The organism is Allobosea sp. NPDC055594, from assembly GCF_053618995.1.
This window is the reverse complement of sequence record NZ_JBSHIO010000004.1, coordinates 1-57319: the sequence shown is the minus strand read 5'-3', so window position 1 is coordinate 57319 and position 57319 is coordinate 1. Positions and strand designations below refer to the sequence as shown.

48 protein-coding genes (1 of these 48 cut by a window edge) are annotated in these 57319 nt (G+C 67.0%); 26 read left to right on the top strand and 22 right to left on the bottom strand.

Going from position 1 to position 57319, the window contains the following annotated elements; translation table 11 throughout:
- Positions 1-863, bottom strand: partial view of a serine hydrolase domain-containing protein gene (locus ACWGRX_RS09815; protein ID WP_452117400.1) — the 5' portion only. It extends 661 nt beyond the left edge of the window; the window shows 863 of its 1524 coding nt (coding positions 1-863); it begins with the start codon at positions 861-863; the stop codon falls past the left edge of the window.
- Positions 864-1108: 245 nt separating this feature from the next.
- Here ACWGRX_RS09815 and ACWGRX_RS09810 point away from each other — a divergent pair, with 245 nt between their 5' ends.
- Complete coding sequence (locus ACWGRX_RS09810; RefSeq protein WP_452117399.1) at positions 1109-1990, top strand: NAD(P)-dependent oxidoreductase; 882 nt, start codon at positions 1109-1111, stop codon at positions 1988-1990.
- An 8-nt stretch (positions 1991-1998) separates the two neighbouring features.
- On the opposite strand, the gene ACWGRX_RS09805 is transcribed toward ACWGRX_RS09810, so the two are convergent.
- From ACWGRX_RS09805 to ACWGRX_RS09785, 5 genes are all read right to left on the bottom strand, one after another.
- Positions 1999-2703, bottom strand: a complete 705-nt coding sequence (locus tag ACWGRX_RS09805) for a GntR family transcriptional regulator (RefSeq protein ID WP_452117398.1) — start codon at positions 2701-2703, stop codon at positions 1999-2001.
- 459 nt (positions 2704-3162) lie between these two features.
- Complete coding sequence (locus ACWGRX_RS09800) at positions 3163-4164, bottom strand: LacI family DNA-binding transcriptional regulator (protein WP_452117397.1); 1002 nt, start codon at positions 4162-4164, stop codon at positions 3163-3165.
- 4 nt (positions 4165-4168) lie between these two features.
- Positions 4169-5122 (bottom strand): NAD(P)-dependent oxidoreductase, encoded by a 954-nt coding sequence (locus tag ACWGRX_RS09795; RefSeq protein WP_452117396.1) that lies wholly within the window; start codon positions 5120-5122, stop codon positions 4169-4171.
- 4 nt (positions 5123-5126) lie between these two features.
- Positions 5127-6422: a phosphopyruvate hydratase gene (gene eno / locus ACWGRX_RS09790; RefSeq protein ID WP_452117395.1), complete on the bottom strand. Its 1296-nt coding sequence runs from the start codon at positions 6420-6422 to the stop codon at positions 5127-5129.
- Positions 6419-7348: a phosphotransferase gene (locus tag ACWGRX_RS09785; protein ID WP_452117394.1), complete on the bottom strand. Its 930-nt coding sequence runs from the start codon at positions 7346-7348 to the stop codon at positions 6419-6421. Before ACWGRX_RS09785 ends, eno begins: the two co-directional genes overlap by 4 nt.
- A gap of 435 nt (positions 7349-7783) precedes the next feature.
- On the opposite strand from ACWGRX_RS09785, the gene ACWGRX_RS09780 reads away from it, so the two are divergent.
- The 7 genes from ACWGRX_RS09780 to ACWGRX_RS09750 all read left to right on the top strand — a co-directional run bounded on the left by ACWGRX_RS09780 (position 7784) and on the right by ACWGRX_RS09750 (position 13042).
- Positions 7784-8077: a hypothetical protein gene (locus ACWGRX_RS09780; protein WP_291646063.1), complete on the top strand. Its 294-nt coding sequence runs from the start codon at positions 7784-7786 to the stop codon at positions 8075-8077.
- Positions 8078-8377: 300 nt separating this feature from the next.
- Positions 8378-8557 carry a periplasmic nitrate reductase, NapE protein gene (napE, locus tag ACWGRX_RS09775; RefSeq protein ID WP_291639715.1) on the top strand — a complete coding sequence of 60 codons (180 nt, stop codon included), beginning with the start codon at positions 8378-8380 and terminating at the stop codon, positions 8555-8557.
- A gap of 10 nt (positions 8558-8567) precedes the next feature.
- The gene (napF, locus tag ACWGRX_RS09770) at positions 8568-9077 is read left to right on the top strand and encodes a ferredoxin-type protein NapF (protein ID WP_452117393.1); all 510 of its coding nucleotides are present in this window, start codon (positions 8568-8570) and stop codon (positions 9075-9077) included.
- Positions 9070-9348, top strand: a complete 279-nt coding sequence (locus ACWGRX_RS09765) for a chaperone NapD (RefSeq protein ID WP_365878383.1) — start codon at positions 9070-9072, stop codon at positions 9346-9348. Before napF ends, ACWGRX_RS09765 begins: the two co-directional genes overlap by 8 nt.
- Positions 9345-11846, top strand: a complete 2502-nt coding sequence (gene napA, locus ACWGRX_RS09760) for a periplasmic nitrate reductase subunit alpha (RefSeq protein ID WP_452117392.1) — start codon at positions 9345-9347, stop codon at positions 11844-11846. The genes ACWGRX_RS09765 and napA overlap by 4 nt, the downstream gene beginning before the upstream one ends.
- Positions 11813-12316, top strand: a complete 504-nt coding sequence (locus ACWGRX_RS09755; RefSeq protein ID WP_452117391.1) for a nitrate reductase cytochrome c-type subunit — start codon at positions 11813-11815, stop codon at positions 12314-12316. The genes napA and ACWGRX_RS09755 overlap by 34 nt, the downstream gene beginning before the upstream one ends.
- Positions 12317-12328: 12 nt before the next feature.
- Entirely contained in the window at positions 12329-13042 is a 714-nt protein-coding gene (locus tag ACWGRX_RS09750; RefSeq protein ID WP_452117390.1) for a cytochrome c3 family protein, read from the top strand.
- A gap of 94 nt (positions 13043-13136) precedes the next feature.
- Here the strand turns inward: ACWGRX_RS09750 and phnD are convergent, their stop codons facing one another.
- The gene (gene phnD, locus ACWGRX_RS09745; RefSeq protein ID WP_291639710.1) at positions 13137-14180 is read right to left on the bottom strand and encodes a phosphate/phosphite/phosphonate ABC transporter substrate-binding protein; all 1044 of its coding nucleotides are present in this window, start codon (positions 14178-14180) and stop codon (positions 13137-13139) included.
- Between the two features lie 477 nt (positions 14181-14657).
- Between phnD and ACWGRX_RS09740 the strand changes: the two genes are divergently transcribed.
- The gene (locus ACWGRX_RS09740) at positions 14658-15725 is read left to right on the top strand and encodes a hypothetical protein (RefSeq protein WP_452117389.1); all 1068 of its coding nucleotides are present in this window, start codon (positions 14658-14660) and stop codon (positions 15723-15725) included.
- Positions 15726-15839: 114 nt separating this feature from the next.
- Here ACWGRX_RS09740 and ACWGRX_RS09735 read toward each other — a convergent pair whose 3' ends face one another.
- The 5 genes from ACWGRX_RS09735 to ACWGRX_RS09715 are packed head-to-tail and all read right to left on the bottom strand — an operon-like array spanning position 15840 to position 21797.
- Positions 15840-17021, bottom strand: coding sequence for a M23 family metallopeptidase (locus ACWGRX_RS09735; protein WP_452117388.1), 1182 nt, complete (start codon positions 17019-17021; stop codon positions 15840-15842).
- A 50-nt stretch (positions 17022-17071) separates the two neighbouring features.
- Positions 17072-18700 carry a GMC oxidoreductase gene (locus tag ACWGRX_RS09730; protein ID WP_452117387.1) on the bottom strand — a complete coding sequence of 543 codons (1629 nt, stop codon included), beginning with the start codon at positions 18698-18700 and terminating at the stop codon, positions 17072-17074.
- Positions 18687-19055, bottom strand: a complete 369-nt coding sequence (locus ACWGRX_RS09725; RefSeq protein WP_452117386.1) for a hypothetical protein — start codon at positions 19053-19055, stop codon at positions 18687-18689. The genes ACWGRX_RS09730 and ACWGRX_RS09725 overlap by 14 nt, the downstream gene beginning before the upstream one ends.
- Entirely contained in the window at positions 19052-20515 is a 1464-nt protein-coding gene (locus ACWGRX_RS09720; protein ID WP_452117385.1) for a sugar porter family MFS transporter, read from the bottom strand. Before ACWGRX_RS09720 ends, ACWGRX_RS09725 begins: the two co-directional genes overlap by 4 nt.
- Positions 20460-21797: a DegT/DnrJ/EryC1/StrS family aminotransferase gene (locus ACWGRX_RS09715; RefSeq protein WP_452117384.1), complete on the bottom strand. Its 1338-nt coding sequence runs from the start codon at positions 21795-21797 to the stop codon at positions 20460-20462. Before ACWGRX_RS09715 ends, ACWGRX_RS09720 begins: the two co-directional genes overlap by 56 nt.
- A 135-nt stretch (positions 21798-21932) precedes the next feature.
- Here ACWGRX_RS09715 and ACWGRX_RS09710 point away from each other — a divergent pair, with 135 nt between their 5' ends.
- From ACWGRX_RS09710 to ACWGRX_RS09660, 11 genes are all read left to right on the top strand, one after another.
- On the top strand, positions 21933-23282 hold the full coding sequence (locus tag ACWGRX_RS09710) for a sugar porter family MFS transporter (RefSeq protein WP_452117383.1): 1350 nt from the start codon (positions 21933-21935) through the stop codon (positions 23280-23282).
- Between the two features lie 125 nt (positions 23283-23407).
- A complete protein-coding gene (locus ACWGRX_RS09705; RefSeq protein WP_291639702.1) occupies positions 23408-24316 on the top strand; it encodes a LysR family transcriptional regulator in 909 nt (302 codons plus the stop codon).
- 232 nt (positions 24317-24548) lie between these two features.
- Positions 24549-25703 (top strand): M24 family metallopeptidase, encoded by a 1155-nt coding sequence (locus tag ACWGRX_RS09700; protein ID WP_452117382.1) that lies wholly within the window; start codon positions 24549-24551, stop codon positions 25701-25703.
- A 46-nt stretch (positions 25704-25749) separates the two neighbouring features.
- Positions 25750-26790, top strand: a complete 1041-nt coding sequence (locus ACWGRX_RS09695) for a TRAP transporter substrate-binding protein (protein ID WP_452117381.1) — start codon at positions 25750-25752, stop codon at positions 26788-26790.
- A 66-nt stretch (positions 26791-26856) separates the two neighbouring features.
- On the top strand, positions 26857-27477 hold the full coding sequence (locus tag ACWGRX_RS09690) for a TRAP transporter small permease subunit (RefSeq protein WP_452117380.1): 621 nt from the start codon (positions 26857-26859) through the stop codon (positions 27475-27477).
- Positions 27474-28757 (top strand): TRAP transporter large permease, encoded by a 1284-nt coding sequence (locus ACWGRX_RS09685; protein ID WP_452117379.1) that lies wholly within the window; start codon positions 27474-27476, stop codon positions 28755-28757. Before ACWGRX_RS09690 ends, ACWGRX_RS09685 begins: the two co-directional genes overlap by 4 nt.
- A 40-nt stretch (positions 28758-28797) precedes the next feature.
- Positions 28798-29484, top strand: coding sequence for a DUF2848 domain-containing protein (locus ACWGRX_RS09680; RefSeq protein WP_452117378.1), 687 nt, complete (start codon positions 28798-28800; stop codon positions 29482-29484).
- A 4-nt stretch (positions 29485-29488) separates the two neighbouring features.
- Positions 29489-30844, top strand: coding sequence for an amidase (locus tag ACWGRX_RS09675; RefSeq protein WP_452117377.1), 1356 nt, complete (start codon positions 29489-29491; stop codon positions 30842-30844).
- 22 nt (positions 30845-30866) lie between these two features.
- Positions 30867-31658: a putative hydro-lyase gene (locus tag ACWGRX_RS09670; RefSeq protein ID WP_452117376.1), complete on the top strand. Its 792-nt coding sequence runs from the start codon at positions 30867-30869 to the stop codon at positions 31656-31658.
- 445 nt (positions 31659-32103) lie between these two features.
- Positions 32104-35766 carry a S8 family serine peptidase gene (locus tag ACWGRX_RS09665; protein ID WP_452117375.1) on the top strand — a complete coding sequence of 1221 codons (3663 nt, stop codon included), beginning with the start codon at positions 32104-32106 and terminating at the stop codon, positions 35764-35766.
- Entirely contained in the window at positions 35759-37285 is a 1527-nt protein-coding gene (locus tag ACWGRX_RS09660) for an MBL fold metallo-hydrolase (RefSeq protein WP_452117374.1), read from the top strand. Before ACWGRX_RS09665 ends, ACWGRX_RS09660 begins: the two co-directional genes overlap by 8 nt.
- Positions 37286-37370: 85 nt before the next feature.
- Here the strand turns inward: ACWGRX_RS09660 and ACWGRX_RS09655 are convergent, their stop codons facing one another.
- Positions 37371-38315 carry a carbohydrate kinase family protein gene (locus tag ACWGRX_RS09655; RefSeq protein ID WP_452117373.1) on the bottom strand — a complete coding sequence of 315 codons (945 nt, stop codon included), beginning with the start codon at positions 38313-38315 and terminating at the stop codon, positions 37371-37373.
- 403 nt (positions 38316-38718) lie between these two features.
- On the opposite strand from ACWGRX_RS09655, the gene ACWGRX_RS09650 reads away from it, so the two are divergent.
- Entirely contained in the window at positions 38719-39699 is a 981-nt protein-coding gene (locus ACWGRX_RS09650; RefSeq protein WP_452117372.1) for a sugar-binding transcriptional regulator, read from the top strand.
- Positions 39700-39775: 76 nt separating this feature from the next.
- Here the strand turns inward: ACWGRX_RS09650 and ACWGRX_RS09645 are convergent, their stop codons facing one another.
- From ACWGRX_RS09645 to ACWGRX_RS09605, 9 genes are all read right to left on the bottom strand, one after another.
- Positions 39776-41104, bottom strand: coding sequence for a pyruvate dehydrogenase complex dihydrolipoamide acetyltransferase (locus ACWGRX_RS09645; RefSeq protein WP_452117371.1), 1329 nt, complete (start codon positions 41102-41104; stop codon positions 39776-39778).
- 2 nt (positions 41105-41106) lie between these two features.
- Positions 41107-42105, bottom strand: coding sequence for an alpha-ketoacid dehydrogenase subunit beta (locus ACWGRX_RS09640; RefSeq protein ID WP_066479959.1), 999 nt, complete (start codon positions 42103-42105; stop codon positions 41107-41109).
- Positions 42105-43136: a thiamine pyrophosphate-dependent dehydrogenase E1 component subunit alpha gene (locus ACWGRX_RS09635; protein ID WP_452117370.1), complete on the bottom strand. Its 1032-nt coding sequence runs from the start codon at positions 43134-43136 to the stop codon at positions 42105-42107. The genes ACWGRX_RS09640 and ACWGRX_RS09635 overlap by 1 nt, the downstream gene beginning before the upstream one ends.
- A gap of 3 nt (positions 43137-43139) precedes the next feature.
- A complete protein-coding gene (locus ACWGRX_RS09630) occupies positions 43140-44465 on the bottom strand; it encodes an NAD(P)H-dependent oxidoreductase (RefSeq protein ID WP_452117369.1) in 1326 nt (441 codons plus the stop codon).
- A 148-nt stretch (positions 44466-44613) separates the two neighbouring features.
- On the bottom strand, positions 44614-45846 hold the full coding sequence (locus ACWGRX_RS09625; protein ID WP_452117368.1) for a phosphopentomutase: 1233 nt from the start codon (positions 45844-45846) through the stop codon (positions 44614-44616).
- Between the two features lie 24 nt (positions 45847-45870).
- Positions 45871-46968 carry an ABC transporter ATP-binding protein gene (locus tag ACWGRX_RS09620; RefSeq protein ID WP_452117367.1) on the bottom strand — a complete coding sequence of 366 codons (1098 nt, stop codon included), beginning with the start codon at positions 46966-46968 and terminating at the stop codon, positions 45871-45873.
- Between the two features lie 72 nt (positions 46969-47040).
- The gene (locus tag ACWGRX_RS09615) at positions 47041-48705 is read right to left on the bottom strand and encodes an ABC transporter permease (protein ID WP_452117366.1); all 1665 of its coding nucleotides are present in this window, start codon (positions 48703-48705) and stop codon (positions 47041-47043) included.
- A 4-nt stretch (positions 48706-48709) separates the two neighbouring features.
- Entirely contained in the window at positions 48710-49681 is a 972-nt protein-coding gene (locus tag ACWGRX_RS09610) for an ABC transporter substrate-binding protein (RefSeq protein WP_452117365.1), read from the bottom strand.
- A gap of 826 nt (positions 49682-50507) precedes the next feature.
- Entirely contained in the window at positions 50508-51413 is a 906-nt protein-coding gene (locus ACWGRX_RS09605) for a LysR family transcriptional regulator (protein WP_452117364.1), read from the bottom strand.
- Positions 51414-51547: 134 nt separating this feature from the next.
- Between ACWGRX_RS09605 and ACWGRX_RS09600 the strand changes: the two genes are divergently transcribed.
- From ACWGRX_RS09600 to ACWGRX_RS09580, 5 genes are all read left to right on the top strand, one after another.
- Entirely contained in the window at positions 51548-52480 is a 933-nt protein-coding gene (locus ACWGRX_RS09600; protein ID WP_452117363.1) for a Bug family tripartite tricarboxylate transporter substrate binding protein, read from the top strand.
- A 27-nt stretch (positions 52481-52507) separates the two neighbouring features.
- A complete protein-coding gene (locus tag ACWGRX_RS09595; RefSeq protein WP_452117362.1) occupies positions 52508-52918 on the top strand; it encodes a hypothetical protein in 411 nt (136 codons plus the stop codon).
- A gap of 6 nt (positions 52919-52924) precedes the next feature.
- Entirely contained in the window at positions 52925-54427 is a 1503-nt protein-coding gene (locus ACWGRX_RS09590) for a tripartite tricarboxylate transporter permease (RefSeq protein WP_452117361.1), read from the top strand.
- Complete coding sequence (locus ACWGRX_RS09585; protein WP_452117360.1) at positions 54424-55191, top strand: LamB/YcsF family protein; 768 nt, start codon at positions 54424-54426, stop codon at positions 55189-55191. The genes ACWGRX_RS09590 and ACWGRX_RS09585 overlap by 4 nt, the downstream gene beginning before the upstream one ends.
- 1056 nt (positions 55192-56247) lie before the next feature.
- Positions 56248-57319, top strand: a 1072-nt coding sequence (locus ACWGRX_RS09580) for a recombinase family protein (protein ID WP_452117359.1), incomplete at its 3' end; no start/stop codon positions are given.

Sequence of the window (57319 nt, the reverse complement as noted above, 5' to 3'; positions counted from 1 at the left end):
CCGCCATGACCGAGGAGGGCGACCTTGCCGATCGAGCTCGCGACGAGGCCGAGCCGGTAGAGGCTGGCGCTGCCATCGGCGAAGGCGCGCGGCGCCGCCAGCTGATCGAGCAGGCCGGCGAAGGGTTCGCGGCCGGCGAGCAGCGCCGAAGCCCAGCGCGCCAGCGCGGCGGCGCTGCCCGCCATGCCGCCCGAGGCCGAGAAGTTGAAGCCGTAGCGCCCGCGCCGCCAGGCATCGCCTTCGCGCCAATAGCCGGTCGCCAGCCCGTCGACGACCTCGCACTCGTCGCGAACGAAGCGGATGGGCAGGCCGAGCGGCGCCATCAAGTCCTCGACCAGCCGGGCATAGCTTTCGCCGCTGTGCTGCTCGAGCACCGCCTGGGCGAGGCGCCAGCCGGTGTTGGAATAGGCCATCTCGGTGCCGGGCTCGGCGTTGAGCGCCGGAAAGGCCCGAGCCCGCGCCAGGATCTCGTCAGAGCCGAGGCTGGCGGTGAATGGAACGCCCTGTTGCCAGAAGGCTTCCATCGTGTCGGGCAGGGCGCCGGTCATGTCGAGCGCCCGTGCCAGCGGCACGGCGGCGAGCGCCGGCGGCGTCCCAGTCAGCAGCCTGCCGAGTGGCTCCTCCAACGGCACGCCGGCGCGCAGCAGCAATGCGGCGCAGATATGCTTGCTGATCGAGGCGAGCCGGTTCGGCGTATCCGGCGTGAAGGGCAAACGGTGCTCGATTGCGGCGAAGCCGCCGCTCGCGACCTCGCGGATGCCGTCGCGGTCGAACAGCACGATGGCGCCGCCCGGCCCGCCTTCGCGCGTCCAGGCTTCGGCGATGGTCGTCGCCTCGCTGCGCGCGCCGCTCCAGTCGAGCATCCCGTTCCTCCTGCCGGCTCCGTAGCGAAGCCCGCTCGGATTTTCAGCGTAACGACAGCCCGGACGCAATCGCGCAGTCATGCGTCAGCGGCAGGGCCAGACGATTTCATTGGGTCGTGGCGCTTCGCGTCTGACATCTTTGTATGCAAGAATGCAGTGTTGCTCCCAGCGGCGGCTAGGCCGCGCCGGTCGTGCAGCGCAAGAACAAGAGGCGGCGCTTGCCGCAAGGGATCGGAGACATCGGGATGAGCGAAGCGGTCGGTTGCATCGGGCTGGGATTGATGGGGGCGGGCTTCTGCAAGCGTCTCCTCGCGAGCGGCCGGAAGGTCGTGGGCTTTGATCTCGACCCGGCAAGGCGCAGCGAGGCGCAGGCACTGGGCGTGGAGATCGTCGCCTCGCCGGCCGAGGTCGCGCGTCGGACCCGGCTGATCGGCATCGCCGTCACCACGACCAAGGCCGTCGATGCGGTGGTTTCGGGCGCCGATGGCGTGCTCGGCGCCGCTTCGGCGGGCACGATCGTCATCGATTTCTCGACCACCGAGATCGCCGTCACCAAGAAGCTCGCCGCCGCGCTGGCGGCGAAGGGCATCGCCTTCATCGATGCGCCGGTCTCCGGCGGGCCGCCGGCAGCGGAGGCGGGCACGCTCGCCATCATGGCCGGTGGAACCAAAGAGGCCATCGAGGCGGCGCGCCCGCTGGCCGAGTGCTTCGGGCTCTTCACCCATATGGGCGATGTCGGTGCCGGCCAGGCGACCAAACTGGTCAATCAGGCGCTGTGCCTGACCAATTACTGCATCGTCGCCGAGGGCTTGCGCCTCGCCGAGGCCTATGGCGTCGACGCCAGCCGGATCCCGGCCGCCCTGGCGCCCGGTCTCGGCAATTCGGCGGTGCTGCAGGTGATGATGCCGCGCATGATCGCCCAGGATTTCGCGCCGCGCGGCTATGCCCGCCAGGTGCTCAAGGATCTGGAAATGCTGACCGAGGCCGGCCGCGAGCAGCATCTCGCCATGCCGATGGTGGCGCAGGCGACGACGCTCTTCCGCATGCTGATCGGCCAGGGGCATAGCGAGCTCGACGGCATCGCCGTGGTCAAGGTCCTGCCGGAGGTGGCACCGCCGGCTGCCTGAAGCGCGTCTCAGTCGACGGAGCCGCGATCTGCTTCCGCCGACTGCACGACGGCCAGCCCATTGGCGAAATGCTGGCGCATCAGGGCGGCGAGGCGCTCGCCATCGCGGGCGCCCAGCGCCGCGAACATCGCGTCGTGCTCGCGCATGGCGGCGTGCCAACGCCCGCCCTGGAGGTTGGGCAGATATTTCGCGCGCTCGACCCGCGGCGCCATCCGCTCCCAGATGTCGAGCAGGACGGGATTGCGTGCCGCCTCGATGATCGCCCGGTGGATCTGCTGGTTCAGCGCGAAATATTCGGGCAGCTCGCTGCGCGCATGATGCCGTCCCATCTGCGCGTGCAGCAGGCCGATCCCGGCGATTTCCTCATCGGTGAGCGCCCTGCAGGCGAGGCGCGCGGCGAGCGCCTCCAGCGTCGAGACGACGTCGAACAGCGCGGTGATGTCGTCGAGGCTCAAGGCCGCGACCTCGGCCCCGCGATTCTGCGAGAGCGCGACCAGGCCCTGCGCCGCCAGTGTCCGCAACGCCTCGCGCAGGGGCGTGCGGGATACGCCGAGCCGGTCGCAGAGCTCCTGCTCGCGCAGCTTCTGCCCGGGCGGCAGCGCGCCGCTGACGATCATCCGGCGCAAGGCCTCTACGGTTGCGACATGAAGCCGGCCCTTGCGGCGCGGGGCCTCGCCCGCCCCTTCCGCGCCTTCGGTGACCGTGACGCTCATCTGCGCGCTCCTCCGGCGGAACGGATGTCGATCGCCGCTCCTGCGTGACGCTTGGTCAGGTTTGTATGCAAAATCACCGGGCTCAACAAGGACCGCGCAAAGCGACGTAGGGGAGAGAAGCGTCCGGGCCGCCATGCCGCAGCAGATCCGCCATCGCACGCCGTCGCTTCGCGCCACATTGGGCCATGCGCCCGCTCGCGCGCCGGTCCCGGCCGCCAGCGGCGGAGATCTCTGCCGGAACGACGACCGGATATCGCGACAATCATAACGGCAAAAGCCAGGCGAGAACGGGAGGAGTTGTCATGCTGCGTCGGCGCAAAGTCTTAGTGGGCGCGCGGGAGCGCTCGCAAGTGCCCATTTCGTAGGCCTCGGTGGCGCGTCGGCGCAGCAGGTCAAGCTGCGCTATGCCCATCTGGGTTCGGAAGGCGGCATCCTGTACTGGTATGGCGACGAGACCGACTAGCCACGCCGGTATTCGACTAGCCGCGCGCTGGCGATGCTGGCATGCGCTTCGATTGCGGCGCCCGTCCGCAGGCGTTCGATCAGAAAGCCGCCGCAGGCCTGCGCCAGTTCCTGGATCGGCATGGCGATGGCGGTCAGTTCGCCCTGCCACCAGGAGAAGGCGGGTTCGTCGCCGAAGCCGACGATCGCGGGCCTGCGACCCTCGCGGCGGGCAATGGCTTGCAGCACCGCTCCCGTCAGCTGCACAGCGCCGGTGATGATCGCGCTCGGCGGCTCGGCCGCCGCGAGCACGGCGGCGGTGGCGGCGGCGCCGAACCCCGGATCGGCGGGCGGCCCGAGATGCTCGCTTCCCAAAGCCGGATCGAGCCCGACTTCCTCGAAGGCGCGGCGAAAGCCGGCGAGCCGGGCGGCGCCGGTCGAATAGTCGCCGGTCCCGCCGATATAGGCGATACGGCGATGACCGTGCGCGATGAGATGGGCCGTGCCGGCGCGCAGGCATCCCTTGTCGTCGATGCCGAACCAGGCCGGCGAGAGCCGGGGCACGCGCCGCAGCAATTGCACATGCGGGATGCGCGCCAGCATCGCGCAGGTCTCGGGCAGCGGGGCAGGGGTGGGAACGATGACGATGCCGGCCGCCCGCGCGCTTGCCAGCTGCCGGACATGGCGGCCTTCCGCCTCGGCGCTGTCGGCGATCGAGACGACGAGCTGGTAGCCGGCCGCATCGCAGCAGGCCGACAGGGCGTCGGCGATGGTGGCATAGAAGCTGTTGCGGATGTCCGGCAGCATCAGCCCGATCAGCCGGCTCGATCCGCCGCGCATCATCTGCGCTGGCAGGTTCTCGACATAGCCCAGGCGCTGCGCCGCTTCGCGCACCAAGAGCTTCATGCGCTGGCTGATGCGTGGATCATCGGCGAGCGCCCGGCCAACCGTCGAGACGGCGACGCCGAGACTCTCCGCCACCTGCCGGGCCGTCACCATGCCGGTCCCGCGCGCCGCCATGGCCTCAGGCCGCGGCTTCGGGTGCGATCTGGTGCAGCAGGGGCTCGCCGGCTTCGAGGCGCCGGCAGTTCTCCAGCGCCACGGCGAGGCTGCGCTCGAAGGTCTGCGGCGTCAGCCAGGCAACATGCGGCGTCGCGACCAGGGTCGGGCAGGCGGCGAGGGTGCCGGGCTCGGTCATCGGCTCGCGTGCGAACACGTCGAGCCCGGCGCCGGCGAGGTGGCCGCTCAGCAGCGCCTCGGCGAGGGCGGCCTGATCGACCAGCTCGCCGCGGGCGGTGTTGATCAGGATCGCGCCCTTCTTCAGCTGGGCGATGCGTGCCCGATCGAACATCTGTCTCGTCTCGGCGGTCAGCGGCAGATGCAGCGAGAGGATGTCGCTGGTCGCCAGCAATTCGTCGAATGGCAGAGGGGTGGCGATGGCGTCTGGTCTGGGGCTGCGGTTCCAGAAGCAGACTTCGGCGCCGAGCGCCTGCAAGGCCGGCGTCAGGCGCTGCGGCACGCCGCCATAGCCGACGAAGCCGATCCGGCTGCCACCGATCTCGCCGAGGCCGATTGCGTCCTCGACACCGATCTGCCAGCCGCGTCCGGCGCGGGTCGCCGCGTCGAAGGCCGCGACCCGGCGCAATGTCGCGAGCATCAGCGTCAGCGTGTGCTCGGCGACCGCGGCCGTATTGGTTCCCGGCATGTTGGCGACGGCGATGCCGGCCTTTTCCGCGGCGGCGCGGTCGATCGTGTTGACGCCGACGCCGATCTTCTGGATCAGCCGCAGTTTCGGCGCCATCGCGATCATCGCCGCCGTCACCGGCGTCAGGACATGCAGCAGCACCTCGCAATCGGCGATCTCGCGGGCGAAGCCGGCCTCGTCGCGCTGGTCGACGACCGCGATCCGCGGCGAGGCGATCGCAGCGAGCCGCGCGTGCAGGGCCGCGCCGGGCGAGAAGTGGAACAGCGCCTTCATCGACTCAGTTCCGGCCGTGAGCGAAGGGCAGGGCGTCCCAGCCGGCAAAGCGCGCCTCGCTGCCGAGTTCCTCCTCGATGCGCAGCATCTCGTTCCATTTCGCCATGCGCTCGGAGCGGGTGAAGGAGCCGACCTTGAACTGGCCGGCATCCCAGCCGACGGCAAGATGCGCGATGGTGACATCCTCGGTTTCGCCGGAACGGGCCGAGACGATGGTGCCGAAGCCGGCCGCCTTGCCGGCGTCGAGCGCCGCGCGGGTGCCGGTCACGGTGCCGGACTGGTTCGGCTTGATCAGCACGGCGTTCAGCGCCTTGCTCGCCGCCGCGGCTTCGACGCGAGCGGCATTGGTGACGAGGAAATCGTCGCCGATGATCTGGCAGCGCTCGCCGTAAAGGGCGGTGAAGGCCTTGAAGCCCTCGGCATCGTCCTCGGCCAGCGGATCCTCGATCGAGACGATCGGATAGCTCTCGAGCCAGCTTCCGAGCAGCGCGATCATCCCGGCGGAATCGAGCTCGCGCTGCTCCAGCGCCAGCTTGTAGGCGCCGTTGCGGCCGAATTCCGAGGCGGCGATGTCGAGCGAGATCGCGACCTCTGCGCCCGCCTTGAAGCCGGCGTTCTCGATGGCGCGCATCAGCGTGTCCAGCGCCTCCTCATTCGAGGCGAAGGCCGGCCAGAAGCCGCCCTCGTCGGCGACGCCCTGCAGCTTGCCGGCCTGTTTCATCAGCGCGCCGGCGGCGCGGTAGACCTCGGCCGTCCAGTCCAGCGCCTGCGCGAAGGAGTTCGCCGCCGGGCACATCACCATGAAGTCCTGCACATCGACGCGCCGCGCCGCATGGGCGCCGCCGCCGAAGATCTGGATCTCGGGCAGCGGGATGCGTACCGGCCGGCCGGCAGACAAATGGCGCCAGAGCGGCTGGCCACTCGCATTTGCCGCGGCGTGGAGCACTGCCATCGAGGTCGCGACCACGGCGTTGCCGCCGAGCCGGCCGAGATTCACCGAGCCGTCGAGCGCGATCAGGGCGGCGTCGATGCCGTCCTGATCGCCGGCATCCCGGCCGGTCAGGGCAGCGGCGATCTCGTCATTGACCGCGGCGACCGCGCCGGTGACGTCGAGCCCGCCAAAGGCCGCGCCGCCATCGCGCCGGTCGAGCGCCTCGCCGCTGCCGGTCGAGGCGCCGGCCGGGGCGATGGCCCGTCCCCGAACGCCACTCTTCAGCACAACATCGGCCTCGACGGTCGGTCGTCCCCTGGAATCCCAGACCCGGCGGCCACGGACGGCAGCGATCCTCGTATCGGTCATCGGGAAATCTCCTCGCTCCAGAGCTGGCGAATGGTCGAAAGGCGCGCCGCCGGCGTCGCGATCAGCGGGCGGGCGACGCGCCGGATACGGTCCTTGTCGGCGTCGGCGCTGATGTACTCGGCTGGTGATTTGCCATCGACACGGGCCAGGAACAGGGCGGGGAGCAGTCGCGCGACGCGCGCCTCGATCACCTCACGCGGTTCCCAGTCGACCCCCGCGAGATAGCTCTCGGCCAGAGCGTCGAAGCAGGCGAGGAAGCCGGCGCTTGTGCCTGGCGTCCATAGGCATTTCAGCAGGAGGTGATTGAGGCAGAAGGCGAGATCAAAAGCCGGCTCACCATACCAGGCGCATTCGGCATCGAGGATCACGGGGCCATGCGGGCCGACCAGGATGTTTTTCGGACTGACGTCGCCATGGACCAGCGCCACCTTGGCGGCGAGCGTCTCGGCGGCCAGGGCGAGCAGCGGCTCGGCTAGGTCGGTATGGACCCGCGCCGTCGCCTCCAGATAGGGCTCGATCCGGATCGAGTGGAAGGTTGCGTCATTGGCGAAGCGCCCGGCGATTTCTGCCGAGCCCTGCGTGCCCGCATGGATCGCCGCGATCACCGTTCCGAGCCTGGCCGCGAAGGCCGGGTCGGCGCGGCCGGCATGCAATTCCTGCTTCCAGACCGGATGGTCGGCGGGGTCGAGATAATTCATAGCGAAGATGCCGGCCTTAGCGTCGCTGGCGAGGATCTCGGGAACGGCGCCCGGAGCGATCCGGCCGGCTTCGCGCAGCCAGTCGACCTCGCTGGCATTGCGCGAGACCGGCGCCAGCCAGGTCTGGGCGACGCGCAACTGTGCCAGCGCCTTCTTGACGACGAAGACCCGCCCGTCGCTCTCGACCTTCCAGATGTCGGAGGCGACACCACCGGTGAGCGGTGTCATCCGCGCCTTTGCGACGTCTTCGACCAGTCCCGCATCGCTCAGGAAGCGGCTGATTTCTGCTGGAGCCTGCGCCAAGTCGAGCCTCGCTTGCTTGCAGTCAAGGGCGCCGCCTGACGCCGCATGTTCAATGCTAACGATAGCGCAAAGGCCTCATCGTCGATGCTCCTGTCAAGCGCCTGCCGGCTTTCGCCGCCTGGCGGCAACAGGTTTCGGCCGCGGATTGCGGCGCAATTGCGCGGGCTGGTTTGCGGATTGCCGGAGCAGGCGCCAGATTGGCGCCTCGGCAGTGGTGTTTCGCCGATTCGGCAGGGCGCAGCGAGATGTCGCTGCGCGCCGGGCGGATTTGCCTGGGGGCGCCCTGGCCGCGCCGCACGAGGCCCGCGGAACATGCAGACCGCAGGCCGGTTGGAGACGACAACCGTTCGAGAGGTGATGATGACACGCGCTATCCGATTTGCCGCCGCAGCGGCCCTGGTCACGCTGGTTGCGGGCTGCGTTTCGCAGTCGCGGCAGGTCGCTCCGCAGGTTTCTCCGCAAGCCAAGCGCATCGTCGCCGATGGTGCCGGCGGCTATGTCCTGCCTGACGGCACGCGCGTCGAGGTCGACCCTGCCGGCGGGTTCACCCTGCCCAACGGCGCCTATGTCCGGCGTGACGCCTCGGGTGCCTTGAATTTGCCTAACGGCGCGCGCTGCGTGCCGCAGGGCCGCAGCGGCTATCTCTGCCCCTGACGGCAGGAGATCCGCCTCCTCGATTGCCGTTTCGGCTTTTCGCCGGACGATCAAGGGCGCGACGCCGAACCATGTCGCGCCCGAAGCATGAAAATGCCAAAAATCAGTATTATTGATGTATAATTTGTCGATTGGGTTGGTTCGCCTTCTGCTTGCCGCTTCGAGCCGGGTTTTTCCGCGGGAAATTTGTGCCGGGGAGGCTAGACAGTGTCGTCTGCCGATCACATAGTCTCATTAGAAAAGATATAGTTTGAGACCCAGTTAGCGAGGCGTATGGCCTGCGATCGGGGAGCTATGGCGATGTCCGAGAATGTCAGTACCGGAACCGGTGAGGCCCGCACCCGGCGTGATGAAATCCTGGCGTTCATCATCCTTGCCGTCGTGATCTGGCCGCTCATCGCCGTCGGTATCGTCGGCGGCTATGGCTTTCTGATCTGGATGTCGCAACTGGTCCTTGGACCGCCCGGGCCTCCGGCGTGAGGTGCGGGTCATGGCTACGGGAACTCCGGATCTCGGCAGACGCGGCTTCCTGACGGGCCGCCTTGCCCCAGCGCGCGACGCTGTCCAACCACCTTGGACCCGCTTCGAGAAGCTCGTCGCCGCCTGCACCGGCTGCGGCGCCTGCGTCGATGCGTGTCCGCAGGCGATCGTCCGGATGGGGCCGGGGCGCTGGCCGCAGATCGATTTCAGCCGCAATGAATGCACCTTCTGTGGTAAATGCGCCGAAGCCTGCCCCGAGCCGGTGTTCGACCGTGCCTTGCCGGCCTTCCCGCATGTCGTGGCGATCGGCGAGGCCTGCTTCGCCGCGCGCGGCGTCGTCTGTCAGAGCTGCGGGGATGCCTGCCCGGAAGGCGCGATCCGTTTTCGTCCCCGGCTCGGCGGCCCGGCCTTGCCGGAGCTCGCGGCCGATCGCTGCACCAGTTGCGGCGCCTGCATCTCGACCTGCCCCGCGGACGCGATCGCCGTCGCCGTGCCGATAGCGGAGGTCGTCCATGTCTGATCGTGCTCAGCCCCGCCTCGTCCACATATCGAGCGCTGTCGTCTCGGCCTTCCCGGAACGCTGCGCCGAGGTCGTAGCCCGGATCGAAGCCATGCCCGACACCGAGGTACATCGGGTCGAGGGTGGCAAGATCGTGATCGTGATGGAAGGCGCGAGTACCGGCGAGATTGGTGGGCGCCTTACCGAGATCGCGCTTTTCGACGGCGTACTGTCAGCAAACATGGTCTTCGAACAGATCGAAGAACTCGACGACATCGGAGTGAACTCATGACCCTGTCCCGTCGCGAGATGCTGAAGGCGCAGGCGGCCGGCGTCGCCGCTCTCGCTGCCAATATGAGCGTTCCGGCCGAGGCGCAGCCGGTCACCGGCGGCGTCGACAGCCTCCAGATCAAATGGTCCAAGGCGCCCTGCCGCTTCTGCGGTACCGGCTGCGGCGTCATGGTCGGCGTCAAGGAAGGCAAGGTCATTGCCACCCATGGCGACATGAAGGCCGACGTCAATCGCGGCCTCAACTGCATCAAGGGCTATTTCCTCTCGAAGATCATGTATGGCAGCGACCGGCTGACCCAGCCGCTGCTGCGCAAGAAGAACGGCGTCTACGCCAAGGATGGCGAGTTCACCCCGGTTTCCTGGGAGGAGGCCTTCGACACCATGGCCGCCAAGGCCAAGGCGACGCTGAAGGCCAAGGGACCGACCGCGCTCGGCATGTTCGGCTCGGGCCAGTGGACGATCTTCGAGGGCTATGCCGCGACCAAGCTGATGCGGGCCGGCTTCCGCTCCAACAATCTCGACCCCAATGCGCGCCACTGCATGGCCTCGGCCGCCTACGCCTTCATGCGCACTTTCGGCATGGACGAGCCGATGGGCTGCTACGATGATTTCGAGCATGCCGACGCCTTCGTGCTCTGGGGCTCGAACATGGCGGAGATGCATCCGATCCTCTGGACCAGGGTGACGGATCGCCGGCTCGGCCAGCCGCATGTCAAGGTCGCGGTGCTCTCGACCTTCACCCATCGGAGCTCCGACCTCGCCGACATCCCGATCGTGTTCAAGCCGGGCACCGACCTGGCGATCCTGAACTACATCGCCAACCACATCATCTCGACCGGCCGGGTGAACAAGGAGTTCGTCGAGAAGCACACCACCTTCGTGAAGGGCGCGACCGAGATTGGCTATGGCCTGCGGCCGGACGATCCGCGCGAGGTCAAGGCCAGGAAGGCGGCCGATCCGGCCGCGACGACGCCGAGCGACTTCCAAGCCTATGCCGACTTCGTCAAGGACTACACGCTGGAGAAGGTCTCGGCGCTCACCGGCGTCGAGCCCGGCTTCCTGCAGCAGCTCGCCGAGCTCTATGCCGACCCCAAGCGCAAGGTCGTCTCGCTCTGGACCATGGGCTTCAACCAGCATGTGCGCGGCGTCTGGGCCAATCAGCTCGTCTATAACCTGCACTTGTTGACCGGCAAGATCTCCGAGCCCGGCAACAGTCCGTTCTCGCTGACCGGCCAGCCCTCGGCCTGTGGCACGGCGCGCGAGGTCGGCACCTTCGCCCACCGCCTGCCGGCGGACATGACGGTGACCAATCCCGAGCATCGCAAGCACACCGAGGAGATCTGGCGGGTTCCGCCCGGCATCATTCCGGAGAAGCCGGGCTACCACGCCGTCGAGCAGGACCGGATGCTCAAGGACGGCAAGCTGAATTTCTACTGGATCCAGGTCAACAACAACCTCCAGGCGGCGCCTAACAGCTCCGGCGAGACCTATCCAGGTTATCGCAATCCCGAGAACTTCATCGTCGTCTCCGACGCCTATCCGACCGTGACCGCGCTGGCGGCCGACCTGATCCTGCCGGCAGCGATGTGGGTCGAGAAGGAAGGCGCCTACGGCAATGCCGAGCGGCGCACCCATGTCTGGCACCAGCTCGTCAACGCTCCGGGCCAGGCTCGATCCGATCTCTGGCAGCTGATGGAGTTCTCCAAGCGCTTCACCACCGACGAGGTCTGGCCGCCGGAGATCCTCGACGCCAATCCGAACTATCGCGGCAAGACCCTGTTCGACGTGCTGTTCCGTAACGGCAATGTCGACAAGTTCGCGCTGTCCGAGACCAGCCCCGACTACGAGAACCAGGAATCCAAGGATTTCGGCTTCTACGTCCACAAGGGCCTGTTCGAGGAATACGCCACCTTCGGCCGTGGCCATGGCCACGATCTCGGGCCTTACGAACTCTATCACGAGGTTCGCGGCCTGCGTTGGCCGGTGGTCGACGGCAAGGAGACGCTCTGGCGCTATCGCGAGGGGCTCGACCCCTATGTGAAGCCGGGCAAGGGCTTCGAATTCTACGGCAACAAGGACGGCAAGGCCCGTATCATCACGGTGCCCTACGAGCCGCCGGCGGAATCGCCGGATGGCGAATACGATCTCTGGCTGGTCACCGGCCGTGTGCTCGAGCACTGGCATTCCGGCTCGATGACCATGCGCGTGCCCGAGCTCTACAAGGCTTTCCCCGGGGCCCGCTGCTTCATGCATCCCGAGGACGCCCGCAAGCGCGGGCTCAACCAGGGCGCCGAGATCAGGCTGATCTCGCGGCGCGGCGAGATGCGCACCCGCGTCGAGACGCGCGGGCGCAACCGCATGCCGCCCGGCGTCGTCTTCGTGCCCTGGTTCGACGCCAGCCAGCTGATCAACAAGACGACGCTGGACGCCACCGATCCCATCTCCAAGCAGACGGATTTCAAGAAATGCGCGGTCAAGATCGTTCCGGTCACCGCCTGATGCGCGCGCGGACCGTCCTCGGGGCCGCGCTGGCGGCCTGCATCGTCCTGGTCTTCGGGGCAGCCTTCTCGCAGGAGGGGGCGCCGGTGAAGATCGTCCCGCGGCTGACCGGAACGGCCCAGCCCATGGAGCTGGACAAGGTTCCGGCGCTGGGGCGCCCGGTCGTCGACGACGTCAGGCGGATGCGGAACTATCCGGAGCAGCCGCCGGTGATTCCGCACGCGATCGACGGCTATCAGCTGACGCTCAACACCAATCGCTGCATGGATTGCCATAAGCGCGAGTTCACCGAGGGCTCCGGCGCCCCGATGATCAGCGTCACGCATTTCCAGGACCGCGATGGACAGGTGCTCTCCGACGTGACGCCGCGGCGCTATTTCTGTACCGCCTGCCATGTCCAGCAGACCGATGTGCCGCCTTTGGTCCAGAATACCTTCCAGGACGCCAAAGACATTGGCCGCAAGCGATAACGGGGCGGCATGATGGCAAAGCTCAAGGCTCTGTTTCTCTGGTGCTGGAACCGGGTGCTCTGGTTCTGGCGCATCATCAGCCGGCCCAGCGCCTATCTCAGCCTCGGCTTCCTGACGGTAGGCGGCTTCATCTGCGGGGTGCTGTTCTGGGGCGGCTTCAACACCGCGCTCGAGGTCACCAATACCGAGAAGTTCTGCATCTCCTGTCACGAGATGCGCGACAACGTCTATCAGGAGCTGACCCAGACGGTGCACTTCTCCAACCGCTCGGGCGTGCGCGCCAGCTGCCCGGACTGCCATGTCCCGCATAACTGGACCGATAAGATCGCCCGCAAGATGCAGGCCTCGAAGGAGGTCTGGGGTAAGATCTTCGGTACCATCTCGACGCGCGAGAAGTTCCTGGGCATGCGCCTCGAGCTCGCCAAGCACGAATGGTCGCGCCTCAAGGCCAACGACTCCCTGGAATGCCGCAACTGCCATTCCTCGGTGGCGATGGACTTCACCAAGCAGACACGCCGCGCGGCCGAGATTCATGGCCGCTTCCTGACCACGGGCGAAAAGACCTGCATCGACTGCCACAAGGGCATCGCACATCTGCTTCCCGATATGACCGGCATCGAGCCCGGCTGGAAGGACAAGCCGGAGCTTCAGGGCAAGACCACGAGCTCCTATCATGGACCCGAGCGCGAGATGCGGGCCTATCTCGCAGATCTGCCCTCAAAGTAAGGGCGGCGCACTTTCAGCCATGTCGGCCTGAACGCGCAGAGGGCCCCGGTATGTGCCGGGGCCCTCTTCCTTTATTTCAGCGCTGAGCCAGCGATCAGTTCTTGGGCTGCTGGGCCTTCTTGCGTTCCAGAGCCTCGGCCTCGCGCTTGGCCTCGGCCTCGTAGCTGCGCTTGTTGAACGGCGTGCCGGACTTCTCGGCGACCTCGCGCACCACGCCCCATTTCTCCTTGTAGGTGATCGGGACGTAGCGATCCTCGCCGTTGAACTCCTTCTTCTCCTCGTCGGTGAACTTGTAGCTGAAGAAGCATTCGCGGATCTTCGCCGCCAGTTCCGGCTTCAGGTCGTGGGCGTGGACATAACCATTCGTCGGGAAGACCTCGCTGGTGTAGAGCACGCGGAAATCATCGCGCTTGATCGTGCCGCGCGCCACCATCCGCTCGAAGACGTCGTCGGCGACTGCCGCCATATCGTAGTCGCCATGGTTGACGCCGAGGATCGACTTGTCGTGCCCGCCCGACATCAGCGGCTTGTAGTCATTGTCCGGGGTCAGGCCGAGCGGCGGGAACAGTACGCGTGGCGCGAGATTGCCCGAATTCGAGGAGGGCGAGGTATGCGCGACCTTCTTGCCCTTGAGATCCGCCATCGACTTGTAGGGGCTGCTCGCCTTGACCAGCGCGACCAGCTTGTAGCCGCGCGGCCCGGCTTCCGAGCCGCCGGCGGCGAAGGGCACCGCGCCCGCCATGTTGACGGCGAAGGCGGTCGGACCGGTCGAGAAGCCGGCGACATGCAGCCGGCCTGAGCGCATGGCCTCGATCTGCGAGGTGTTCGACTGGACCGAGAAATACACCACCTTGCGGCCGATGCAGGTGTTGAGATGCGTCACGAACGGCTTGAGCAGGTTGGCATAGATCGCGGGATCCTCGACCGGCGTATAGGCGAAGACCAGGGTCGAAGGGTCCTTCTGCTTGGCAGGGTCGGTCGGGGTGTCGGCGACGAGATCATTGTTGGCGTCGCAATACTGGTCGTCGAGCTGTCCACGGTTGGGACAGGCGTCCTGGGCCTGGGCGCCGAACGAGGTCAAGGCGATGGCGGCGACGGAGCCGAGAATGGCGGCTCTGGCTGGATTGGCGAATTTCATCTTGAACCTCCCGAGACAATGCGGCGCGACCATTCTGCCGCCGCGGCTTCTGGCCGGGTTCTTTGCCGGCGTCAGAATCAGAATTCCCGGACAAATGTCTCTCGGTCAATACTTATGTGCCGAATTATTGCGGTCCGCCCTGTCCAGGCCGCTTTATCGGGCTCGCGTCGACGCTCTGCCGTTTGTCGACGGCCACGAAGCGCCTGGACGGGCCTTCTGTCCGGGCCGCGGGCGGTGAACGCCTCCGGCTAGTGGCCGGTTTCGGTGATCTCGAGGGCGGATCGCAAGGCGCCTGGTTCAAAAGAAGGATGCTACCTGCGAATTCCTGGTGGAAAAGGAGCACGTCGTGCCGCATCGTAGCGCCACCGGCATCGCCGCGAAGGATTTCTTGGCGAGATCCACTCAGGCATCGCAGTGCTGGCCGGGGCCGCCACAGCGGTCTTTCAGGAGAGCAATGTCAGGGGGCGGGGGGGCGCGGTGAAACAATCGAGACTGGATGGCGTGCCGCTGCCGGCCGACAATGATCGCCAGCCGCCGCTCGCCGAGGCTTCGCTGCACCTCGCGCTGAAGCTGCGGTTGACCTCCGTGGTACTGGGCTGCTCGACCAGCAAGGAGCTCTGCGCCCGCTTCGCCGCGAGCAACCGGGCGACATTGTTCGTGCCGCAGAACGCCTATAAATGGCTCAGTGGCAAGGCGATGCCGCGCGCCTCCAGCGTCTATGAGGATTGGGCGCGTGTGCTCGGCGGCATGCTGGCCGCGCCATTTCTCGCCTCATCCTCTTTCGACGAGTTTCAGGACGCGCTCAGCGCCCATTTCGCGGTTCCGGAAACCGTGCTCACGGAACTGCGGGCCGAGGCCGGGTTGCCAGCCGCGCCGGTACAGGCCGCCGGCGCGGCGCCCTCGGCCCGGCGAAGCGGGCAGCAGCCCGGCGGGCATTGGCTGGAGGGCGCCTATCTCGCGATCTCGCCGGCCTGGTCACGTGTTCAGGCCGGCCGGCTGATCGTCGGTCAGGTGACGGTTCACGCCGATTCAATGCGGCAACTGCAGATCAATTACAGCGAGAACCTGTTCAACCGCCAGGTTCTGATGAGCGGGCAATTGCTCAGCGATGGCCGCGCCGCACAGAGCGCACTGACCTGCTCCTACACACATCGGCTGTTCTTTCTGGCCCTGAACGTGCCGACCCCGCCGGCCAATCTCATCGGCGGTGTTCTCAGCGGCGCGGCCGTGCACGATCCCGATGCCCGCGCCACCGCCTCCCGCATTCTTCTGCTGCGGGCGCCGGCGAGCCGGGCCGCGGATCTGGTCGCGCGTACCGGCTACATCGCCGCCGAGGGAGGGCAGGTCGAAAACGAACTGGCGATACTTGGCTATCGTGACGACGCCGAAAGGGCGGTGCTCGGGAGCGGCATCGTCGACTTTCTCGGCAGTTCCTCTTCCGCCAGCCTCTGCGAGGCGAGCCACAAGGACCTCGGGCCCCTTGAGCTGATGCTCGACAGGCTCGCTCCGGACGAGGCTCTGCAGACGCTGCCGTCCTGGCATTGAGGGCGCGCGCGATGCACCGGGTTGCCCGGCCGTCCTGGCCTTTCAGGCGATGCCGGTTGCCGATGCGATAGGTCGCTGGCAAGGCCGCCGGCCGACAAACGCGCCGGCGCTGCCTCACTGTCCCCATTCGACGACGCTGAGGTCGAGCGGCAGCGCGTTCCGGATCGCGAGCGGCGGGACGAGCGGTGTCAGGCTGACCGGCGAACCCGTCTCGGCGGCCCGGTCGAAATCAGCGGTGCCGGCGCGATCGATCGCCTTCACCGTGAAGGCGTCGAAGACATAGGGTAGGCCGTCGGCGAGCAGCGGAGACGGTCCGTCCATGACATGCAGGTGCAGATGCGGCTCCGAGCTGTTGCCGGTGTTGCCGACCTCGCCGATCACATCGCCACGCCGGACCCTGTCGCCGGTTCTGACCCGGACGCTGCCCGGCTTCATATGGGCGTAGAGCACGAAGGCGCCGCCGATGTCGAGCACGGCAAAATTCCCGTCGGCCTCGCTGATCGGCAGCCCGTCGGGCAGCGCTCCGGGAACCTGGTCGGGAAGATCGTTCCGCGTATCGACGATGGTGCCGTCGGCCACCGCCAGAATGGGCTCACCATAGATGTGATAATTGCCAACCTGCTTCCGGTCGCCCTTGACCAGGCGTCCGTCGGCGCCGAGCTTCTCCCAGTCGATGGCGAAGCGCTGCGCCAGGCGAAAGCCGCCATTGAGCGGCAGCAGGGCGCGAACATGCCGTGTCGAGTCGCAGCAGCCATCCCCGGCGATATAGCCGTCGCCGCGCAGCGGCGGTCCGAGGACTGGCGGTGCCGAACTGGCCAGGGCGACCGGGCCGAACTGCATCGTGGCATCGGCCTTGAACTGGTCGAACCATGCCTCGACCTCGTGCCGCAGGCGCTGTGGAACCGTGCGTCCGACCGGCAGCGCGACATGCAGGAAGCCGATGCCGTATTGGTAGCCGCCGAGCTCCGCCGACTCGTTGCCCCGCCGGCCCGCCGGAGAGAAACGCCGCGCGATCTCCGTGCCGTCAAGGACCGCGAGCGGCTCCTTGTCGTCATCGCCGAAAATGCCGATCCGCTTCAGCTGCACCCGCTCGGCCGTTACATTCGAGAGCTGCAGCTCGTAGACTAGGTGCTGGAGACCATCCGAGCCGAGCACGGGCCTCGGCGGGAACAGGACCTCGCCGACCAGCGCCGTCGGCTTTACTGCGGCAGGGGCTGCCGGTGTCTCGGCGCGCGGTGCGTGCCCCAGCGGCGAGCCGAGCGCGAAGCCAACGGTCAGGGCGAGCAGCGTTCTCATTAACCCGCTCATCGCACGCCCCCGTTCTGAATTGCCACGTCGCCGCGCCGTCAGGCCGCGACCGCCTGCTGCCGCACGGTCTCGACGAGATGACCGCCGAGCCGGTCGGCCAGTGCCATGATGGTCAGGGTCAGATGCTTGTCGGGCAGCTCGGGAATGACGCCGCCATCGCAGACATAGAGATTGTCGAACTCGTGGCATTTCAGGTCGGCATCGACGACGCCCTGGCGTGGGTCCTGCGAGATGGCGGTGGTGCCGGCATAGTGGATGCCGGTGCCGCTGTTGTCGCGGCTGGCATAGATGATCGTGGCGGAAGCCCGGCGGAGCACGCGCCGGCCCCAGACCGTCATCGCGTCCATCATCTGGTGGCTCGTGGCGGGAATCGTGAAATCGACCTCGACCTGCCGGACGTCATAGGCATCGAAGCTCCGGCCGGGGCGCACCCGGTTCCCCGGCGTCGCCTCGCCCTGGCAGAACAGGCCGAGCGTGACATAGCTGTGGAACATCATCCGGGCGAACCGCTCCTTCAGGAAGGGCGGGAAGTGACGCATGCCGGTCAGGTAATGCGGCACGTCGGGCGCGCTGTGGATCGCGTGGCCGATGAAGGGGAAGGGCGCGCCATCGGACAGCCTGCCCTGCGACAAGAGGATCAGCAGGTCGCCATAGCCGAGATCGTAATCGCGCCGCTTGCCCCAGAGCTTCAGCAGCGAGGTCGAGAGCACGACCTTGGGATTGTCCTGCAGGCCCGCCCCGACCCGCTCATGCCGGTTGCCGAGGCCGGTGGGATCCGCCTCGTCGGCTGAGTTGAACAGGATGCGCGGCGTCTCGAGCGCTCCGGCGGCCAGCACGACGATGCCGGCGCGCAAGCGTCTCCGGTCTCCGGTCGCGAGATCGATATACTCGACCCCCTCGATCCGCCGGCTGTCGCCGTCGCGAAGCAGGCGGACCACCTTCGCCTGCGTCCGCAACTCATAGTTCGGCAGGTCGGCGATCTGCGGCAGCAGCCGTGTCGAGAATTTGTAGACCGCACCGACCGGGCAGCCCGAGGTGCACATTCCCGTCGAGATGCAGGATGTCGGTGTTCCCGCCTTGGTGTTGATCGCCTTGCGGTTCGGGATCGCGTGGGAGTGCCCGTCCTTCAGCGAATTCACGGCGTCGACGATCAACCGGTCGGCCGGGCGCAGCGGCTTCGGCGGCAGATAATCGCCGTCCGGCAGGTTCGGAAGCCCCTCTTTCGTGCCGCAGACGGCGATCAGGCGCTCGACCGCGCCGTAATGCGGTGCCAGATCGGCATAGGAGAACGGCCAGAATCTGAAATCCTCCGCCGAGAAGCGGACGCTGACGCCATTCCAGAGGTTTTGCAATCCGTTGACGGCGAGCACTTGGAAATGGCGGAAACCGTCCTTGGGACGCGCCGTCGAGCCGACCTTGCCATCGGCGAAAAGCGGATGGACGAACAGGCTGTCATGCGGATCGCTGGGCCAGGTCGTGCTCGGGTCAATGCCGAAATCCCGGGTCACGCCGGGCGGTATCGTCGTCCGGAAATGGTCCTCCGGCAGCATCGCGCCATGTTCGAGCGAGATGGTGCGCAAGCCTGATCTGGCGAGTTTGTGGGCGAGAATGCCGCCGCCGGCCCCGGTGCCGACGACCACGACATCGCAGAATTCAGCCTCGGTCACGCATGCCTCCCACGGGCCATTCCCCGACTGAGCGCAAGAAATCCGGCGAGGCGAAGCGGATATATTCGAGGAAACCGAGCAGCGCGGTCCGCTCGGGGCCGAGATCGGCGCGGCGCAGTCGGCCCGTATGGGCGAAGTCGGCGCGCAGTTCGACGATGGTCAGTGCTGCGCTGATCTGCCGGTTGGCCCGGCCGATCCGCGAGATATCGTTCAGGAGCGGCCGCAGTACCGTGCGATAGGGGCTGAGTTCGATCAGCGCCGCGACAAGTCGCTCGCAGTCCTGTGGAACGGCCGTGCTGCCGGCGGACGGAGCTCCCGACGGCTCGGCTTCGAGAATGGGCTGCATCTGGCTCATGCCGTCGCGACCCGGACCGGCGCGGCGTCGAGCGTCCGGAACGGCTGCCCCGATTCCAGATGCCGCTCGATCTCCTCGAGCGAGACACCGCTGGTTTCAGGCACGAGCAGATAGGTGAAGACCAGCCCGGCGGCGCAGACCAGCGCATAGACCGCGAAAACGCCGCCGAGCCCGATGCTGCTGACCAATATCGGGAAGGAGAACACGACCAGGAAGTTGAAGCCCCAATTGGCGAGCGAGGTCACGCTCATGCCGAGGCTGCGCACCTTGAGCGGGAAGATTTCTGACATCATCACCCAGGGCAGGGGGCCGATGCTGGCGGCGAAGGCGGCGATATAGAGCACCAGCCCGATGGTCGCGAGGATATCCAGCGATTCCGAGGCGGTGGCCGCAGCGAGCGCGATCATGCCAAGGCTGAGGGCGGTTCCGGCGAAGCCGATGAAGAGCAGGCGCCGCCGGCCGATCCGGTCGATCAGATACATGCCGACGAAGGTCATCCCGACATTGACCACGCCGATGCCGACGGTCGCCAGGATCTGGGTCGAGGTCGAGTTGAAGCCGGCCTCCTTGAACACCGTCGGCGCGTAGTAGATCACGGCGTTGATGCCGCTGAGCTGCTGCAGGAAGAACAGCCCCATGCCGACCACCAGCGCCGGCCGTACCGTCGGGCTGAGCAGATCGCCCCAGGTGCCGGGCCGGGTCCGTTGCTGCGCTGCCTGGCGTATGCTCGCGAGTTCCGCATCGACCGCCGGATCATGCGGCGCGAGCTCGCGAATCCGCGCGATCGCCAGGCGCGCCTCCTCGGTGCGGCCCTGCAAGGCGAGCCAGCGCGGCGTATCGCCCATGCGATACATCCCGACGAGCAAGGCGAGCGCCGGCAACACGCCCATCACGAACATCAGCCGCCAGGACTCGGAAAACGCGAAGCCGACGAGATAGGCGCCGAGAATGCCGAGCGTGATCGCCAGCTGATAGATCGAGACCAGCATGCCGCGCTTCTCGGCAGGCGCGCTTTCGGAAATGTAGAGCGGCGCCACCATCGCGGCGATGCCGACAGCAAGACCCAGCAGCAGGCGCGAGGCCGTCAGGATCCAGACCGCACCGGCTGCGGCCGAGAGCAGCGCTCCTGCCGCGAAAAGCACGCCGGCGACCAGCAGCAGGGCGCGGCGACCATAGGTTTCGGTGGTCCGTCCCGCCAGCAGCGCCCCACCCAGGGCGCCGAGCGGGACGGCGGCCGTCATCAACCCCTCGTCGAACGGGTTGATGGTGAATTCCCCGCGCAGCAGATGCAGCGCGCCGGCGATGACACCCTCGTCGAAGCCGAACAGGAACCCTGCGATGCCGGCGATAGCGGCTATGAAGTAGATCATCATCTGCGCCTTGCGTGACGTGAGTTGGCGCGCCTCAGCGCAGCAGGCCGTTCGCCACCTTGCGGAAGGCGGTGACGATGTCGCTTTCATCGGCCTCGGTCAGGGTCGAGCCGATGGCGAGCAGGGCGCCGCGCGCCTGGAACTCGTCGCAGCGCGGCAAGGCCCCCATGCTGTAGTCATAATCCTTCGCGAAGGCGTTGGCGGGATGCGTCCAGGGGAAGCCGTCGCGGCTGTTGGAGCGGCGCTGCACCAGGCTCGGAACATTGAAATACCAGTGCATGCCCCATTCCTGCATGGTGATGCAGGCGAGGCTGCCCGGCGGACCGGCGATGCCCTCGGCGCGCAGCGCCTCGACGAAGCGCCGCGCCAGGGCGGCATCGGGCAGCAGCATCAGCAGGAACGGCCCGGTATCGCCGGCCGGATCCGGGATATGGCGGAAGTCGAGTCCGGGCAGATCGGCCAGCTGCGCGCGGATGCGCCATTTCGAGGCCCGCATCGCGCCGGTGATCCGCGGCAGCTTGCGCATCTGTGCCAGCGCCATGGCGCCGGCGAGCTCCGACATGCGCGCGCCCATGCCCCAGAGCTGGCAGTTCTCATCGGAGGAGTCGAGCCGGCCCTTCTCGTTGCGGGGATAGCCGAGATCGTGCAGCGCCACGATGCGCCGGAACAGCGCGTCATCCTCGGCGACGAGCATTCCGCCATCGCCCGAGGTCATGTTCTTGTTCAGCTGGAAGCTGAAGATGCCGATATCGCCGAAGCGTCCCACCGCTCGCCCGCCGACCGAGGCCCCCGCCGCCTGGGCGCAATCCTCGACCAGGCCGAGCCCATGGGCGCGGCAGATTTCGGCGATCTCGGCGATCCGGCCCGGCGCGCCGCTCATATGGACGCACAGCACGGCGCGGCTATGGGGCCCGATCTTGCGCTTGAGATCTTCGGGATCGATGCAGAAGGTCTCGTCGATGTCGACCAGGCGGGGAATGGCGCCGGTCCGCACCACCGCCGAGAGGCAGCTCACCCAGAGATAGCCGGGGACGAAGACCTCGTCGCCGGGGCCGACTCCGAGCGCCGACAGGGCGATCGTCAGGGCAGCCGTGCCCGACGACACGCCGAGGGCGTTGCGATGCCCGAAGGCCTCGCACCATTCCCGTTCCAGCGTCTCGACCATGTGCTGCGGGTCGGGGCCGTAGAAGCGGAACGGGCTGCGCGCCCGTACGACGCGGTCGACCAGCTCGCGCTCTTCTTCGCCGATCCAGTGCACGCCCGGCAGCTCCCAGGGGAGCGGCTCGCGTCGGACCGGGGCGCCGCCGTCGATGGCGAGCCGATTGGCCCGCTCCTGACCAATCCGCGATCCCGTTTCGGCCAGATCGGTCATGCGGTTCTCCTGTCAGAAACTCATCGGCTTCGGGTGGCCTGAGCATTGCCTTCCGCAAATGTTGATCTGGCCGATACAGTTTGTAACATGAATTTGACTGGCAAGGCTGTCATTTATGTTTGGAAAAAATCAGAAATGATTAGAAAATTTTGGATCGATAGGTCTATTGAGCCAATTGTATTGATTTTGATTCTAATTGTATCGGGCGGATTCACGTTCGGATTCGGAATAGCATCTGTTGCTGGTGTTTTGGATATTATAAAGAATAAATTTGAACTTTCCGAAACCGGAGAGCAATTCGTCGTTGGTGTCCTGGTGCTGGGCTGCTTTCTGGGTGCCGCCGGTGCCGGCCCGATCTCGGCAGGCTGGGGCCGGAAGCGGACGATCATGCTGGCGGCCGCGCTCGGCGGGCTCGGCTATACGCTGATCCTGGCTGGGCTCGGACTCGCCGGATTGCTGCTCGGGCGCAGCCTTGCCGGGCTTTGCATCGGCCTGATCTCGATGGTGGTGCCGATGTACGCGGCCGAGACGACGCCGGCGCAGCGGCGCGGCGCCGTGGTCTCGATGTTCCAGCTCGCCATCACGCTCGGCATCCTCGGCGCCTACGGGGCCACGCTCGCCTTTGCCGCGTCCGTGCCCTGGCAGCTCCTGCTCGGCGCCGGCATCCTCCCCCTGGGCCTCGTTCTGCTGGCGATCCTGGCTCTGCCGGAAAGTCCGCGCTGGCTGGCGGTGCGCGGCGATCCGGCTGCGGTGCAGCGGGCGGCGCGTGCGCTCGGCCTCTCCGATGAGTGGCAGGAGATGCCGGTCGCCACCGCCGCGGCCGGCGGCGGTGCCCCGTTCCGGCGCGGCAGCACCGCTGCGGTGCTCGTGCTCTGCAGCACCCTCTTCGTGCTGCAGAATCTGAGCGGCATCGACGGCATCCTCTATTATGCGCCTCGCATTTTCCAGGAGCTCGGCTTCTCGGCCGGAACCGCGGCCCTGGCCGCGACCTTCGGCCTTGGCCTGGTCAACGTGCTGGCGACGATCGCCGCTATCGCCATGGTCGACAGATTGGGCCGCCGGCCGCTGTTGATCTTCGGCTCGGCCGCGATGTCGATCGGACTCGCCGCGGTCATCGTTGCCTCCCAGCTCGGCTGGCCCTGGATCGGCCTGGCCGGGCTCGCCGTCTTCATAGCGGCCTTCGCCCTCAGCCTCGGCCCGCTGCCCTATGTGCTGATGTCGGAGCTGTTCCCGACGGCGATCCGCGAAGCCGGCATCGCCATGGCCTCGGCGACGAGCTGGCTGTTCAACGCGCTGATCGCCTTCACTTTCCTGTCGCTCGTAGCCGCGATCGGCCTCTCGGGGGCGATCGGGCTGTTCCTGGTGGTCTGCCTGCTCTCGCTCGGCTTCTGCCTCGCCTTCACGCCGGAGACGCGTGGTGTCCGGCTCGAGGAGATCGAGGCGGCGGTGCTCGCCGGCCGGCCCCTGCGGCAGATCGGCGGCTGAGGTCGTAACCTTGCCGGCCCGGACCGTACCGGCTCCGAAACCAAGGCTGCAACCGCGGGCTCTTCGGCGCGGAAAAGCCCGGGTTTTCGGTTGGATTGCGGCGGCGCCGCGTCCATCATCGCGGCATGATCGACCTGCGCAATATCGAGACCTTCTTCTGGGCGGCGGCGCTTGGCAGCTTGCGCGCCGCCTCGGAAAAGCTCGGCACCACCCAGCCCGCCGTCTCGCAGCGCATAGCGTCGCTGGAGGCGGCGCTCGGCGTGCGCCTGTTCGAGCGCGATGCGCGCGGGGTGACGTTGACGGCCAAGGGGCATGAACTGCTCACCCATGCCGAGCGGATGATGCAGGTCCGGCGCGACATGATGCAGGCCGCACGTGACCAGACCACGATGAGCGGCATGCTGCGCATCGGCGTCGCCGAGACGATCGTCCAGACCTGGCTGCCGAAGCTGATCGAGGAGGTGCATGTCGCCTATCCCGCGATCGTGCTCGAGATCGAGGTCGACAGCTCGCATATCCTGCAATCCCATCTGATGGCGCGGCAGATCGACCTCGCCTTCCTGCTCGGGCCCGTGCTCGAGGCGCGGGTGGAGAATTTGCCGCTCTGCACCTATCCGCTCGCCTGGGTGGTGAAATCCTCGGTCGATCTCGGTCCCGGTCCGGTGCCGCTCGCCGAGGTCGCGACCCTGCCGATCATCACCTATGCCTCGAACAGCGCGCCTTATCGGCAGGTGCGCGACATGCTGATGCGCGTCGGCATCTCGACGCCGCGCATGTATGGCAGCGCCTCGCTCTCGATGGTGGTGCGCATGGTGCTCGACGGTATCGGCTCCGCCGTGATCACACCGGTCTTCCTCGGCAAGGAGTTGGAAAGCGGCGAGCTGCGCCTGCTCGACGTCGAGGCCGATCCGCTGCCCGACCTGATTTTCATGGCGAGCTGGATCGACGGTCCCGACAGCTACCCGGCCCGCATCATCGCCCGGATGGCGCAGCAGGTCGCAGCACGCGACCGCGTCGCGCGCAGCCAGGCATAAATCTGCCTTATACCCCCCTTCCAAACATACAATTGGACAGAAACCGCCCCGATGCCCTGCAATGATGCGGCAAGACGGCTGTAAAGCCGCAGCAGAGGGGAAGTCGTCATGATCCATCGAAAGGCCAGATTCCGGCCGGCGACGCATTATGCGCGGGCCCTGCCTGCGATGCCGGTTTGACATTCATCCAATGATCGTTCCTTCCCCAACGACAGGCGCTGAGCTGTTTGCCGTGCGACGCGACGCGTTATTTGCCCTGGCGCGGCAGCGCGCCCTCGGGGCGGTCGTGGTTTTCGGCCATGGCAGCGCTCTCGGGGCAGGAACCGCCTCGCATGGCGCGCTGCGCTTCCTCAGCGGCTGGGATAGCCGCGAGAGCCCATCACTTCTCGTTATAACCCCGGACCGGACGCATCTCCTCGTCGGCAGCCCGTTCATGCTGCCGCTCGCCCGTCAGCTTCGGCGGGATCTCGTCATCCACGATGTCCGCCCCGATGGCTGGGGGGCCGTGCTGGCGACGCTGCTGCCGTCGGGCGAGGCTGTGGGCACGATCGGCTTCGCCGAAATGCCGCTGCGTATCCATGACGCGATGGTCGGCGTGCGTCCCGGGCGTGATCCTTCGCTCGATCTGGAGCTTTCGCGCCTGCGGCTGGTCAAGGACGAGGCGCAACTGCGCCGGCACCGGGCCGCCGCCGCACTCTGCGACGAGCTCTTCACTGCGCTCGGCAAGGAGCTCTCCAGCCGCCGCCCGGCCTGGCAGATCCAGCTCGACCTCGAGACACAGGCGCGCCGCAATGGCGCCGAATACTGCCGCACTTGGCTCACTATCGCGCCGGAAGCGGATTATTGTCGCTACTGGCGCGAGGAGACCGAGCGCATTCCCGAGCCCGGCGACCAGGTTCTGCTCGGGGTCGCGCTGACCCTCGACGGACATTGGGGGCACGGCATCAGGATGGGCAGCATCGGCCCGCAGAAGCCGGAGCACGCCGATCTCGCGGCGCAGGTCGAGGCGATGCTCGTCGCCGGGATGGCGGCGCTGCGCCCCGGCCTGCCGCTGGCCGGTGTCGAGGCCGCCATGGAAGCGCGCCTGCGCGACGGCACTCTGCTGGCGGCCCATCCGGACATGGTCCGCTTCCGCGGCGGCCACGGTCTCGGCTTCTCCTATGAGGAACCGCTCCTGACCGAGGCCTTCCGCCAGCATTTCGACCGCGCAGCTCCCCCGGCGACGGATCATGGGATCGAGCTCGCCGGCGGCATGCTGTTCGAACTCCATCCGAACATCTTCCTGCCCGGCCTGGGCGGCGCGGCGCTCGGCGAGATGGTTCTCGTCACGCCCGAAGGGCCCGAATGCCTGCTGCGTTTTCCGCGCGCTTGCGCGGTCTGGCCGTGAATTTCTCGCTTCACCCGTCCACCAACCTAAGCAAGGGGAACGACCGATGAAACCAGTCGTGATTGCCGCGGCTCTGCTCGCCGCCACGGCCGCCAGCGCCCAGGACCTGCCGAAGACCAATCTCAAGATCGTCGGCGGCCTCAGCAACCTGACCGCCTATCAGGACTATGAGCAGCCCTTCTGGACCAAGACGATCCCCGAAAAGTCCAAGGGCCAGGTGACGGCCGAGATCAAGGGCTTCAACGAGATGGGCCTGAAGGGGCCTGAGCTCCTGCGCCTGATGTCGCAGGGCGTCGTCGAATTCGGCACCGCGACGCTGTCCTATTTCGCCAGCGACAACCCGATCAACGAGGCGATCGACCTCGCCGGTCTCGCTCCCGACGTGAAGACCGCCCGCGCCATCACCAAGGCCTTCGAGCCCGCCTATGCCAAGTTCTATGGCGAGGGCTCAAAGGTCCGCCTGCTCGGCATCTCGCCCTATCCGGCGCAAGTGCTGTTCTGCAACGCCGATATGAAGGGTCTCGCCGACCTCAAGGGCAAGAAGGTCCGCACTTCCAGCCGTACCCAGGCCGAGTTCGTCGAGGCCTTCGGCGGCTCCAGCGTCACCATGGCCTTCGGCGAGGTCGTCCCGGCCCTGCAGAACAAGGTCGTGGATTGCGCCATCACCGGCTCGCTCTCCGGCTACTCGGCCAAGTGGTACGAGGTCGCCACGCATCTGCTGGCCCTGCCGATCAACTGGAACCAGCAGATCCATGCCGTGAACCAGAAGGCCTGGGAAAAGCTCGACCCCAAGGTCCAGGCTTTCATCACCACCAATATCGACACGCTGGTGAACGACATCTGGGATGCCGCGGCCAAGCAGACCCAGCTCGGCTATGACTGCAACACCGGTGCCGCCACCTGCACCCTGCCGGTCAAGGGCAAGATGGTGCTGGTCACGCCGAGCGATGCCGACAAGGCGCTGCTCAAGAAGGTCCTTGCGGATCAGGTCCTGCCCAAATGGGCCGCGCGCTGCTCGGCCGACTGCGTGACGAGCTTCAATGCCACCGTCGGCAAGGAACTCGGCCTGACCGCCGCCAAGAAGTAACGCCGATCCGGGGAGGCCGGCGTTCTGCCGGCCTCCATCCGATCAGGTCCAGTGGAACGCAAGATCATGACCCCATCCCCCACAATTGGCCTACTGGCGCGCCTGAGCGGCTATGCCGAGACCATATCGCGCGTTGCGGTATGGTTCGGCGGCGCGCTCACCATCGCCAGCGTTCTCCTGATCTCGGTGGATGTGCTGATCCGCAAATTCCTCGGCTGGACCGTGGGCGGTGCGGACGAGCTCTCGAGCTACGCCTTCGCTATCGCGACCTCCTGGTCCTTCGCCTTCGCGACGCTGCAGCGTGCGAATGTCCGGGTCGACGTTCTCTACCAGTACCTGCCCGTCCGGCTTTCCGCGGTGCTCGACTGGCTTTCGCTGGTCGCGCTCGGCGTCTTCATGGCCGTGCTCACCTTCTACGCCTATGACGTGGTCGGCGCCTCGCTGGTGCAGGGCTCGCGGGCGAACACCCCGCTGGCGACCCCGCTCGCCATTCCGCAGGGGCTCTGGTTCCTGGGCCTCGTCGCGATGTGCGTGGTGCTCGCCCTGATGCTGCTGCGCTCCTCGGTCGCGCTCGTCACCGGCGACATCGCCACGGTCAAGGCCATAGGCGGTGTGCGTTCAGCCCAGGAGGAAGCCGACGAAGAGGCGGCTGCCGGCGAGCGCATGGTCAAGGGGGACGCGGCATGATCTCGACGACCCTCATCCTGCTGCTGGTCCTGATCGGCCTTTCCATTCCGGTCGGTGCGGCGCTCGGTCTGCTCGGCCTGATCCTCGATCCCGCCTTCTCGATGCTGCCGCTGACGCGCGGTATCGGCGAGATCGCCTGGAGCACCAACAACGAGTTCCTGCTCGTCGCGATACCGCTCTTCATCCTCCTCGGCGAGGTGCTGCTGCGCGCCGGTTTCGCCGAGCGCATGTACGGCGCCATGAGCCTCTGGCTCTCCTGGCTGCCTGGCGGGCTGATGCACGCCAATATCGGCGCCTCGGCTCTGTTCGCGGCCACCTCCGGTTCGAGCGTCGCGACCGCCGCGACGGTCGGCACGGTGGCGCTGCCGCAGATCAAGCGCTACGGCTACAACGAGCCGCTCTTCCTCGGCAGCCTGGCCGCGGGCGGTACGCTCGGCATCCTGATCCCGCCTTCGATCAACCTCGTGATCTATGGCGTGCTGACCAATTCTTCGGTGCCCAAGCTCTATCTCGCGGGCATCATCCCGGGCCTGCTCCTGGCCGGGCTGTTCATGCTGACCGTGGTCATAGGTTGCGTGGCGAAGCCGGAATGGGGCGGGCGCCGGATCACCGCGACCTGGGGCGAGCGCTTCGCCAGCCTCGTCCATCTCGCGCCGCCGCTCGGCATCTTCTTCCTCGTCGTCGGCTCGATCTATGCCGGGCTCGCCACGCCAACCGAGGCTGCGGCGCTCGGCGTGCTCGGAGCGCTCATCCTCGCGGCCTGGTCGCGGCGCCTGACGCTCACCATGCTGCGCGATGCGGTCGAGGGCACGATGAAGGCGAGTGCGATGATCATGCTGATCATCGTCGCGGCGGCCTTCCTCAATTTCGTGATGTCGGCGACCGGAATCACCGATGCTATCACCAGCTCGATCTCCGGGCTCGGCTTCTCGCCGGTACAGATGCTTGTCGTGATCGTGGTCTTCTACCTGATCCTGGGCTGCTTCATGGAGACGCTCTCCATGATGATCACGACGATCCCGATCGTCGCGCCGATCATGATCGCGCTCGGCTACGATCCGATCTGGCTCGGCATCCTGATCATCGTGCTGGTCGAGGCCGCTCTGATCACGCCTCCGGTCGGGCTGAACCTGTTCGTCGTGCAGAGCCTGCGCAAGAGCGGCTCGATGGGCGCGGTCATCGTCGGCAGCCTGCCCTTCGTCGCTGCCATGGCGGTGCTGATGATCCTGCTGGCGGTCTTCCCCGACCTCGCCCTCTTCCTGCCTCGCGTCTTCGGCTAGGCGCGGACATTTTCCCCCGAGAACCATTCCACAGGTCATCATGGAACTGAATTTCGCTATCGAAACCGGCGGTGCCTCGCAGCCGCTGACGGTCAATCTGACCGAGCTCGTGGTCGCCGGCTGGGCGGGACGCGACCAGGCCGCCATCGAGCATCATATCGAGGAGCTCGCCGCCATCGGCGTGCCGCGACCGAGCTCCGTGCCGCTCTACTACCGCGTCGCCGAAAACCTGATGACGCAGGCCGACCGTATCCAGGTCGTCGCGACCGAGAGCTCCGGCGAGGTCGAGACCTTCGTCTTCAGCGCCGGCGGCGAGATGTATGTCAGCCTCGCCTCCGACCATACCGACCGCAAGCTCGAGACGATCGGCGTCGCGCTTTCCAAGCAGATCTGCGCCAAGCCGATCGCCCGCAATGCCTGGCGCTTCGCCGATGTCGCCGGGCATTGGGACGAGATGATCATCCGCGCCTTCATCGAGGAGGGCGGTGCACGCGTTCTCTATCAGGAAGGTCCGCTCGCGGCGCTGCGTCCGCCGCTGGAGCTGATCGCCGGCTTCACCGGCGGTGCCCGGCTGCTGCCTGAAGGCGTCGGCATGATCTGCGGCACCGTCGGCGCGATCGGCGGCATCCGCCCGTCGCCGAGCTTCAGCATGGAACTGTTCGACCCGGTGCTGGGCCGCACCATCCGGCACGCCTACCGCACCGAAATCCTGCCTGAGGTGGCCTGAGCCGATGATCGGGTCCCTGGCCGAGCTGCGTGCCGCCCTCGACGAGGGCCGCACGACCTCCCTCGCCCTCGTCGAGGGAGCCCTATCGCGCGCCAAGGCGCCCGAAGGGGAGGGCGCGCGCGTCTTCACCGCGCTCCATGAGGAGCAGGCGCGCGCCGCCGCCCGCGCTTCGGACGTGCTGCGGCAGGCGGGCTATCCGCGCTCGCCCATCGAAGGGCTGCCGGTCTCGGTCAAGGACCTGTTCGACATCAAGGGCGAGACGACGCGCGCCGGCAGCGTCGCCCTCAACGGCGCCGCGCCCGCGCAGCAGGACGCGCCGGCGGTGCAGCGTCTCGTCGCCGCCGGGGCGATCCTCATCGGCCGCACCAACATGACCGAGTTTGCCTTCTCCGGCCTCGGTCTCAACCCGCATCACGGCACGCCGCTCAACCCGTTCGACCGTGCGACCGGCCGCATCCCTGGCGGCTCCTCGTCAGGCGCCGCCGTCTCGGTGACGGATGGCATGGCGGCCGCCGCGCTCGGCACCGATACCGGCGGCTCGGTCCGCATCCCCGCCGCCTTCTGCGGCCTGACCGGCTTCAAGCCGACGGCGCGCCGGGTGTCGCGCCAGGGCGCCGTGCCGCTTTCCACCAGCCTCGACTCGGTCGGGCCGATCGCGCCCACCGTGGCCTGCTGCGCCATGCTCGACGCGATCCTGTCGGGCAGTGGCGCCGACGTCCCCGCACCGGCGAGCTTGGAGGGCCTGCGTCTCGCCGTGCCGGCGACACTGGCGCTCGACGCCATGGACGCGACCGTCGCGGCCGCCTTCAAGGCCGCGCTCGCCAGCCTTTCGCAGGCGGGTGTCCGGATCAGGGAGATCGCGGTTCCCGAGTTCTCAGCGCTCGCCGGCATCAACGCCCGAGGCGGCTTCACCGCCGCCGAGGCCTGGCACTGGCATCGCGAATTGATCGAACGCGAAGGGGATCGCTACGACCCGCGCGTTTCCGTTCGCATCCGGCGCGGCAAGGAGCTTTCGGCAGCCGATTATATCGACCTGCTCGAAGCCCGCACCGCCTGGATTGCCGCGGTCGAGGCCCGGATCGCGCCTTTCGACGCGCTGATCATGCCGACCGTGCCGGTGATCGCGCCCAAGCTCGCTGAGCTCGAGGCCGACGATGCCCACTTCGCCACGACCAATCTGCTCGTGCTGCGCAATGCGACCCTGATCAACTTTCTCGACGGCTGTGCCCTCTCGCTGCCCTGCCATCGCCGGGGCGAGGCGCCCGTCGGGCTGATGCTCGCGGCCGCGGGTGGTCAGGACCAGCGCGTCCTCGCCATTGGCCAGGCCGTCGAACGTGCGCTCGCCGCGGCGTGCGCCTGAGCGTTTCCCAAGGACTTTTCAGATGACCCAATCCGTTGTTTCCGCTTCCTTGCAGGCTAGGCTGGCGGCGCGCTCCGGCGCCTTCACCGGCCCGACGGCCAACCTCGCCCCCGGCTGCGTCCAGGCCAATCTCGCCATCCTGCCGCGCGAACTCGCTTATGATTTCCTTCTGTTCTGCCAGCGCAATCCGAAGCCCTGTCCGCTGGTCGGCGTCTCCGAAGTCGGCGACCCGTTCCTGCCGGTGCTCGGGCACGACCTCGACATCCGCAGCGACCTGTCGCGCTACCGCGTCTGGAAGAAGGGCGAGCTCGTCGACGAGCCGACCGATATCCGCGATATCTGGCGCGACGATCTCGTCTCCTTCCTGATCGGCTGCTCCTTCTCCTTCGAGGAGGCGATGCTGGCGGCGGGCCTGCCGGTCCGGCATATCGAGCAGGGCAGCAATGTCCCGATGTACCGCACCTCGATCCCGACTAATCCGGCGGGGCGCTTCTCCGGGCCGCTGGTCGTCTCGATGCGGCCGCTGAAGCCGGCCGATGCGATCCGCGCCGTCCAGATCACCTCGCGCTTCCCCTCGGTCCACGGTGCGCCGGTCCATCTCGGCGATCCCGCCCAGATCGGCATCGCCGACATTGCCAAGCCCGATTACGGCAACGCGGTCGAGATCCGACCGGGCGAGATCCCGGTCTTCTGGGCTTGCGGCGTCACCCCGCAAGCGGTGATCGCCAGCATCCGCCCGGATTTCTGCATCACCCATGCGCCGGGCCATATGCTGGTCACCGACGTGCCGAACGGCTCGCTCGCTATCGGCTGAGGCCGAGCGCCCCTGGAGTCGCCGGGGGCGCCTTGCATCGCGCGCAAGGATCTGCCGCCTGGCGAAGCAGCGCGCCGTCGCACTGTCCCGCTTCCGCCGGCGCCGGCCGGCCGGCGCTCCAGGCGATCACGGCGCACCACGGCCTGGCAGCGCGGTCCTTGCCCGCTGCCGTGCGAAGTGTCGATCGGCAGGCCTCCGGCCCCGACGCGCACGAGGCGATGCGGGCCGATCGCCTTGCTTGTATCCGGACCTGCCCGAGCGCGCTTTGCCGATTGACAAGATATGCAATTTCGAGTTGCATTAAAGGCGCGAAACAAGCGTAAAATTGTATCTGCGGTGACATGGCCCGGACTTCGGGGACGCCTTGCCTCGGCATGGCAGGCTCGTCACGCGTCCCGGCTGTATCGGCTTGCTATCGGTCAATCCACTGTGCGCGGGGGGCGACATGGCTGGTTTGCTGGTCAAGGTGCGCGGCGACGCAAAGGCTTTCCAGAAACAGGCCGCTCAGCACTTCGGGGCCGCCGGCGCCGCCGGGCCTGTGGTCGAGCCGATCCTGACGGTTCCGGCGGCGGCCATGGGGCGAGGCGTCGCCGCGAGCGGCCAATCGACCTGGTTCAAGATCGGCGCGGGCGTTTCGGCCGATAACGCCTGGGACGATGCGCATGCCATATTGGGCAATGCCGCAGGCTTCGCCGCCTCGGCCGCGGCGCAGATCGAGGCCGTCGAGCCCGAGATCGAGCAGAAATGGCTTGCCGAGAGTCCCGGCGACGCGGCGCGAGCCGGAGCCCTGCGCGGCGCAGCGGCCAATCTCTGCGCATTCGACGACCAGGACAGCGGCGGCGGCAAGGCCGTCGTCCCGCGCCGCGCCGCCTGGAATCTCGACGATGATTTCAGCCGGCTCAGACGGGCCCGCGACAAGGTCGGGACGGCGCAGCAGAAGATCCGCATCGCCCATCTCGACACGGGCTACGATCCCGACCACGTCACCTTGCCCCGCCATCTGCTGACGGCCTTGCAGGCGAATTTCGTCGCCGGCGAGGACCCCAAGGACGCGGTCGACCGGATTCCGCCCGGCGGGTCGCCCTTCGCCAATCCCGGCCACGGGACCGGCACGCTTTCGCTTCTGGCCGGCAATCGGATCAACAAGCCGCCGGGGTTTCTGGGCTTCGAGGATTTTCTCGGCGGCGCCCCGCTCGCGGAGGTCATCCCGATCCGGATTGCCGACTGGGTCGTTCGCTTCACCACGGGCACGATCGTGCAGGGCATCGAGCATGCCCGCCGCAATGGCGCGCATGTGCTGTCGATGAGCATGGGCGGGGTGACCTCGCAGGCGCTGACCGATGCGGTGAATCGCGCCTATGACGAGGGTCTGCTGCTCGTCACTGCCGGCGGCAACAATATTTCCGGGGCGCCGAGCCCGAAAACCATCGTCTATCCCGCACGCTACAAGCGCGTCATCGCCGCCTGCGGCGTGATGGGCGACGGGCGCGCCTATACAGGACTCTCTCCCTTCACCATGCAGGGCAATTTCGGGCCGCGCGAGAAGATGGACACCGCGATCGGCGCCTATACGCCGAACGTGCCCTGGGCCCAGATCCATTGCGGCGGGATCGTCGACATGAACGGCGCCGGCACTTCGGCGGCGACGCCGCAGGTCGCGGCGGCCGCGGCCCTCTGGCTGGCGCATCATTGGCAGGTCGTCAAAACCTATCCGAAGCCCTGGATGCGGATCGAGGCCACGCGCAAGGCGCTGTTCGAAGCGGCCGCCAAGAGCACCGCGCGCATGGATGCGGCCGAGACCTTCGAAAAGATCGGCCAGGGCGTGCTGAATGCCGAAGCGGCGCTCGCGATCGCGCCGGCGCGTGCCGGCGATCTGACCAGCCTGCCGCCCTCCGAGCCGAGCTGGCCCTGGCTCAGCCTGCTCTTCGGTCAGGGCGGCGTCGAACTCGCGGCCGGGGCGGATCAGAGGCGCCGGGCCATGTTCGCTCTGGAGCTGACGCAGATGGCCCAGCAGGTCGCGGCGGTCGAGCAGGCTCTGCCCTCGCCGGAACGCCCCGTGGACGCGATCGGTCCGGCGGAAAGGAACCGCTATCTCGAAGCGGCGCTCGACGCCGGCAATCCCTCCAAGGCCCTGCGGGCCGAGCTGGAGCGGCATCTCGGACGGAAGGCGGCTGCGGCTCCCGCTGCCGCGCCGGCACGTGTCCACCGCATTCGCCGCAAGATCGTCGAACCGGGCGCGCCGCCGCGCCGGCTTCGCGTCTTCGCGCTCGACCCCAGCATGGCCAAGCGGCTCGACACGCTGCCGGTCAACGAGACCGTGCTGACGCTGCCCTGGGACGATCATCCCGAGGCCGGCGCGGATGCGCCCGGTCCGCTCCGGCCCGGCCCGGTCGGGGAGTATCTCGAGGTCGTCGATATCGACCCGGCTTCCGGCAAGGCCTATGATCCGATCGATCTCAACCATCCCTGGCTGCTCGCGCAGAACGGCGTGGCCCCTTCCGAGGGCAATCCGAAGTTCCACCAGCAGATGGTCTATGCCGTCGCCATGAAGACCATCGGCGCCTTCGAGAAGGCGCTCGGGCGCCGGGCGCTCTGGGCGCCTCTGCGCCGGCGCAAGGCCGATGGCAGCTATGTCGGCGAATTGCCGGTGCGCCGGCTGCGCATCTATCCCCATGCGCTGCGTGCGGCGAACGCCTACTACAGCCCGGACAAGGTGGCGCTGCTGTTCGGCTATTTCCCGGCCGCGTCGAAACAGGGCGATGCCACCGCGCCCGGCAGCATGATCTTCAGCTGCCTGTCCAGCGACATCATTTCGCATGAGATGTCGCATGCCTTGCTCGACGGACTGCATCGCCGCTTCCAGGAGAATTCCAATCCCGATGTCGCGGCCTTCCATGAGGGCTTTGCCGACATCGTCGCGATCTTCCAGCATTTCACCATTCCCGAGCTCGTGCGTTTCGAGGTCGGAAGGGCGCGCGGTCGTCTGAATGCTGCGACCATGCTGGCCGGTCTTGCCGCCCAGTTCGGCGAGGGGCGCGGCATCGGCGGCGCCTTGCGGAACTATCTCAGCGAGGAGACCAGGTCACGGCGCTACGCCACGACGACGGAGCCGCACGACCGCGGCGAGATCCTGGTTCTGGCGGTCTACGACGCCTTCCTCGCGATCGTGCAGCGCCGCACCGCCGATCTCATCCGGCTCGCGACGGGAGGCTCGGGAATCCTGCCCTCCGGCGCGCTGCATCCGGATCTGGTCGATCGGCTCGGCGACGAGACCTGCAAGGCCGCCGATCAGGTCCTGCGCATGTGCATTCGCGCGCTCGACTACTGCCCTGCTGTCGACATCACCTTCGAGGAATATCTGCGCGCGATCATCACGGCGGATGTCGACCTCGTTCCTGACGATCCCTTCGGATACCGTGTCGCCTTCATGGAGGCCTTCCGCGCGCGCGGCATCCCGATGCGCAGCGTGCGGACCGTGTCCACCGAGAGCCTGACCTGGAACACGCCCGAGATCAACGATCCGCCCTGGGTGGCGAAGGCGTTCGCCGGGATCGATTTCGACCTGGAGCGGCGCGCGAGCCATCACGAGCTCGTCCTCGCCAACGAGGATAATCGCTGGACGCTCTGGCGTATGCTGGATCAGGCCTTCGCCGCCGATCCGGAGGCCTGTCGTGATCTCGGGCTCGAGCCGAAGCTTCCGCGCTTCGACGCGCATGGCAGGATCGCGAGCCCGGCCAAGAGCGCGACCACGTTCGAGGTCTTCAGCGCTCGTCCGGCGCAGCGGATCGGACCGGATGGCACTTTGCAGCGCACCATCGTCGCGGTCGTGCATCAACGTCGCCCCGTGCCCTTCGATGGCAAGAACGTGGCTAACGGCTTCTTCTGGTTCCGCAGCGGCGCGACGCTGATCCTCGATGCCAATGGCGGCAAGCCGGTCATTCGCTATGCCGTGGTCAAGAACGCCGACAGTCAGCACCGCCTCGAAGGGCAGATGCGCATGGAGACCGGGGGCGGGCCGGCATCGCTGCGGTCGCTCTATTTCGGCGGCCTGGACCGCGAGCCCTTCGCCATGATGCACGCCGAACGTGGGGAGCACGACCATGGCTAGGGCGCAGCGGAAGGCCGCAGCAAGCGAGCCGGGCCATGGCTCGGCCTCCGGGGCCGCTGCCGCTTCGGCGGCGCACGGCTTCACCGTCAGACATTATTGCCAGGGCATTGGCGATTGCCATCTGCTGAGCTTCCCGCGGGAGGGTGGCGGTCGCTATTTCGTGCTGATCGATTGCGGCGTCCATTTCCTCGTCAAGGGCGGCGCCGACACAATGCGCGAGGTGGTCGCCGATATCGCCCGGACGACCAAGCGTATCGACCTCCTGGTGGTGACCCATGAGCACATGGATCATGTGTCGGGGTTCGTCAGCGCGGCCGAGGCGTTCAAGGACATCCATGTCGAGGAGGTTTGGTTCGCCTGGACGGAGGATCCGAACGATCCGATGGCGCGCGAGCTCGACCGATATAAGGGCCGGGCGATGGCGGCCCTGCAGGTCGCGGGCGCAAGATTGGCGGGGCTGAGCCGGCCCGGCGCCCATCTCGACGCACTCGGCAAGGGCCTCGCCCAGGTCATGGGCTTCTATTTCGGCGCTGCGGGCGACAATGTCCGCAGGGCCCGCAACGCCGCGCGCGATCTGGCGCAGGGCAAGGTGAGCTATCGGCAGCCCGGGGAGGGGCCGCTGGCCCTTCCGGGCGTCGCCGGCGTCAAGGTCTATGTTCTGGGGCCGCCGCGCGAGCCTGCCCTGATCCGGGTGGAGGAGCGCGCCAGCGAGCTCTACGGTCTGGCCGGCGGTAGCGGCATGGCGCAGGCCCTGCTGGGCTGCTCGGCCGGCGGCGACGGCGTTGCCGAGGACGATGGCTCGCCCTTCGATCCTGAAATCGGCTGGCCGCTCGCCGAGATCCTGCCGCTGGCGGGAGGCGCCAAGCCGCCGAAACCCGCCGAGCTGCCGGATCGCAAAGCCGCTGCGCTGGTCGATCTGCTCCACGCCCACTATGCCGGGCCGGCGGTGCAGGGCCGGGGGAAGCAGGCGCCCGCCGCCGACCAGTCCTGGCGGCGGATCGACGGCGACTGGCTCGGCGTCTCGGCCGATCTGGCATTGCAGCTGGATCGCGGCGTGAACAATACCAGTCTGGTGCTGGCATTCGAGTTCGGCGATCGCCGGGTCGCGCTGTTCGTCGGCGACGCCCAGGTCGGCAACTGGCTTTCCTGGCAGGGTCTGGAATGGCAGGACGGGGCCGTCACTGGGCCGGACCTGCTGAAGCGCACCGTCTATCTGAAGGTCGGGCATCACGGCAGCCACAACGCGACCTTGAAGGCCAAGGGGCTGGAGCTGATGAACGATCCCGACCTCTCGGCCTTCATCCCGGTGAACGAGGGCGATGCCAAGGATATCGGCTGGAAGGAAATGCCGTTCACCGAGATCATCGACGCGCTCAAGCGGCGCGCGGGCGGTCGCGTGGTGCGTGCGGACGAACCCTGGCTGGCGAGTGGCGCGATCCCCGCGACATTGGCCGGCAGCGGCTCCCTGCGGGCAGCACGCTGCAAGGCTGGCCTATGGGTCGAATTCGACATCGCCTGACCGGGGTGGCGGCGAACCGGCGAAATTGCCCTTCGAGCTCGCGCAGTCCCTCCGTTCGACCGGCTGCGAGCGGGCGTAAGGCGCGCTATCGGCGCGAAGGCGTCGTGCTCATGAACTCCCAGGTATGGTCGAAGGAGCGGACGCCCGCCTGCGAGCCGAGGCCGGTCGCGTTGAGGGCCGAGGTCGCCTGGGCGAAGCGCACCGCGACCTCCGGCTCCATCTCGCGGCAGAGCGCCACCGCCATGCCGGCATTGAACGCATCGCCGCAGCCGCAGGTGCATTTGACCGCAATGTCGAAGGCCGGAACGCGGAAGCTCGTCCCATCGGCATGGTGATAGGAAGCGCCTTCTGCCCCCAGCGTGAAGATGCAGCATCGCGTGCCATAGTCGAAGAACTGGCTGGCCATGTCGGACAGGTCCCGACGGCCGGTCAGGGCCATGGCCTCCTCGACCGAGGGCATGAAATAGTCGGTATGGGGCAGGACGCGTGCCACCGCCGGCAGATCCTCGGGCGAGCCGGCGAAGACATCGACCGTGGTCACCGCGCCGGCCTGCTTGGCGCGCTGCAGCAGCCTGGCATTCTGGGCCGGATCCATTTTGTCCATCAGGCCGACGCCGCCGAGATGGACGATGCGCGCCTCGCAGACCGTCCCGAGCGCTGCATCCGCGACGTAGAAGTCGCCCGTCGCCCCCTTCATATGCAGAGCGGGGCGCGAGCCGTCCCTGCGCGTCGTGACGATCGAGGACGAAGTCCTGGCGCCGGCGATCTGCTGCATGCCGGAGATATCGACGCCGAACGCGCCCAGGCGCTCCAGCACCCAATGCCCCATCAGATCATCGCCGACGCCGCCGACCGCGAGGCAGGACAATCCCATCTTGGCGGCCGCGATCGCCGCGGTGCCGGCCGCGCCCGACACCGCAAGCGTCAATTCGTCGAGGAAGAAGGTGCCGCCGCCATCGGGGACCGCATCGAATGGCCAGCCGAGACAATCGAAAGTGTAGAAGCCGATCGAGGCGTAATCGTACTTCATCGGCCGCCATCCGCGGCCGCGATCGAGGGGGCGTCACTGCGATGCCGGGCCGCATATGCGCCTTCGGCAAGGCCAGCAGCGGCGATGCCGTCATTGGAAGTCGAAATCCGCATGGCCGTTCCTGCCCGCCGCCCCGACGCATCGGACGGATTGTTGCGGACTTTTATGTCATATGAAGATCATATGTTCAAATATATACGAGGCGGAATTGTGCTGCTCCGGCAGGTCGTTCCGGCCTGCGGCGCGAGGCCGGAGACGTGTCGGATCTGATACCGCGCGCCATCTCCGGAACTGCGGGGGAACGATAAGACAGGTTCGTTTAGCCGCATCGCGGATCGGAACGGGGCCGACGTGACAACCGCCGAAATCGGCAGGAGCCGAGCTCGGCATGAATGGAGAAACCATGGCCAGGAACGCGCGTCCCAAGCTCACCAAGTTCCAGGCCGACCAGAACGAGCTCAAGCTCAAGGCCGCCTGGCTCTATTTCGTCGAAGGGCACACGCAGGAGCAGGTCGCCGAGCAGATCGGCACGAGCCGGATCAAGGCCCTGCGCCTGCTCGCCGCGGCGCGCGAGGACGGCACGGTCAATATCTCGATCAATTCGCAGGCCGAATCGATCTTCGCGCTGCAGCGTCAGCTCGAACGCCATCTCAAGCTGACCCAGGTCGTGGTGGTCCCGGCCAGCGCCCAGAGCGAGGCCAGCATCGCCGCCGTCGTCGGCCATGCCACCGGCCAGTACATCTCGCAGCAGCTCTTCGCCGGCGCCACGATCGGCGTCGGCTGGGGCGCGACGCTGAAGGTCTGCATGCAGGCGCTCGCCTGGCGCGAGATCGAGGAGATGACGGTTGTGTCGCTGCTGGGTGGGTTGACCAACGCCACCGCCGACAACCCGTCCGCCGTGTCGTGGCGGCTCGCCGATTTCTACAAGACCAAGCTCTATCAGATCGCCGCGCCGGTCTTCGTGCCGAGCTCCGATCTCGCCCGAGAGCTCTGGGCGATCGCCGGGTTCCAGGAGCTGCGGGAAAGGGCGCAGCGCAGCGACATCGCGCTGATCAGCGTCGGCAGCCTGGGCGAGGAAGCCTCGATCTTCCGGCGCGGCATTCTCGACAAGGCCGAGCTGAAGAGCCTGGCGGCAGCCGGGGCCGTCGGCGACGTACTTTGCCATTTCGTCGACGCCGAGGGGCGGCTCGTCGATCACCCGGTCAACCAGCGCGTCATGGCTGTCAGCCCGGCTGACCTGCACGGCGTCGGCACTGTCGTGATCTCCTCCGGAGGGGAGCGCAAGGCGCAGGCGATCCGGGCCGGCATCGCGGCGACCAAAGCCTCGGTCCTGATCACCGACACCTCGGCGGCAGGGGCACTGCTCGATCTCGAGCCGCTGTAGCGGGCGCTTCTCGCCTCACCGGGGCCGGTCGCTCCGGGCAACGGGGGGCTCGCCAGGGGCCGCGAGCCCGCCGAGTTCAGACCAGCATCGCCATCGGCTTCTCGATATAGCCCTTGAAGGCCTGGAGCAGCTTGGCCCCGAGCGTGCCGTCGACGGCGCGGTGGTCGGTCGAGAGCGTCACCGACATCACCGTCGCGACCGCGAGCTGGCCGCCCTTGACCACGGCGCGCTGCTCGCCGGCGCCGACCGCCAGGATGGTCGCATGCGGCGGGTTGATCACCGCGGCGAAATCCTTGATCCCGAACATGCCGAGATTGGAGACCGCCGTGGTACCGCCCTGATATTCCTCGGGCTTCAGCTTGCGCGCCTTGGCGCGGGCCGCGAAATCCTTCATCTCATTGGAGATCTGGCTCAGCGTCTTGTGGCAGGCATCGCGAATGATCGGGGTGATCAGCCCGCCCGGGATCGAGACGGCGACGCCGACATCGGCATGCCTGTGCTTCAGCATCGCCCCTTCGGTCCAGCTGACATTGGCGTCCGGCACCGCCTTCAGCGCCAGCGCCAGCGCCTTGATCACCATGTCGTTGACCGAGAGCTTGTAGGCCGGCTTGCCGTCCTTTTCCGGCGCCGCGGCATTGAGCTCGGCCCGCAGCTTCAAGAGCGCGTCGAGCTCGCAATCGAGCGTCACATAGAAGTGCGGAATGGTCTGCTTGGCCTCGGTCAAGCGGCGCGCAATCGTCTTGCGCATGCCGTCATGCGGGATCTCCTCATAGGATCCCACAGCGAACAGCTTCTTGACCTGCTCGTCCGACGGACCGGCCGCGAGCGGCGCGGAAGCGGGCTTCGCCGCAGCGGGCGCGGCCGGCGTTGGGACACTTGTCTCGGAAACAAGTGCACTGGCGAGCTTCGCTGCCGTGACGTCCTTTTCGAGGATGCGGCCATGCGGGCCGGAGCCCGCGATCGAGGCCAGGTCGAGACCGGCTTCGCGCGCGACACGGCGCGCGAGCGGGGTCGCGCGCACATCACCGCAACAGGCCGGGCGGGTCGCAGCCGGCGCCGGCGGCGCGCCCGGCAAGGCGTCCGCAGGCTCCGCCTCCGTCGGTGCTGCCTGAGCCGGCTGGGCGATCTCGGCCAAGGCCGGCGCCCCCGCCGCGCCATGGGCTTCGCCCTCCTGATAGATCCAGGCGACGGCGGCGCCGACCGCAATGTCGACGCCTTCCTTGCCGGTGATCTCGCGCAGCACGCCGCTCGCCGGCGCATCGATCTCCATCGCCGCCTTGTCGGTCTCGATCTCGAATAGCACGTCGCCCTTCTCGACCTTCGCCCCCTCCGCGAAGAACCATTTCGAGATGCGCCCGGTCGCCATGTCCATGTCGACCTTGGGGAGGATGACCTCGACCGGCATGATCAGCGCACTCCGCGCACGAGGTCGCGCGCCGCGGCGACGATGCCCGGCACCTGCGGCACCGCGGCCTTCTCGAGCTCGGGGTTGTAGGGGATCGGCGTCTCCGCGCCGCCGAGCCGCACGATCGGCGCGTCGAGCCGGTCGAAAGCCTCGCTCTCGGCGATCATCGCGCTGATCTCGGCGCCGATGCCGAGGGTCTTCACGCCCTCATAGACGCAGAGCAGCCGGTGGGTCTTGATGACGCTGGCGATGATCGTCGCGCTGTCCATCGGCCGGATGCTGCGCAGGTCGACGACCTCGACATCGATGCCCTCGGCGGCCAGGGTCTCGGCCGCTTCCAGAGCCTTGTGGACCATGATCGAGGTGGCGACGATGGTCAGGTCCGTGCCGCTGCGGCGGATCGCGGCCTTGCCGATCGGCACGGTGTAGTGCCCCTCGGGCACCGGCCCCTTCATCTTATAGAGCAGCTTGTGCTCGAAGATCATCACCGGATCGGGATCGGCGACCGCCGCGAGCAGCATGCCCTTGGCGTCGTGCGGCGTCGCCGGCTGGATGACCTTGAGCCCCGGCACATGGCCGAGCCAGGCTTCGAGGCTCTGGCTGTGCTGCGCGGCAGCCCCGGTTCCCGAGCCGGCCGGGAAGCGCATCACGACCGGCACCGAAACGGCGCCGCCGAGCATGTAGCGCATCTTCGCCGCCTGGTTGACGATCTGCTCCATGGCGAGCGTGGCGAAATCCGAGAACTGGAATTCGAAGATCGGCCGCAGGCCGGTGACGGCTGCGCCGACCGCGACGCCGGCGCCGCCGAGCTCCGAGATCGGCGTGTCCATCACGCGCTCGGGTCCGAAGCGCTCGATCAGGTCGCCGGTGACCTGGAAGGCGCCGCCGTAGACGCCGATATCCTCGCCCATCAGGACGACGCGCTCATCGGCTTCCAGCGCGATGGCCATCGCTTCCTGGATCGCCTGCGAATAGCTGAGTTCCCTGACCTCGGTGCTCATCACTGCTGTTCCGTGTAGACGTAGTCGGCGAGGTCGGCGGTTGCGGGTGCCGGGCTGGCCTTGGCGAATTCGATTCCCGCGTCGATTTCGGCGCGCACGGCCTGGCGCACCGCCTCGATCTCGGCGGGGCCGGCGATGCCGAGCTCGGTCAGCTGCGCCTCAAAGCGCGCGATCGGGTCGCGATTGGCCATCCAGTCGTCGATCTCGTCCTTGGTGCGATAGCGGTTGCGGTCGCTCTTCGAGTGGCCGCGATGGCGGTAGGTCTTGCACTCGATCAGGCTCGGCCCCTCGCCGCGGCGGGCCCGCTCAACGGCTTCATGGGAAGCCTGCGCAACGGCGGAGAGATCATTGCCGTCGACGATGACGCCGGGCATCGCATAGGCGGCGGCACGGTCGGCGATGTTCGGAACCGCGGTCGAGCGCTCTGTCGAGGTCGACATGCCGTAGCCATTGTTCTCGCAGACGAAGACCACCGGCAGCTTCCAGACCGAGGCCATGTTCAGCGCCTCGTGGAAGGCGCCCTCATTGTTCGCGCCGTCGCCGAAGAAGGAGACCGCGACCTTGCCGGTCCGCAGGCGCTTGGCGGTCAGCGCCGCGCCGACCGCGATCGGAATGCCGCCGCCGACGATGCCGTTGGCGCCGAGATTGCCGCTCGAGACATCGGCGATGTGCATCGAGCCGCCACGACCGCCGCAATAACCGGTGGTCTTGCCGAAGAACTCGGCAAACATCCGGCTGACATCGGCGCCCTTGGCGATGCAGTGGCCATGGCCACGATGGGTCGAGGTGATCTGGTCCTCGCGCACCAGCGGCAGGCAGATGCCGACGGCGCTGGCTTCCTGGCCGATCGAGAGATGCATGGTGCCGTGGATCAGCCCGCGCATGTAGCTCTCCTCGGCCGCCTCCTCGAAGCGGCGGATCAGATGCATGCGCCGGAGGGCGCCGAGCAGGTCCTCGCGCGGATACTGGCGGTAGAGGAAGGGCAGATTGGTCGGGTCTGCCGCCGCAGGGGCGGTTGCCGGAGCGGTCATGGATCAGGCTTCCTTGCCATGGATGAGGGCGTCCTGCCGGGCGCGCAGGATGGCGAGCTTCGAGCCGGGCGCGACCGCAGCGTTTGCATAGGTCAGCATCTCGCCCTTGCGGATCGGGGCGGTGACCGTGCCGCCCTGCAGCATGCCGCAGGGAATGGCGCGCGCGGTGCGTGCCTCTTCGGCCGTCATGATCCAGGCGCGGTAACAATACTCGCCGATGGCATCGAGCCGGTCGCCGGGCTTCAGATCCTTCTTGGCGACGGCACAGACCTCGGCCACCGGCCGGGCGAGCGGCACCATGTCCGGCTTGCCATAGAGCACGACGCGGGCGCAGGTCAGCGGCACTTCCAGCGAGGTCAGGTGATAGGGCCGGTGGAAGGTGAAATACGGGCCCTTGCCCATCTTCAGATCTTCCATGCGCTCCGAGATCCTGGGATGCGACATGTCGGCGACGACGAAGACGCCGGGCGCCACACCCTTGCCGATCGAGTAATCGACGACGCCGACACGCGAGAGCACGCCGCCATCCTTCTGCGGGATCAGGGTCGAGGAGAGCTGGTCGAGTGTCGCCGCGGGGCCGTGCATGCCGGGCTTGTCCGGAACGAGGCCGGTCGCATTGGCGATCGCCGCCATCTCGACCATGGTCTTCGAGCCGTCGACGAACTCGACGAGCATGCGCACGTTCATGTTCCGGCGCGCCGCCTCCTCGGCATAGTCGTCGGGCACGGCGTCGAAATTGAGCGGGTTGTTCTTGCCCTTGCCGGCCGCGACGATCGGGTGGCCCATCGCGGTGACGAACTCGATCAGCTCCATGCAGGAGGAGGGCTCGTCGCCGGCGCCGAGCGAATAGGTCACGCCGAGGCGATCGGCCTCGCTCTTCAGATAGGCGCCGATGGTGACGTCGGCCTCGACATTCATCATCACCAGATGCTTGCCGTGCTCCATCGCGGCGAGACCGATCTCGGCGCCGACGGCAGGAACGCCCGTGGCGTCGATCACGACGTCGATCAGGCCGCTGTTCAGGATCAGCCCGGAATCGCCGGTGACTGCGACCTTGCCGGCTTCCAAAGCCGCATTGAGCTCGGACTGGCCGGAGGCGTCGCGATAATGACCCTCCTCCTGATAGGCGATGTCGACGGCCTTGCGCGCCGCCGGCAAGTTGAGGTCGCAGATCGCGCCGACCGTCACGCCCGACATATGGGCGACGCGGGTGACGATGTCGGTGCCCATCTCCCCAGAACCGATGAGCCCGATGCGGACCGGGCGGCCGCTATCGGCGCGGGCCAGGAGATCGCGTGCCAAGCCGGTCGGTGCGACGTTGATGCCCATCCAGTTTCTCCCGTTGCGAGCGTCCGGCCGGTCAACGGCCAAAACGGTAAATGCACATTTGTTGCAATTAAAGGCGATATGTTCAGAGTTTAGAGGGCCGGCCTTGTCCGCCGGTCCGGTCGGGGCCGGGCGTCGCGCTTGCCAGCGCTCAGGCGACGGCGATGTCGTCCAGGAAGCTCGTCCCGATCTCCGTCGGCTCGACCGAGAAGATCTCGGCCACCGTCGCGGCGATGTCGGACAGGCTGTCGCGCATGAAGATGCCCTTCGGCTTGATGCCCGGCGTCCAGACCAGCAGCGGCGTGAACTCGCGCGTGTGCTTGTCATGGCCGATGGTCGGGTCGTTGCCGTGGTCGCCGGTGACGATCAGCAGGTCCCTTGAGCCCATCATCGCCATCATCTTGCCGATGCCCTCATCGGCGAGGCGCAGGCAGGCGGCATAGCGCTCGGCGCTCTCGTCATGGCCGGCGAGATCGGTCTCCTGGATGTTGATCGCGATCAGCCCGGAACGGACGCGCGCCATCGACGCATAGGTCGCATCCAGCACCGGCCGGGTCAGGACATGCGGCTCCTTATGGGCGCCCTCGCAGGTGATGACGTCGGCGACCTTACCGAGCAGCTCGACCTCGTAGCCGGCTTTCTTCAGGATCGTCGGCACCTGGACATCGGGCTTGGTGCCGCGTGTCAGATGCCGCACGACGTAGTTGCTGGTGTAGAGCCCGAGCGCGACATTGTTGACGCCGCACTGACCGGTCGACCGCCGCTCGGTGCAGCGCCGGATATCGGCGGCCCCGAAGCCGTGGCCGCCCATCGCCACGATGCGACGCACCCGGGCGACCGAGCGCAGGATCTCGCCGACCTTGACGATCTCCTCATAGGGCATGTCGTCGATCGAGCCGACGCAGTGATAGGTCTGCAGCGGATCGCTTTCGAGATTGTCGCCGCAGATCATCTTGCCGTCGACGAACAGCGCGGCGAGGCCTTCGCCCGCCGGCTCGACATGGTGTCCGGCCCGGCGCAGGGCAGCGGCGACGTCGTCGCGCACCACCTCGAACAGCTCCTCCGGCACATCCGGCACGCGCGAGCCCATGATGACCTGATGGCCGAGATAGGTGTCTGCGCCCTTGTAGCCGAGATTGCAGACGCCATGGACGGCGATCGGGTTCGGCTCGATGCGCAGTCCCGAATCGGGCGCGACCGTGCCGAGGCCGAGGCGCTCGAGATTGGGGAGGGAGAGCCCGCCCGCCGCCTGCACGACATGCTTCAGCGTGTTCGAGCCGACATCGTTCGGACGCACGAGATGCACGTCCGGCAGCGCGCCGAGGCCGAGCGCGTCGAGGACGAGGATGATGACCCTGTCGAAGGGCGCCTGGCTTTTGGTCATGGCGGTTGTCTTTCCGGCTTTCGTTCAGGCGGCTTCGGCGCTGCGCGCGAGCAGGTGGATGGTGTCTTGCTTGAAGCCGATGCCGACCGCGTCGCCCTCGCGGATCTTCCAAGGCTCGCCGAGGGCGGAGCGCGTCGCGGTGACCAGCGTCTCGCCGACGCGCACGCGGTACTCGGTCTGGTCGCCGAGATACTCGACCTCCTCGACCTTGCCGGCGAGGCCCTGTCCCGGCTGCTGGAGCGTCACCGCCTCCGGCCGCACCAGCGCTAGCACCTCCTTCGGAAGGTCGGGCGCGGGCAGGGGCACGCGCGCCGCCATGCCCAGCGTCTCGATCTGCGCATGCCCGTTCGCGGCGCCGGTGATCGTCGCCGGCAGGGCGTTCACCCGGCCGACGAACTGCGCCACGAACAGCGTCGCCGGGCGGGCATAGATCTCCTCCGGCGGGCCGATCTGCTCGATGCGGCCGCTCTTCATCACGGCGATCCGGTCGGACAGGCTCATCGCCTCGTCCTGGTCATGGGTGACGAAGAGCGCGGTGGTGCCGAGGCGCCGCTGCAGGCGTCGCAATTCCGAGCGGACCTGGACCCTGAGCTTGGCGTCGAGATTGGAGAGCGGCTCGTCGAAGAGCAGCAGGTCCGGATGCATCACCAGCGCGCGGGCGACCGCGACGCGCTGCTGCTGGCCGCCGGAGAGCTGCCCCGGCAGGCGCGGGCCGTAATCCTCGAGCCCGACCGCCGCGAGCGCGGTCGCGACCTCGCTGCGCACCGTCTCCTGCGCCACCCGCCGCAGCCGCAGCGAATAGGCGACGTTCTCGAACACGGTCATGTGCGGGAAGAGGGCGTAGTTCTGGAAGACCAGGCCGATGCGGCGATGATGCGCCGGCAGCCGGGCGATCGAGCGCTGGTCGAGCAGGATCTCGCCGGTCTCGAAATCCTCGAGCCCGGCGAGCGTGCGCAGCACGGTGGTCTTGCCGCAGCCGGAAGGGCCGAGCAGGGTGACGAACTCGCCGGGCGCGAGGTCGAGATTGAAATCGGTCACCACTGGCAGGCGGCGTCCGCCGCCGAGCGAATAGGACTTGTCGAGATTGCGGATGGCGAGAGCCTTCGCGGATGTCTTCTGCATGTCGATGCTCTACTTGTTTGCTTTATCGCATTTTCTTGACGCGAACCGGTGATCACTTCGCTCGAACATGCTCTAGCGGGTCTCGCGCCAGTCGCCGCCGAGCAACCGCGGCACGCCATGGATGACGGCCAGAACCATCACCACGACGATCACGCTGAGGGCCGCCGCCTCGCCGACATCGCCGCGGTCCATCTGCGAAAGGATGGTCGGGGGGACGAGGGACCAGTGCGGCGAGACCACGAAGATGACGGCGCTGAGCGTCGTGACGCTGCGCGTGAACGAGAAGATCATGCCGGCGAGCAGGGCGGGCTGGATGATCGGCAGCAGGACGCGCCAGAGCGTCTGCCCGGAGGTCGCCCCCATGGTGGTCGAGGCTTCGTCGAGCGTCCGGTTGATCTGGTTGAGTGCCGCGACGCCCGAGCGGATGCCGTAGGGCAGCGAGCGGACCACGAAGGCGGCGACGATGATCGCAGCCGTGCCGGTCAGCAGCAGCGGCGGACTGTTGAAGGCCAGGCCGAAGGCGAGGCCGATCACCGTGCCGGGAATGGCGAGCGGCAGGTTGGCGGTGAAATCGAGCAGCGAGCCGCCGCGCACCCTCGTGCGGGCCACGACCCAGGCGATGAGCACGCCGAGCATCACCGAGAGGAAGGAGGCGACGACGCCGAGGATCAGCGTGTCGAGCAGCGCGCCGCGCGACTTGGTCAGGGCCGCGACGAAATGCTTGGTGGTGAAGCCGTAGTTGATGCCGAAGAGCTGCGTCGAGGCACCGGCCAGGATCGTCGCATATTGCAGGCAGATCACCAGGGTGATCGCACCGACGAAGATCAGCGCCGCGATCTGCACGCCGCGATGGCGCACCTCGCGATGCCGGCTCGAACCCTTGGCGCCGACCGAGGCGAAGGACATGCGGGCGCTCAGCGCCTTGTGGGCGAAGAACATCAAGAGCGCCGGGATCAGCAGCAGCACCGCCAGGGCCGCGCCCTTCGGGATGTCGTACATGCCGATGATCGTCTGGTAGATCTGCGAAGAGAGCACCGGGAAGTCGCCGCCGAGCAGCAGCGGATTGCCGAGATCGGCGAAGGAATAGCTGAACATCAGCAGCATCGAGCCGGCGAGGCCCGGCACGAGCAGCGGCAGGCTGATGGTGCGCAGCACGTTCCAGCCATTGGCGCCCATGGTCGAGGCCGCCTCCTCCAGCGAGGCGTCGAGCCCGCGGAACAGGTTCAGCATCAGGAGATAGGCGAAGGGGAAATAGGAGATCAGCTGTGCGACCACGAGGCCGGTGAAGCCGTAGAGACCGGTGCTCTGCAGGCCGAGCAGCTCATGCGTGATCAGGCCGCGGCGGCCATAGAGCATGATCAGGCCGAGCGCCATCAGGATCGGCGGCGAGATCGTCGGCAGCAGGGCGAAGAAGTGCCAGATCCGCTTGCCGGGGATGGCGACGCGGGCGATCGCATAGGCATAGAGCGTCGCGAGCACGGTGCCGAGCACCGCGACGGTGGCGCCGAGTAGCAACGTGTTCCAGAAGACAGCGCGGTTGTAGGGGTCGGCGACCGTGCCGGCCAGCGCCGCGAACGAGAACCGACCATCGACCGAGAACGCGCGGGCGAGCAGGTCGAGCATCGGATAGGCGGTGAAGATCAGGACGAAGGCGGCAACGCCGGGATAGACCAGATAGATGGTCCAGTCCCGGCCCTGCTTGCCCTCCGTCAGGCCCACGGGCGCAACGGAGCTCATAGACTCACTTTCTTCCGGCCAGGATTTCGTTCTGGAAGCGCGTGATGATCTTCTGGCGCGTGGCGGAAGCACCGGCCCAGGCGAAGTCGAAATCGATCAGCTTCGCGTTCGCGAACGGCTTCACGAGGTCGTGGACCTTGGCGTTCTTGTTGGTCGGCACGTCGAAATAGTCCGATGCGGCGAGCGTCTCCTGCGAGGCCGGGGTCACCGCCCAGTCGAGGAAGGCCTTGGCGGCTTCCGGCTCCGGCGCGTCCTTGAGCATGACGGCGCAGAACAGGTCGTAGCCCGTGCCCTCGGAAGGCAGCGTCATTTCGAGTGGGAAGCCCTTGTGCATGCTGCCGAGGATGTCATGGGCGAAGAGGATGCCGACGCCGACTTCGCCGCGCCCGACGAGCTGCGTCGGACCGATGCCGGATCGGGTGTATTGCGAGACATTGGCGTTGAAGCGCTTGAGCCAGTCCCAGCCCTTCTCCTCGCCCATCACTTGCAGGATGGTGGCGAGGAAGACATAGCCGGTTCCGGAGGTCGCGGGGCTGCCGATGCAGATCTGGCCGGCGAATTCCGGCTTGGTCAGGTCCTCCCAGCTCGTCGGCGCCTTCAGGCCCTTCTCCTTGAGGAAGGTCTTGTTCGAGGCGATGCCGATGAAATCGACGTCGATGCCGGTCCAGTAGCCCTCGGGATCGACATATTTGGCCGGGATGTCCTCGACGCCCTTGGGCTTGTAGGGCTGCAGCAGCCCTTCGCTCTTCAGCGTCATCATCGAGGGCAGGCCGATGCCGTAGAGCACGCTGGCCTGGGGGCGGGCGCGCTCGGCCCGGATCCGGTTCACCGCCTCGCCGGCGGAGAGGCGCAGGAACGTCGTCGCGACCCCGGACTTCTGCTCGAAATTCTTGACCAGCGCGGCGCAGCTCGGTTCGGGCGGGCCCATATAGGCCGTCAGCTTCTTGGCCTGCGCCTGTGCGGACAAGGAAGGCATGAGCGACGCGCCCAGCAGGCCGCCCGCAAACTGTCGGCGATTCAAATTCATCGTGGCTCCTCCCATGAACATTTTTATTTTCAAATGCATATTTGTTCAAACCTCGCCTTGTCAAGCAATGTGTGGCGGCGCGGCGTGGCGCGTCTCGGTTCGGCGGTGATCACGCGTTCTGGAGCCTGCCTCGGGGGCATCGGAAGGCGAGGGGCCGGTGGCGCCCGGCTGGCCAAGGCGGCCGCGACGGTGGGCTGTGCCATGCAAGGCTTCGCGCGGCCTCGGGGGCGGTCGAGCCTCTTCCGAATGTGCTGCCGTACCGAGCTCACCGCGATCGCGCCGGTCGATCAGCACCCTATGATGCAGAAGGCGCCGCCCCGAGCGAGATCGAGATCGGGGCCGATGCGCTCGAGAGGTCGAAGGATACGGTCGCCGGCCTGAGCCCGCGCGCCGTGACCACCCACCAGACCGACGAGGCGTCGAGAGGTGGAGCACAGAACAGGTCTGGAACCATCTCGGAGGCGGCGAGCGAGCCGAGTTCCTGGACGTCATTGCGCCGACCGGACCGGAGCCTGCCTCCGACGAACCGCGGATCGGCAAGCGATCTCCCGGATCACAGGGGTGAACGAGCGCGTTGGCCCGAGCCACAATCAGCATTTGGCCGATACTCTGGAACGCTTTCCTTCCTTGACCATGGGCTCTGGTGAGAGTGAGCAAATTTTACACGATAGGCAGTGAGAAGCGCTCGTCGGCATGAGCCACACCTGAGCGCTCTCTATGCAGCATCCGCGCTGAGCCGACCGTGCAACCGGCCGACGATCGCGCGAAGAAGCGATCATCCACGGCCAGCGGTCGGCCAGGTATGCGCCATCGCTGCAAGAGTTCGCACCAGCCGCGGCAAGGCTGCCGGCCGATGGCGCGTCGGGTTCCAGATTGCGGAAACCTGGCGGCTGATTGCGGCACCAGACAGCGTCAAAGGGATCGGACTGAAATTGTGAATGCCCTTTGAGGCCGCCGACGACAGCATGGCTATGCCGTGTCCCTGCGCGACCATCGCCACGAGAGCGTGAGGGCTGTCGCTTTCCAAGACGATGCGCGGCCGGATTCCGGCCTTCCGGAAGCTTTCATCGACGAGATCCCGGGTCATGAAGCCCCTGCGGAGAAGCAGAACGGGGGCATCGGCGAGAGCTTCCAACGGAAGCTGCGCTTGCTCCCGGCGCGAATCCTTCGGCGGTAGATATGCGAGCAACCGTGCGACGAAGAGAGGAGCGGAGCCGAAATCCGCCGGATCACTGGGGGTAGCAATGGCCATGTGGACGGTGCCGCGCTCGACCATTTCGATCAGGGACCGGTTCGGCCCCTCGGCCAGAGTGATCTCGATGCCGGGGTTTTCGGCCCGGAAGCCCGTCAGCGCCGGCGCGATGAGGGATGCGATCGTCTGAGCGGTGGCACCGACGCGAAGATGTCCGACCTCGCCGTTCACTATGGATTTGCCCCGGACCGAAAGCGCGTTGGCCTGTTCGAGCAATCGGGCTGCGCGCGGTAGGAGGTCCTCTCCCTCGGCAGTCAAGCTCAGACGCTTGCCGATCCTGTCGAACAGGCGAAAGCCGAGCTCGTCTTCAAGGGACTGGATTTGCCGGGAAAGCGCGGATTGGCTGATGTTCAGCGCTTCCGCAGCCCTCGAGAGGTGCATGCCCTCGGCTATAGCGACAAAGAAATGCAGCTTTTTCAGATCTATCAAAGCTTATGCACATTTCGCATGAGGAAGGCGTTCAAGTTTGCATTGGACACCGGATCGCTGTCGTTGCGCAATAGGTCCATGGCCGGCAAACGGCCAGGGGATTTGGACGTCGAACAGGGTATCGGGAGATCAATATGCGCATGCGATTGGCCATTGCCGGAGCCGTCTTTCTCGGCCTGATGCAGACCTCCGCCCTGGCCGCCTGGCCGGAGAAGCCCGTCACGGTCACGGTCGGATTCGGCGCCGGCGGCACCACCGACGTGGTGGCGCGTGCCGTCGCAGAACTGGTGTCGAAGAAGCTCGGCCAGCCGGTCGTGATCGAGAACAAGGCCGGGGCAGGCGGAGCAGTTGCGGTCACGGCGCTGAGCAAGCAGCCGGCTGACGGCTACAACATCGTGGCGACGACCTCGACGACGATCACCCTCGATCCGCAGGTCACCAAGCTGGCCTTCGGGCTCGACGATTTCACCTATGTCGCGGCAACCGGCGAATTCCCGGAAGCCTTCATCGCGCTGCCCAAGAGCGGCTGGAAGACCCTCAAGGACGCGATCGACGCCAGCAAGGGCGCCGGGAAGACGACCTATGCGTCGAGCACCTCCCTCGATCGCATGATCACCGCCGCCCTCGGCAAGCAGACCGGCGTCCAGTTCGTGCCGGTTCCGACCCGCAGCGGCGCCGAGGTCGTGACGCAGGTCATCGGCGGCCATACGCCGCTGGGCTACTCTTCCGGCGCCTATTATCCGCAGGCCAAGAGCGGGGAGCTCTCCGTTCTCGCGGTGCTCGGCGAGCAGCGACTGAAGGGTCTGCCTAACGTGCCGACGCTGAAGGAGCTGGGCTACGGCCTGTCGAGCGTGAACCTGATCCTCTTCGTCGCGCCCAAGGGATTGCCGGCCGACGTCGCCAAGACGCTCTACGATGCGTTCGCCGCCGCTGCGGCCGATCCCTCCATCGTCGATCTGATGGAAAAGCGCAGCCTCAATCCGTTCGTCGCGACCGGCGAGGCACTCGCCAAGACGATCGCGGGCCAGAGCGAGGACTTCAAGAAGCTCATCGAGGCCTCGAAGTAAGAGCGGACGGTAGAGGGGCACCGCCGCATGCGCTCGCGTGTATCTCTGATCGCGGAGACGCTGTTGCTTGCGGGCTTCTGCGTCGCCCTGCTGGTCTGGATCATCCCGGCCCAGACCAGTGAGGGCGGCTTCGGGCTCTCGCCGGCCTTCCTGCCCACGGCTCTGACCGCGGCCCTCCTCGCCCTGTTCGTCCTCGATGGCGGGCGGCGGCTCGTCTCGCGCCGCGCCGAACCCGCTTACCCGACCGGGATCGGCGCGCTCGGCCGGATTATCGGGCTGGCGGTCCTGGGGGCGCTGATCCTCCGCTTCGGCGGCATCGTGCCCGCCGGTGCCGTGACCAGCGCCGCCGGCATGGTGATCCTGGGAGAACGCCGCGCCCTTCCGGTCCTGGGGACCGCGATCATCTGCGGCGCCACGCTCTGGCTCGCTTTCGGCTGAGGCTCCATGCAAGACGCGCTTCTGGGATTCGGCGACGCTCTCTCGCCCGATACAATCGCCTTCGTGCTGATCGGTGTCCTGCTGGGCTATGTGATCGGCGTCCTGCCCGGCCTCAACCGCCCTGCGGTGCTCGCGATCGCCATCCCGCTCAGCTACTATATGAGCCCGGTCAGCGCCGTCGGCTTCCTCATCGGCATCGCGAAGGCGAGCGGTGCGGGAGGCGCGACTACCGCAGTGCTGATCAACGTGCCCGGCGAACCGAATGCGGCGGTCACCTGCCTCGACGGTTATCCGCTCGCACGCTCCGGCAAGGCGCGTCAGGCGCTGCAGACGGCGCTGTACGGCTCCGTTATCGGCGACGTCGTCGGCACGCTCGCCTTGATCCTGCTGGCGCTGCCGCTCGCACGCTTCGCGTTGAAGATCGGCCCGGTCGAAATGACGGCGCTGATGATGCTGGCGCTCACTTTCATCGCCGCGCTGTCGGGCTCGTCTCTCCTGCGCGGGTTGATCGCCGGAATCTTCGGCATGCTGGTCGCGACCATCGGTCTCGACATCGAGAGCGGCACGCCGCGAATGACCTTCGATCAGGTCGACCTGATGGATGGTGTCCCGCTTCTGGCGGTTACCGTCGGCATGCTCGCGCTGACCGAGATGGTGATCCAGGCCGAGGAACTGCTCGGGCGTCGCGGTGGCGACCCCACGCCGGTCGTCACCAGCGGGAAGGACGACCGCTTCGGCTGGCCGGAGTTCCGCCACGTGCTTCCGACCTTCCTGCGATCGAGCCTGGTCGGTACCGTGATCGGCATCATCCCGGGGCTCGGCCCGAGCGTCGCGTCCTTCGCCTCCTACGGTATCGCCAAGCGCTTTGCCCGCCCGGGCGAGCGCTATGGCGAGGGCGAGCTGAAAGGCGTGGCCGCCGCCGAGACCGCGGACAATGCCGTCGTCCCCGCCAGCTTCATCCCGCTCTTCGCGCTCGGACTCCCGGGCAGCGTATCGGCTGCCATCCTGATCGCGGCCTTGACGATCCACGGCGTCGTGCCCGGCCCGCGGCTGTTCGAGGAGCATGCCCGGCTGGTCTACGGGATCTATGGCACGATGCTCGTCGCGGCCGTGCTGATGCTGATTGTCGGCAGGGTCGGCCTCGTCGCCTTCGCGCAGCTCACCCGGGTGCCGGCGATCATCATCATTCCCGTGGTCGTCATGCTGTGCGTCGTCGGCTCCTATCTGGAGAGTCGCTCGCTCTTCGCGGTGCAGGTCATGATCGGCTTCGCGGTGCTCGGCTATCTGATGCACCGTTTCGACTATTCCCGCGTCACCTTCCTGATCGGTTTCGTCATCGGCCCCCAGTTCGAGCTGTCATTGCGACAGGCGCTGATCATCACCGACCGCGACCCGGCCGCCCTGCTGTCCCATCCAATCGCATTGGCGATCCTCGCAACCGCGCTCATCGGCGGTCTGCTTTCCATGCGGGCACGCGATCGTGCCCCGACGACCGGAGACATCACGTGAAGATCAACATCAACGCCGATATCGGCGAGGGCTACGGCAAGTATTCGATCGGCAACGACGCCGCGCTGATGCCGCTCATCGGCTCGGCCAATGTTGCCTGCGGCATGCATGCCGGCGACCCGACGATCATGGTCAGGACGGTGAAACTCGCCCTCGACCACGGCGTCTCGATCGGCGCCCATCCCGGCTTCAACGACATCTGGGGCTTTGGCCGGCGCCAGATCCGTATGCGCCCGCAGGATCTCGAATACTTGGTCACCTACCAGATCGGCGCCCTGCTCGCGCTCGCGCTCGCGCAGGGGGCGAAGGTCACGCATGTCAAGCCGCACGGCGCATTGAACAACATGGCGCATGGCGACCTGGACTATGCGCTCGCCATTGGCCGCGGCATCAAGGCTGCGGACCGCGAGCTCATCTATGTCGCAAATGCAGGCTCCCAGATGACGCTGGCCGCCCAGCAACTCGGGCTGAAAGTCGCGAATGAGGCCTATGTCGACCGGGTCTACGACGACAACGGCATGATGGCCTCGCGCGAGCGCGAGGATGCCGTGATCCGCGACCCCGAGCAGGCCGCACGGCAAGTTCTCGACATCATTCAGAACAAGGCGCTGATCAGCACCTCGGGGAAGCGCATCCCGGCGGAGATTCACACCTTCTGCATACATGGGGACGAGCCGACTGCGGTCGACGTGATGCGGGTGGTGCGGTCGCGACTCGCTGAGGCGGGAGTGGAGGTAGTCCCGCTCCCGGTTCTGCTCGGCTAGATCGCTGCGCGTCCGTTCGGACGCGGTAACAGTGACCTATCTCATTGTTATCCCATCGGAGTTTTCTGAAAAGCGGTTTCCACTTTTCGGTCTGATGTTTTAAAAGCCGCGGCTGGCGCTCTTCCGGCGACGATCGCCCCGCGCAAGACTGCTCGCGGTTTGCGCTACAGCCACCGGCGCGCCACAACCATGGCGCGCCCGACAGGTTTCGAACGCGTGACCTTTGCCGCTTCGGGCTCTGCTCAATCGCAAAATCCCTCGTTGCCGAAGCAGTCGGGATCGGCTATCCACCTTCCACGGATTGCGCCCGTAGCTCAGCTGGATAGAGCGTTGCCCTCCGAAGCTGGGAATCGCGCTTAACGCGCCCCAAAAATATCCATATATTTCAATGCATAAGGCGACGTTTTGCCGCGATGAAGGCTGTCTTGAGCCTGGGCGGCACGATCGCGCCGTAGGCGGCTTGAACTCACGCAGTGCTGGTGACGTTCACCCCTTGATCCCGGAGAGCCAACCGCATCCTATCCCACGACGTGTCATGGCCGCTCCTCGTGCCCCAACTGGACGGCTCGAACAGCTTCCAGAGCAACCAGGGCAGCAGCGACCTTTGCGCGCGCCTCCTCAATGTCGGCCATAACCAAGCAGTCATTCCGGTGGATCGCCGCCAAAAACGCCGCAAGAACCGCAGGGCAATTAGCGGCCAGTCCCAGGAAGTGGTCGCCACTAGGACCGCGCTCGCCGGAGAACCAGTTCTTCACAGTTCGGTCGTTTGCGCCTGTCCAGAGCGCCACCGTTTTGATCTTGGATGACTGCCCCTTGAGCGAAGTCCGTAAGGCTGTCGCCACCAAGCGTGCGAATGACGGCGCACGACGCCTGGGCAAGATGTTACCCGTCTGAGGAAAGGACATTCCGCCGCCTCCGCGCTTGACTGACCGGCGACGTCCGCCGGCTTCCGAGACGTCGATCGTGGAGTGGCTTTGTGTGAGTAGAGCTGAGGGATCGGGTCGGATTGCGCGGATCGGCCCGGAGAGGTCACGGCGGGCGGCTGCCTATGTCAGAATGTCGACCGACCACCAGCGCTACTCGACCGAGAACCAACTAGACTCGATCAAGCGTTTTGCCGAGGCCCGCGACTTCGAGATCGTCCGGATCTACGAGGACGCCGGTAAGAGCGGCCTGAACCTGGAAGGACGCGATGCCTTTCAGCGCCTACTAGCTGACGTGGAGCGGGGCACCGCCGATTTCGGCGCCATACTGGTCTACGACGTCAGCCGCTGGGGCCGCTTCCAGAACGCCGACCACGGTGCACACTTGGAGTTCCTCTGCTCCCGCGCTGACATCGTCGTCCACTATTGCGCCGAGCAGTTTGAGAACGACGGTAGCATCGGCTCGAACCTGCTGAAGACCGTGAAGCGGGTCATGGCCGGCGAATATAGCCGGGAGCTGTCGGTCAAGGTGTTCGCCGGCCAGTGCCGCCTAGTCGAGAAGGGGTATCGTCAGGGCGGCATGGCTGGCTACGGCCTGCGGCGGCTCCTGATCGACGAGAACGGCGAACCCAAGTCCGAGCTATCAATCGGCGAGCGCAAGAGCCTCCAGACCGATCGCGTGATCCTGATCCCTGGTCCAACCGAGGAGGTCGAAGTCGTCCAGCGCATCTATCGCCTCTTCGTCGATCTCGGCGTGCAGGAGGCCCAAATCGCGGCCAGCCTGAACCTCGAGGGAATCGTCACGGACCTGGGGCGCCCCTGGACGCGCGGCACCGTCCATCAGGTCCTGACCAATCCGAAATACATCGGCGACAACGTATTCAACCGGGTCAGCTTCAAGCTGAAGATGCGCCGGGTCGTGAACACGCAGGAGCACTGGGTCCGCGCCCGCGGTGTGTTCACCGCCATCGTCGACGTCGCCACTTTCGAGCGTGCGGTCAGGATCGTGGAAGATCGCAGCCGGAGGATGAGCGACGCCGAGCTCATCGACCTGCTGCGGTCGCTGCTGGAGGCTCAGGGGTCGCTGTCCAGCCTCGTCATCGACGAGCGTGTCAACGGCGGTCGGATTCCAGGCCAGGGTGGCGGAGCAAAAGTAGGCCACTGGCGTCGTGGAGCGGCGGATATGGCAAGGGCCCCGATCGGGG

What these genes read in the sequence shown, in the direction of transcription:
- ACWGRX_RS09810 (WP_452117399.1), top strand. Translation starts at nt 1,109, where the DNA reads ATGAGCGAAGCGGTCGGTTGCATCGGGCTGGGATTGATGGGGGCGGGC.
- ACWGRX_RS09805 (WP_452117398.1), bottom strand. Translation starts at nt 2,703, where the DNA reads ATGAGCGTCACGGTCACCGAAGGCGCGGAAGGGGCGGGCGAGGCCCCG.
- ACWGRX_RS09800 (WP_452117397.1), bottom strand. Translation starts at nt 4,164, where the DNA reads ATGGCGGCGCGCGGGACCGGCATGGTGACGGCCCGGCAGGTGGCGGAG.
- ACWGRX_RS09795 (WP_452117396.1), bottom strand. Translation starts at nt 5,122, where the DNA reads ATGAAGGCGCTGTTCCACTTCTCGCCCGGCGCGGCCCTGCACGCGCGG.
- eno (WP_452117395.1), bottom strand. Translation starts at nt 6,422, where the DNA reads ATGACCGATACGAGGATCGCTGCCGTCCGTGGCCGCCGGGTCTGGGAT.
- ACWGRX_RS09785 (WP_452117394.1), bottom strand. Translation starts at nt 7,348, where the DNA reads ATGACACCGCTCACCGGTGGTGTCGCCTCCGACATCTGGAAGGTCGAG.
- ACWGRX_RS09780 (WP_291646063.1), top strand. Translation starts at nt 7,784, where the DNA reads ATGACACGCGCTATCCGATTTGCCGCCGCAGCGGCCCTGGTCACGCTG.
- napE (WP_291639715.1), top strand. Translation starts at nt 8,378, where the DNA reads ATGTCCGAGAATGTCAGTACCGGAACCGGTGAGGCCCGCACCCGGCGT.
- napF (WP_452117393.1), top strand. Translation starts at nt 8,568, where the DNA reads ATGGCTACGGGAACTCCGGATCTCGGCAGACGCGGCTTCCTGACGGGC.
- ACWGRX_RS09765 (WP_365878383.1), top strand. Translation starts at nt 9,070, where the DNA reads ATGTCTGATCGTGCTCAGCCCCGCCTCGTCCACATATCGAGCGCTGTC.
- napA (WP_452117392.1), top strand. Translation starts at nt 9,345, where the DNA reads ATGACCCTGTCCCGTCGCGAGATGCTGAAGGCGCAGGCGGCCGGCGTC.
- ACWGRX_RS09755 (WP_452117391.1), top strand. Translation starts at nt 11,813, where the DNA reads ATGCGCGGTCAAGATCGTTCCGGTCACCGCCTGATGCGCGCGCGGACC.
- ACWGRX_RS09750 (WP_452117390.1), top strand. Translation starts at nt 12,329, where the DNA reads ATGGCAAAGCTCAAGGCTCTGTTTCTCTGGTGCTGGAACCGGGTGCTC.
- phnD (WP_291639710.1), bottom strand. Translation starts at nt 14,180, where the DNA reads ATGAAATTCGCCAATCCAGCCAGAGCCGCCATTCTCGGCTCCGTCGCC.
- ACWGRX_RS09735 (WP_452117388.1), bottom strand. Translation starts at nt 17,021, where the DNA reads ATGAGAACGCTGCTCGCCCTGACCGTTGGCTTCGCGCTCGGCTCGCCG.
- ACWGRX_RS09725 (WP_452117386.1), bottom strand. Translation starts at nt 19,055, where the DNA reads ATGAGCCAGATGCAGCCCATTCTCGAAGCCGAGCCGTCGGGAGCTCCG.
- ACWGRX_RS09720 (WP_452117385.1), bottom strand. Translation starts at nt 20,515, where the DNA reads ATGAAAGCGACATCGTCACCGCCTTCCGCAAGGTGGCGAACGGCCTGC.
- ACWGRX_RS09715 (WP_452117384.1), bottom strand. Translation starts at nt 21,797, where the DNA reads ATGACCGATCTGGCCGAAACGGGATCGCGGATTGGTCAGGAGCGGGCC.
- ACWGRX_RS09710 (WP_452117383.1), top strand. Translation starts at nt 21,933, where the DNA reads ATGATTAGAAAATTTTGGATCGATAGGTCTATTGAGCCAATTGTATTG.
- ACWGRX_RS09705 (WP_291639702.1), top strand. Translation starts at nt 23,408, where the DNA reads ATGATCGACCTGCGCAATATCGAGACCTTCTTCTGGGCGGCGGCGCTT.
- ACWGRX_RS09695 (WP_452117381.1), top strand. Translation starts at nt 25,750, where the DNA reads ATGAAACCAGTCGTGATTGCCGCGGCTCTGCTCGCCGCCACGGCCGCC.
- ACWGRX_RS09690 (WP_452117380.1), top strand. Translation starts at nt 26,857, where the DNA reads ATGACCCCATCCCCCACAATTGGCCTACTGGCGCGCCTGAGCGGCTAT.
- ACWGRX_RS09685 (WP_452117379.1), top strand. Translation starts at nt 27,474, where the DNA reads ATGATCTCGACGACCCTCATCCTGCTGCTGGTCCTGATCGGCCTTTCC.
- ACWGRX_RS09680 (WP_452117378.1), top strand. Translation starts at nt 28,798, where the DNA reads ATGGAACTGAATTTCGCTATCGAAACCGGCGGTGCCTCGCAGCCGCTG.
- ACWGRX_RS09675 (WP_452117377.1), top strand. Translation starts at nt 29,489, where the DNA reads ATGATCGGGTCCCTGGCCGAGCTGCGTGCCGCCCTCGACGAGGGCCGC.
- ACWGRX_RS09670 (WP_452117376.1), top strand. Translation starts at nt 30,867, where the DNA reads ATGACCCAATCCGTTGTTTCCGCTTCCTTGCAGGCTAGGCTGGCGGCG.
- ACWGRX_RS09665 (WP_452117375.1), top strand. Translation starts at nt 32,104, where the DNA reads ATGGCTGGTTTGCTGGTCAAGGTGCGCGGCGACGCAAAGGCTTTCCAG.
- ACWGRX_RS09660 (WP_452117374.1), top strand. Translation starts at nt 35,759, where the DNA reads ATGGCTAGGGCGCAGCGGAAGGCCGCAGCAAGCGAGCCGGGCCATGGC.
- ACWGRX_RS09655 (WP_452117373.1), bottom strand. Translation starts at nt 38,315, where the DNA reads ATGAAGTACGATTACGCCTCGATCGGCTTCTACACTTTCGATTGTCTC.
- ACWGRX_RS09650 (WP_452117372.1), top strand. Translation starts at nt 38,719, where the DNA reads ATGGCCAGGAACGCGCGTCCCAAGCTCACCAAGTTCCAGGCCGACCAG.
- ACWGRX_RS09645 (WP_452117371.1), bottom strand. Translation starts at nt 41,104, where the DNA reads ATGCCGGTCGAGGTCATCCTCCCCAAGGTCGACATGGACATGGCGACC.
- ACWGRX_RS09640 (WP_066479959.1), bottom strand. Translation starts at nt 42,105, where the DNA reads ATGAGCACCGAGGTCAGGGAACTCAGCTATTCGCAGGCGATCCAGGAA.
- ACWGRX_RS09635 (WP_452117370.1), bottom strand. Translation starts at nt 43,136, where the DNA reads ATGACCGCTCCGGCAACCGCCCCTGCGGCGGCAGACCCGACCAATCTG.
- ACWGRX_RS09630 (WP_452117369.1), bottom strand. Translation starts at nt 44,465, where the DNA reads ATGGGCATCAACGTCGCACCGACCGGCTTGGCACGCGATCTCCTGGCC.
- ACWGRX_RS09625 (WP_452117368.1), bottom strand. Translation starts at nt 45,846, where the DNA reads ATGACCAAAAGCCAGGCGCCCTTCGACAGGGTCATCATCCTCGTCCTC.
- ACWGRX_RS09620 (WP_452117367.1), bottom strand. Translation starts at nt 46,968, where the DNA reads ATGCAGAAGACATCCGCGAAGGCTCTCGCCATCCGCAATCTCGACAAG.
- ACWGRX_RS09615 (WP_452117366.1), bottom strand. Translation starts at nt 48,705, where the DNA reads ATGAGCTCCGTTGCGCCCGTGGGCCTGACGGAGGGCAAGCAGGGCCGG.
- ACWGRX_RS09610 (WP_452117365.1), bottom strand. Translation starts at nt 49,681, where the DNA reads ATGCCTTCCTTGTCCGCACAGGCGCAGGCCAAGAAGCTGACGGCCTAT.
- ACWGRX_RS09600 (WP_452117363.1), top strand. Translation starts at nt 51,548, where the DNA reads ATGCGCATGCGATTGGCCATTGCCGGAGCCGTCTTTCTCGGCCTGATG.
- ACWGRX_RS09595 (WP_452117362.1), top strand. Translation starts at nt 52,508, where the DNA reads ATGCGCTCGCGTGTATCTCTGATCGCGGAGACGCTGTTGCTTGCGGGC.
- ACWGRX_RS09590 (WP_452117361.1), top strand. Translation starts at nt 52,925, where the DNA reads ATGCAAGACGCGCTTCTGGGATTCGGCGACGCTCTCTCGCCCGATACA.